The 57,671-nt window shown below is 66.8% G+C and carries 37 protein-coding genes (2 of these 37 cut by a window edge); 20 read left to right on the forward strand and 17 right to left on the reverse strand.

Annotation, left to right across the window (positions count from 1 at the left end; translation table 11 throughout):
- On the reverse strand, positions 1 to 2,329 hold the 5' portion of the coding sequence (locus QP552_RS19680) for a TIM-barrel domain-containing protein (protein ID WP_286074446.1). It extends 1,031 nt beyond the left edge of the window; 2,329 of the gene's 3,360 nt are visible here — the first part of the coding sequence; its start codon is at positions 2,327 to 2,329; its stop codon lies beyond the left edge, outside the window.
- A gap of 322 nt (positions 2,330 to 2,651) precedes the next feature.
- On the opposite strand from QP552_RS19680, the gene QP552_RS19685 reads away from it, so the two are divergent.
- The 6 genes from QP552_RS19685 (at position 2,652) to QP552_RS19710 (ending at position 10,075) form a co-directional block, all read left to right on the forward strand.
- Positions 2,652 to 3,818 carry an SIS domain-containing protein gene (locus tag QP552_RS19685; RefSeq protein WP_286074447.1) on the forward strand — a complete coding sequence of 389 codons (1,167 nt, stop codon included), beginning with the start codon at positions 2,652 to 2,654 and terminating at the stop codon, positions 3,816 to 3,818.
- Entirely contained in the window at positions 3,811 to 4,749 is a 939-nt protein-coding gene (locus QP552_RS19690; protein WP_286074448.1) for an ROK family protein, read from the forward strand. The genes QP552_RS19685 and QP552_RS19690 overlap by 8 nt, the downstream gene beginning before the upstream one ends.
- Positions 4,750 to 4,766: 17 nt before the next feature.
- Positions 4,767 to 6,101, forward strand: a complete 1,335-nt coding sequence (locus QP552_RS19695) for a D-tagatose-bisphosphate aldolase, class II, non-catalytic subunit (protein ID WP_286074449.1) — start codon at positions 4,767 to 4,769, stop codon at positions 6,099 to 6,101.
- 33 nt (positions 6,102 to 6,134) lie between these two features.
- Positions 6,135 to 6,911 (forward strand): DeoR family transcriptional regulator, encoded by a 777-nt coding sequence (locus QP552_RS19700; RefSeq protein WP_106550030.1) that lies wholly within the window; start codon positions 6,135 to 6,137, stop codon positions 6,909 to 6,911.
- Positions 6,908 to 8,023 (forward strand): amidohydrolase family protein, encoded by a 1,116-nt coding sequence (locus QP552_RS19705; RefSeq protein ID WP_286074450.1) that lies wholly within the window; start codon positions 6,908 to 6,910, stop codon positions 8,021 to 8,023. The genes QP552_RS19700 and QP552_RS19705 overlap by 4 nt, the downstream gene beginning before the upstream one ends.
- A gap of 264 nt (positions 8,024 to 8,287) precedes the next feature.
- Positions 8,288 to 10,075, forward strand: a complete 1,788-nt coding sequence (locus QP552_RS19710; protein ID WP_286074451.1) for an MFS transporter — start codon at positions 8,288 to 8,290, stop codon at positions 10,073 to 10,075.
- Positions 10,076 to 10,634: 559 nt separating this feature from the next.
- Here the strand turns inward: QP552_RS19710 and QP552_RS19715 are convergent.
- From QP552_RS19715 to QP552_RS19750, 8 genes are all read right to left on the reverse strand, one after another.
- Entirely contained in the window at positions 10,635 to 11,105 is a 471-nt protein-coding gene (locus tag QP552_RS19715; RefSeq protein WP_286074452.1) for a hypothetical protein, read from the reverse strand.
- On the reverse strand, positions 11,102 to 11,653 hold the full coding sequence (locus QP552_RS19720; protein WP_286074453.1) for an HdeD family acid-resistance protein: 552 nt from the start codon (positions 11,651 to 11,653) through the stop codon (positions 11,102 to 11,104). The genes QP552_RS19715 and QP552_RS19720 overlap by 4 nt, the downstream gene beginning before the upstream one ends.
- A 165-nt stretch (positions 11,654 to 11,818) precedes the next feature.
- Positions 11,819 to 12,022, reverse strand: a complete 204-nt coding sequence (locus QP552_RS19725; RefSeq protein ID WP_286074454.1) for a hypothetical protein — start codon at positions 12,020 to 12,022, stop codon at positions 11,819 to 11,821.
- Between the two features lie 46 nt (positions 12,023 to 12,068).
- Entirely contained in the window at positions 12,069 to 22,436 is a 10,368-nt protein-coding gene (locus QP552_RS19730) for a hemagglutinin repeat-containing protein (protein ID WP_286074455.1), read from the reverse strand.
- A gap of 85 nt (positions 22,437 to 22,521) precedes the next feature.
- Entirely contained in the window at positions 22,522 to 24,204 is a 1,683-nt protein-coding gene (locus tag QP552_RS19735; RefSeq protein WP_286074456.1) for a ShlB/FhaC/HecB family hemolysin secretion/activation protein, read from the reverse strand.
- Positions 24,205 to 24,459: 255 nt separating this feature from the next.
- A complete protein-coding gene (locus tag QP552_RS19740; RefSeq protein ID WP_286074457.1) occupies positions 24,460 to 25,155 on the reverse strand; it encodes a ComF family protein in 696 nt (231 codons plus the stop codon).
- Positions 25,156 to 25,292: 137 nt separating this feature from the next.
- Positions 25,293 to 27,137 (reverse strand): hypothetical protein, encoded by a 1,845-nt coding sequence (locus tag QP552_RS19745; protein ID WP_286074458.1) that lies wholly within the window; start codon positions 27,135 to 27,137, stop codon positions 25,293 to 25,295.
- Between the two features lie 438 nt (positions 27,138 to 27,575).
- The gene (locus tag QP552_RS19750; protein WP_286074459.1) at positions 27,576 to 31,382 is read right to left on the reverse strand and encodes an Ig-like domain-containing protein; all 3,807 of its coding nucleotides are present in this window, start codon (positions 31,380 to 31,382) and stop codon (positions 27,576 to 27,578) included.
- Positions 31,383 to 31,797: 415 nt separating this feature from the next.
- Here QP552_RS19750 and QP552_RS19755 point away from each other — a divergent pair, with 415 nt between their 5' ends.
- The gene (locus QP552_RS19755; protein WP_286074460.1) at positions 31,798 to 32,823 is read left to right on the forward strand and encodes an RHS repeat protein; all 1,026 of its coding nucleotides are present in this window, start codon (positions 31,798 to 31,800) and stop codon (positions 32,821 to 32,823) included.
- 48 nt (positions 32,824 to 32,871) lie between these two features.
- Here QP552_RS19755 and QP552_RS19760 read toward each other — a convergent pair whose 3' ends face one another.
- The 3 genes from QP552_RS19760 to QP552_RS19770 all read right to left on the reverse strand — a co-directional run bounded on the left by QP552_RS19760 (position 32,872) and on the right by QP552_RS19770 (position 36,130).
- A complete protein-coding gene (locus QP552_RS19760) occupies positions 32,872 to 34,041 on the reverse strand; it encodes an L-dopachrome tautomerase-related protein (RefSeq protein ID WP_286074462.1) in 1,170 nt (389 codons plus the stop codon).
- A 194-nt stretch (positions 34,042 to 34,235) separates the two neighbouring features.
- Positions 34,236 to 34,736, reverse strand: a complete 501-nt coding sequence (locus QP552_RS19765) for a hypothetical protein (protein WP_164147064.1) — start codon at positions 34,734 to 34,736, stop codon at positions 34,236 to 34,238.
- Positions 34,737 to 34,759: 23 nt separating this feature from the next.
- The gene (locus tag QP552_RS19770; RefSeq protein ID WP_286074463.1) at positions 34,760 to 36,130 is read right to left on the reverse strand and encodes a chloride channel protein; all 1,371 of its coding nucleotides are present in this window, start codon (positions 36,128 to 36,130) and stop codon (positions 34,760 to 34,762) included.
- Between the two features lie 203 nt (positions 36,131 to 36,333).
- Here QP552_RS19770 and bioB point away from each other — a divergent pair, with 203 nt between their 5' ends.
- The 5 genes from bioB to bioC all read left to right on the forward strand — a co-directional run bounded on the left by bioB (position 36,334) and on the right by bioC (position 41,171).
- Positions 36,334 to 37,377, forward strand: coding sequence for a biotin synthase BioB (gene bioB, locus QP552_RS19775; RefSeq protein ID WP_111112188.1), 1,044 nt, complete (start codon positions 36,334 to 36,336; stop codon positions 37,375 to 37,377).
- Between the two features lie 67 nt (positions 37,378 to 37,444).
- Positions 37,445 to 38,668, forward strand: coding sequence for an 8-amino-7-oxononanoate synthase (gene bioF, locus QP552_RS19780; RefSeq protein ID WP_286074464.1), 1,224 nt, complete (start codon positions 37,445 to 37,447; stop codon positions 38,666 to 38,668).
- A gap of 17 nt (positions 38,669 to 38,685) precedes the next feature.
- Entirely contained in the window at positions 38,686 to 39,465 is a 780-nt protein-coding gene (bioH, locus tag QP552_RS19785) for a pimeloyl-ACP methyl ester esterase BioH (RefSeq protein ID WP_286074466.1), read from the forward strand.
- A gap of 29 nt (positions 39,466 to 39,494) precedes the next feature.
- A complete protein-coding gene (locus QP552_RS19790) occupies positions 39,495 to 40,274 on the forward strand; it encodes an SDR family oxidoreductase (RefSeq protein WP_286074467.1) in 780 nt (259 codons plus the stop codon).
- Between the two features lie 12 nt (positions 40,275 to 40,286).
- The gene (bioC, locus tag QP552_RS19795) at positions 40,287 to 41,171 is read left to right on the forward strand and encodes a malonyl-ACP O-methyltransferase BioC (protein ID WP_106550015.1); all 885 of its coding nucleotides are present in this window, start codon (positions 40,287 to 40,289) and stop codon (positions 41,169 to 41,171) included.
- A gap of 166 nt (positions 41,172 to 41,337) precedes the next feature.
- Here bioC and QP552_RS19800 read toward each other — a convergent pair whose 3' ends face one another.
- Positions 41,338 to 41,982, reverse strand: a complete 645-nt coding sequence (locus tag QP552_RS19800; protein WP_164137902.1) for a YdcF family protein — start codon at positions 41,980 to 41,982, stop codon at positions 41,338 to 41,340.
- Positions 41,967 to 42,929, reverse strand: a complete 963-nt coding sequence (locus tag QP552_RS19805; protein ID WP_106550017.1) for a pyridoxal-phosphate dependent enzyme — start codon at positions 42,927 to 42,929, stop codon at positions 41,967 to 41,969. Before QP552_RS19805 ends, QP552_RS19800 begins: the two co-directional genes overlap by 16 nt.
- A 159-nt stretch (positions 42,930 to 43,088) precedes the next feature.
- Here QP552_RS19805 and QP552_RS19810 point away from each other — a divergent pair, with 159 nt between their 5' ends.
- Both QP552_RS19810 and mnmG read left to right on the forward strand, forming a co-directional pair.
- Complete coding sequence (locus tag QP552_RS19810; protein ID WP_100443712.1) at positions 43,089 to 43,580, forward strand: hypothetical protein; 492 nt, start codon at positions 43,089 to 43,091, stop codon at positions 43,578 to 43,580.
- 616 nt (positions 43,581 to 44,196) lie between these two features.
- Positions 44,197 to 46,086, forward strand: a complete 1,890-nt coding sequence (gene mnmG / locus QP552_RS19815) for a tRNA uridine-5-carboxymethylaminomethyl(34) synthesis enzyme MnmG (protein WP_286074469.1) — start codon at positions 44,197 to 44,199, stop codon at positions 46,084 to 46,086.
- 202 nt (positions 46,087 to 46,288) lie between these two features.
- Here mnmG and smeC read toward each other — a convergent pair whose 3' ends face one another.
- The 3 genes from smeC to smeA are packed head-to-tail and all read right to left on the reverse strand — an operon-like array spanning position 46,289 to position 52,059.
- Positions 46,289 to 47,704, reverse strand: coding sequence for a multidrug efflux transporter outer membrane subunit SmeC (gene smeC, locus QP552_RS19820; protein ID WP_286074470.1), 1,416 nt, complete (start codon positions 47,702 to 47,704; stop codon positions 46,289 to 46,291).
- Positions 47,701 to 50,850: a multidrug efflux RND transporter permease subunit SmeB gene (gene smeB, locus QP552_RS19825; RefSeq protein ID WP_286074471.1), complete on the reverse strand. Its 3,150-nt coding sequence runs from the start codon at positions 50,848 to 50,850 to the stop codon at positions 47,701 to 47,703. The genes smeC and smeB overlap by 4 nt, the downstream gene beginning before the upstream one ends.
- Before the next feature lie 12 nt (positions 50,851 to 50,862).
- Positions 50,863 to 52,059 carry a multidrug efflux RND transporter periplasmic adaptor subunit SmeA gene (gene smeA / locus QP552_RS19830; RefSeq protein WP_111113425.1) on the reverse strand — a complete coding sequence of 399 codons (1,197 nt, stop codon included), beginning with the start codon at positions 52,057 to 52,059 and terminating at the stop codon, positions 50,863 to 50,865.
- A gap of 117 nt (positions 52,060 to 52,176) precedes the next feature.
- On the opposite strand from smeA, the gene baeS reads away from it, so the two are divergent.
- The 6 genes from baeS to QP552_RS19860 all read left to right on the forward strand — a co-directional run.
- Positions 52,177 to 53,580 (forward strand): sensor histidine kinase efflux regulator BaeS, encoded by a 1,404-nt coding sequence (gene baeS / locus QP552_RS19835; RefSeq protein WP_111113426.1) that lies wholly within the window; start codon positions 52,177 to 52,179, stop codon positions 53,578 to 53,580.
- Complete coding sequence (locus tag QP552_RS19840; RefSeq protein WP_019337017.1) at positions 53,577 to 54,266, forward strand: response regulator; 690 nt, start codon at positions 53,577 to 53,579, stop codon at positions 54,264 to 54,266. Before baeS ends, QP552_RS19840 begins: the two co-directional genes overlap by 4 nt.
- A 149-nt stretch (positions 54,267 to 54,415) precedes the next feature.
- On the forward strand, positions 54,416 to 55,237 hold the full coding sequence (locus QP552_RS19845) for a nucleotidyltransferase domain-containing protein (protein WP_106550023.1): 822 nt from the start codon (positions 54,416 to 54,418) through the stop codon (positions 55,235 to 55,237).
- 149 nt (positions 55,238 to 55,386) lie between these two features.
- Positions 55,387 to 55,917: a gamma carbonic anhydrase family protein gene (locus QP552_RS19850; RefSeq protein WP_049428950.1), complete on the forward strand. Its 531-nt coding sequence runs from the start codon at positions 55,387 to 55,389 to the stop codon at positions 55,915 to 55,917.
- A gap of 123 nt (positions 55,918 to 56,040) precedes the next feature.
- A complete protein-coding gene (locus QP552_RS19855) occupies positions 56,041 to 56,730 on the forward strand; it encodes an RDD family protein (protein ID WP_106550024.1) in 690 nt (229 codons plus the stop codon).
- Positions 56,727 to 57,671 carry the 5' portion of a stage II sporulation protein M gene (locus tag QP552_RS19860; RefSeq protein ID WP_286074476.1) on the forward strand. Its footprint extends 48 nt past the window's final position, so the window shows 945 of its 993 coding nt (coding positions 1–945); the start codon lies at positions 56,727 to 56,729; the stop codon falls past the right edge of the window. The genes QP552_RS19855 and QP552_RS19860 overlap by 4 nt, the downstream gene beginning before the upstream one ends.

A 57,671-nucleotide genomic window follows, 5' to 3' on the forward strand; every position in this document is an offset into this window, starting at 1 on the left:
CCACCGCGAAGTCCAGCTGCAGCTGCAGCGGCTGGCGGATGTCCTGGCTGGCGGTGCGCACATGCAGGGTGCCGCGACGCTCGGCGGCATCGAAGTACCAGCCTTCAGCCGCAGCGTTGAACGCAGCGGCATCAGCCAGCGCCGGCAGCGCGCGGCCAGCGGCCTGCACCGCACGCGGTGCCTGGCGGCTGAGCACGCGCAGGCCATAGCGGCGCTGCGGCAGCTGGCCGTTGTACTGGCCCTGCACCGCATCGATCTGCACCTGCACCGGGCCACTGCCCTGCGCCGGCGCCTGCACGCGGATCTGCTGCGTGCTCGACTCGCCCTGCTGGTAACGGCGGGTGTTGCCGTCGTCTTCGTACAGCGTGTACTGCGAGTCGCCCTGCGGGTACAGGTCGAAGGTCACTTCATCGAGCGGTTTCTCGCCATCGAACAGCATCGACGGGTACATCGGCAGGATCGCACCGGCACGCACGAATACCGGCAGCGTGGCCAGGTCCACCTGGCGGTCGAGCTGGCGGCCGTCGGCGCCGGCCTGCACGCGGCGGCCATCCCAGTAATCGATCCAGCCGCCGGCCGGCAGGTGGATGTCGCGGCGCCAGCCACGGCTGGCGGCCTGGCTGCGGTACACCGGCGCCACCAGCAGGTCGCGGCCGAGCAGGAACTGGTACTTGTAGGTTTCATCCTGCGCGTGCGGGTCGCGCGGGTTGTCCCACATCAGGCCACGCACCGGCGGCGCGCCGGTCTGCGCGGCATCGTGCACCAGCCCGTACATGTACGGGGTCAGGCGCATCTTCAACTTCAGGTAATCGCGGTTGATGCTGCGGTAGGGTTCGTCGTACCACCACGGATGCTTGCGTGCGTTCGACGACCAGCCACTCATGCCCATCAGTACCGGGGTGAACGCCTTCCACTGCAGGTCGCGGGTGAAGGTCTCGGCGCTGCCGCCGAAGATCGCGTCCACATCGCCGCTGGCGTAGGCCATGCCAGACAGGCCGGAGCCGACCAGGGTCGGCACGTGCCAGCGGATGTAGTCCCAGCTGCTGCTCTGGTCGCCGGTCCAGGCCACCGCATAGCGCTGGATGCCGGCCCAGCCCATCACCGTCCACAGGAACGGGCGCGAATCGGAATTGTCGAGGATGCCGTTGAACGCCTGGCGGTTGGCATCCATCGCGAACTGGTAGCCCTTGCCGGTCCAGGCCACGTCCAGCTTCTGCACGCGGCTGCCGGCCTTGCCCACTTCCCAGGCGATCTTGTCCACGCCGTTCTCAGTCCACAGGCCGGTGCGGAAACCGTAGCCGGCCAGTCCCTTCACCGTTTCCGGCAGCTGCTTGTAACCGCAGCCGTAGCCGTCATTGGGCAGGATCCAGCCACCGGGCATGTCGTGGGCGCGGTACTGCTTGGCCACGCTGTCGATCACATCGGGGGTGGTGCCGGTCGGGCCGTCGCTCCAGCCTTCCGGCACGGTGCCGGGCTTCTTGCTGTTGTCGCCGTCGTTGTAGCAATCGGCATCGCCGTAGGACAACGCCCAGCGCGCGACCATGTTCGGGCGGCCGGTCAGCTGGGTGTAGCGCTCGATCAGCTTCGGCAGATCCGCGCCGACGAAGTAGTAGGCGTCGAAGCGGTCTTCGCGATGCAGCAGCGTGGCCTGGTCGGCCTCGCGCAGATCGTAGCTGCCATCACTCCAGGTATTGCGCAGCATGCCCCAGCCACGGCTGCTCAGCAGCATCGGTGCCGGGCTCGGGCGGTCGCCCTCTTCCCAGCCACCGGAATAGGACACGTCCAGCTCGCGGCCCTTGAACTGGTAGCGGCCGTTCTGCTGGCCACCACCGTAATAGCCTTCATCGGCCTGCGAAGACAGCACCTGCACGCTCTGCGCGGCATCCAGGTCCAGCGGCTGCAGTTCCTGCCACAGGGCGGTGGGCTGGCCGTTGTCCAGGCGTTCCAGGCGCATGCGCAGTGGCTGACGCTGTACATGCAGCACCAGTGCATCGGTACGCACGCGGATTTCCTGCGCGTCTTCTTCCAGCTGCGCCTGCACGTTCGCCTTGGGCTGTGGCAGTACGATCGGCGCAGCCTTGTCGCCGGCACCGGTCAGCTTGCCGTTGCGGCCGGCCTGCACGCGGATGATGTCGGTCGCCGGCAGTTCGATGCGGATGCGCGCGCCCTTGTCGGTCTGCAGGTCCCAGCCGCGCACGCCGTCGCGGCTGTCGCTGGCACTGACCGAACGCAGGTTGCCGACCGGCTCGGCATGGGCCGACGTGGACGCCAGCATCAATGCCGGCAACAGGGCCAGCATCAGCGGCGAGCGACGAACGCAGTTTTCCACGCGGACTCCCAACCCGTTCACCGGGCGTTTCGAAAGCGATTGAGCCGACTCTAGGGCAGCGATTCGAAAGATGTCAACAAATTGAAAGGAAAAAGGAAGATATATTCCTTTGAAACGAAAGTTGTTGCGTCGCAATACTTTGTGTAAGCGCTTGCAGGCCCCTGTTAAGCATTGTGCGATACGGCATTCGGCGGTTTCTTTCGTTTCCCGGCATGCCCGGGGCAGAGCGAAGCCGGCATCACATTTTCTTTCTTTTTACTTTCGCTATTTGACATTTCGAAAGAAAACGCAGATGGTGCGCTGGCCCAACTGGAACCTCCGAATGGACGTCACCCTGCTTTCCGATGTGTCCGCCTGGCAGCGCCTTGGCGGAGCCGATACCGCTACCGAAATCGCCCAGCAGCCTGCGCTGTGGGAAGCCCTTGCACAGGACCTGTCGCGGGCCCGCGACCGCCTGCAGGCCTTCCTCGGCGACAGCCTCAACGATCCCAACCAGCGCGTGCTGTTCACCGGCGCTGGCAGCTCCGGCTTCATCGCCGAAATGGTGGCCGATGCGATCAATGCACAGTGGCCGGCCGAGGTGCGCGTGGTGCACACCACCAGCCTGCTGACCCACCCGGCGCTGTACCTGCAGCGCGACCGCCCCACCCTGCTGGTGTCGTTTGGCCGCAGTGGCTCCAGCCCGGAAAGCGTGGCTGCGGTGGACCGCGTGCGCAGCGATGTGGATGACGCACGCTTCCTCGACATCACCTGCAACGCCGATGGCGAACTCGCCCGCCGCGGCGCCGGCCGCGCAGATACCTGCACCCTGCTGATGCCCTCGGCCAGCTGCGACCGCGCGTTCGCGATGACCAGCAGCCTGACCTGCATGCTGCTGGCTGCGCTGACCGTGTTCGACCGCTCGTCGTGGGATGCCCGCGTGGCACGCCTGAAGCAGGTCGCCGCGCTGGCCCGCGAAGGGCAGGCGCAGTGGGATGCACCGGTGGCAGCGCTTGCGCAGCGCCCGTTCAACCGCGTGATCTACCTCGGCAGTGGCCCGCTGGAAGCACTGGCGCGCGAGTGCGCGCTGAAGGTGCTGGAGCTGACCGCCGGCCGCGTGCTGGCGTTGGCCAATACGCCACTGGGCTTCCGCCATGGCCCGAAGTCGACGCTGGACGGCAACACCCTGGTGGTGGTGCTACGCAGCGTGCAGCCGCTGGCGCGCCGCTACGAACAGGACCTGCTGGAAGAACTGCGCCGCGACGGCGTGGCCGGCCAGGTGCTGGCGATCGGCCCGCACTCGGATATCGGCGCCGATGACGAGTACACCCTTGTGGTGCCGCCGCTTCACACTGCATTCGACGACCCGTGGCTGGCGCCGGTGTGGCTGGGCTTCGCGCAGCTGTTCGCGCTGCAGCGCTCGGCCGCGCTCGGCCTGACCCCGGACAACCCGTTCCCGGACGGCACCGTCAACCGCGTCGTCAAGGGCGTCACCATCCACCATGGCTGAGCTGATCGCCCACGCCTGCTACGGCATCGACATCGGCGGCACCAAGATCGAGCTGGTGGCGTGCGATGCGGCGATGCAGGTCACCTGGCGGCGCCGGGTCAGCACCCCGCAGGGCGACTACGACGGCTTCCTGCAGGCCCTGCTGGGCCTGGTGGCCGACGCGGATGCCGCGCTGGGCCGCAATGATTCCGCCATCGGCATCGCCCTGCCCGGCGTGCGCGATCGCCGCAGCGGCCGCCAGCTGAGCGCGAATGTGCCGGCATTGACCGGCCACAGTGTGGCCGCCGACCTGCAGGCGCGCCTGCAGCGGCCGCTGCACTTCGGCAACGACCTGCAGTGCTTCGCCCTGTCGGAAGCGCATGGCGGGGCCGCCGACGGCTACCCCAGCATGTTCGGCGCCATCCTCGGCACCGGTGCCGGCGGTGGCTTCTGCCTGCAGGGCCGGCTGCTCTCCGGCTTCAACGGCCTGGCCGGCGAATGGGGCCACTGGAGCGTGCCCGGCCACCTGCTGCAGCGCCATGGCCTGCCGCTGATCGACTGCGCCTGCGGCCTGCAGGGCTGCGTGGAGCGCTATGTGTCCGGCAGCGGCCTGGCGATGATCGAACGCCACCTCGGTGGCAGTGCAGTGGATGCCAGCGCGGTGATCGCCCTGGCCGAGGCCGGCGACGCGCGTGCGCGCCAGGCGCTGGACATCCACCGCGACCTGCTCGGCCACAGCATGGCCGCGCTGGTGCTGGCGCTGGACCCGCACGTGATCGTGCTCGGCGGCGGCCTGTCGCAGTACGCACCGCTGTACCAGCAGCTGCCAACCGCCATCTCGGCGCATCTGTTCAACGGCGTGCAGGTACCGCCCATCGTGCCGCCGCGCTTCGGCGATGCCGGTGGCGCACGCGGTGCTGCCCTGCTCGCCTGCCTACCCTCGTTTTCCTGATCGACCGGAGCCTGACCATGTCCCCGTTGCAGACCCTGCTTGCCTCCCATCGCGCCGGTGCCAATGTCGGCCTGTACAGCGTCTGCTGCAGCAACGAACAGGTGCTGCGCGCGGCCATGCACGTAGCGCTGGCGCACGGCACCGTGCTGCTGATCGAGGCCACCTCCAACCAGGTCGACCAGTTCGGCGGCTACACCGGCATGACCCCGCCGCAGTACCGCGACTACGTCGGCACGCTGGCCGATGAGGAAGGCTTCCCGCGCGAGCGGCTGATCCTGGGCGGTGACCACCTTGGTCCGAATGCCTGGCAGAAGCGCCCGGCCGCCGAGGCGATGACCCACGCACGCGTGCTGATCGAAGCCTATGTCGCCGCCGGTTTCCACAAGATCCACCTGGATTGCAGCATGTCCTGCGCCGATGACCCGGTGCCGCTGCCGGACGCCATCGTCGCTGCGCGTTCGGCCGAGCTGGCTGAAATCGCCGAGCGCACCGCTGCAGATCATGGCCTGCCGCCACCGGTCTACGTGATCGGTACCGAAGTGCCGATTCCCGGTGGCGAAGCCTCGCTGGCCGAAGGCCTGCAGGTGACTACGCCAGCGGCCGCCGCGCAGACCCTGGCCATCCACCAGCAGGCCTTCGACACGCCGCAACTGCGCGATGCGTGGCAGCGCGTGATCGCGATGGTCGTGCAGCCGGGCGTGGACTTCGACCACAGCAGCGTGCACGAGTACGACGCGGCCGCTGCCAGCACGCTGGCCGACTTCCTCGAACGGCAGCCGCGCATCGTGTTCGAGGCGCACTCCACCGACTACCAGCGCGAGAGTAGCCTGCACGCGCTGGTGCGCGACCACTTCGCCATCCTCAAGGTCGGCCCGGCGGCGACCTTCGCCTACCGCGAAGCGCTGTTCGCGCTGGCCGCGATCGAGGCCGAACTGTTGCCGGCGGCGCAGTGCTCGCGCCTGCCACAGGTGCTGGATGAAGTGATGGTGGCGCAGCCGAAGTACTGGCAGTCCTACTACCAGGGCGATGAGGCAGCGCTGCGCCTGCTGCGCAGCTATTCCTTCAGCGACCGCTGCCGCTACTACTGGGGCGAGCCGGCGCTGGTGCAGGCGGTGCAGACCCTGTTCGCCAACCTGGAACGGCACGCGCCGCCGCTGGTACTGCTCAGCCAGTACCTGCCCGAGCAGTACCGCGCCGTGCGCGACGGCACACTGGCCAATACGCCTACCGCGCTGGCACAGCATCGCGTCGGCCTGTGCCTGGGCGAGTACGCCCGTGCGTGCAGCGCCAACCAGGCCGGAACCCGCACGCACCACGCAGGCGCGGCTGCCGCCGCTGCTGCGAACGGCTAATCTCTACCTTTCCCCGCGACACCGAGAATGGCCATGCGCAACACCCGCTCCCGCCGGCAACAGATCCTGCAGCTGCTGATCGAGCACGGCTCGGTGCAGGTAGCCGATCTGGTCGAGCGCTTCGGCGTGTCGGCGGTGACCATCCGTGCCGACCTGACCCACTTCGAATCGCAGGGCCTGGCCAACCGTACCCACGGTGGCGCCACGCTGGTGCGCACGCCGCCGCAGGAACAGGACATCCACGAAAAGGACGCACTGAACCTGCCGCTGAAGGAATCGATCGGCGCGTGTGCCGCGCGCCTGGTGCGGCCCGGTGACAACATCATCATCGACTCCGGCTCGACCACGATGACCCTGGCCCGCCACCTGCGCAGCCAGCGCGACGTGACGGTGATGACCAACGGGCTGAACATCGCCTGGGAACTGGCCAACGCGCCCGGCATCAACGTGCTGCTGACCGGTGGCCTGCTGCGCCAGCAATCGCTGTCGTTGCAGGGCAGCCAGGCCGAAGCCAGCCTCAACTCCTACAGCTTCGACACCCTGTTCCTGGGCGTGGACGGCCTGGACCTGCAGTTCGGCCTGACCACCCATGACGAAGCCGAAGCGCGCCTCAACCATCGCATGGTCGAGCGTGCACGCCGCATCGTGGTGCTCACCGACGCCTCCAAGTTCGGGCGCGTCAGCCTGCACCGCATCGCCCTGCTGGATCAGATCCACACCATCATCACCGATGCCGGCATCGACGACGCGTCCCGCGAGGGCCTGCAGCGGCTGGGCATCGAAGTGATCATCGCCGAGCCCGCCGCATGACCGACACCCGCTCCCTGCACGGCCGCATCCTCACCCCGCTGGGCTGGCGGCGTGGCCAGGTCCACTTCGATTCACACGTGCGCCAGCTGCAGGTGGACGACCACAGCGGCGCCGACGATCTGCTGCTGCCGGTGATCCTGCCCGGCTTCATCGACCTGCATGTGCATGGCGCAGCCGGCGTGGACCTGATGCAGGGCGGCGACGTGGCGCGCACCATCGCCCGCACACACCTGCGCTTCGGCACCACCACGCTGCTGGCGACCACCATGACCGCCGGCCTGGACGAGATCGAACACGCGCTGCAGGGCGTGGCCGCAACCATGGCGGCGCCCGATGCCGAGGCCGCCTGCATTGCCGGCGTGCATCTGGAAGGGCCGTTCATCAGCCCGCAGCGGCTGGGCGCGCAACCCAACCGCACCATCGAGGCGACGCTGGCGCTGGTGCAGCAGCTGCACGCGCTGGCACCGATCCGGGTGATGACGCTGGCGCCGGAGATCGGCGAGCACACCGCGCTGATACCCGCACTTTCCGCGATGGGCATCCGCGTACAGCTCGGCCACAGCGCCGGCACCTACGAGGAAGGCGTGGCCGCACTGCAGGCCGGTGCTTCCGGCTTCACCCACCTGTTCAACGGCATGACCGGTGTCGATCATTACCGACCGGGCATCGCCGCGGCCGCACTGGCGCACGCACAGTACGCCGAGATCATTCCCGACCTGCAGCACATCCACCCCGGCGTGATCCGCCTGGCCGCGCGTGCGATCCCGCGCCTGTACGCGGTGACCGACGCCACCGCCGCCACCGGCATGCCCGATGGCGAATACGCGCTGGGCGAGCAGCGCGTGCACAAGTGCGGCGGCTGCGTGCGCCTGGCGACCGGTTCACTGGCAGGAAGTGCACTGACCATGGACCAGGCGCTGCGCAACCTGGTGCAGGTGGGCCTGGAGCTGGCCGATGCCTCGCAACGTGTTTCCACCTTCCCGGCCGACTACCTGGGCCTGGGCGATCGCGGCCGCATCGCGCCCGACGCCCGCGCCGACCTGGTGGTGCTGGATGCCGGATTGCGCCTGCAGCAGGTGGTGATCGGCGGGCGCGTGGTTGATCTGAACTGACACTCGCGATGCGGCCCGGACGCCGCGCAGGCTCCCTGTAGAGCCGAAGGCAATGGCAGGAGCCATTGCCAACGTCGCTTGCGACGGCCCGGAGGGTGCCGATCAGGACGATCGGCATAGCCATGCCCGGCTCAGCGCGCGAAGCGCGGCATGGGGAACCTCGATATCGGAACGGAAAGCAGCCGAGCATGGCTCGGCTCTAAAGAAAGCACTCTGCGACGAACCGCCGCCGGGCGTGGCCCGGCGCTACCACAGGAACTGCCGATGACTGCAAGCACCGCCCCGCGCTGGCCCGTACGCTACCTGCTCTTCATCGGCGGCCTCGGCGGCCTGTTGTACGGCATCGACATCGGCATCATCGCCGGCGCGCTGCCCTATCTGGAAGCGACCGCCAGCCACGCTTGGCAGCTCAGCAGCCAGCAGCTCGGCTTCGTCGTTGCGGCGGTGCTGCTGGGCAGCGTGCTGTCCTCGCTGTTCGCCGGCATGGTCGCCGACCTGATCGGCCGCCGCGGCGCGATGCTGCTGGCCGGCGTACTGTTCACCGCGTCGATTCCGATCATGGCGCTGGCCTCCGGCTACACGCCGCTGCTGCTGGGCCGCCTGCTGCAGGGTGTCAGTGGTGGCCTGATCGGCGTGGTGGTGCCGCTGTACCTGGCCGAGGTACTCAGCCCCGAGCGCCGTGGTCGTGGCGCGGCGATGTTCCAGCTGCTGCTGACCATCGGCCTGGTACTGGCTGCGCTGATCGGCCTTTACCACGCGCACGCGGTGGATGCCGCCGCCGAAGCGGTGCGTTCATTGCCGATGGCGCAGCAGGCGCAGGAACTGTTCACGGTGAAGGACCATGCGTGGCGCACCATCTTCTGGAGCTGCCTGGCGCCGGGCCTGCTGTTCTGCGCGGGCATCTTCTGGCTATCCGAGTCACCGCGCTGGCTGGTGCGCCGTGGCCGCGTGGACGATGCCCGCCGCAGCCTCCAGCGCGTACTGCCGGCGGCGCAGGTGGAAACCACGTTGGCGCAGATCCAGGCGCCGGAATCGAGCAGCAGCGACGGCAAGCGCGATCCGCTGCTCAGCCGCCGCTATGTGGTGCCGTTCCTGCTTGCGTGCGTTGTTCTGGCCTGCACCCAGGCCACCGGCATCAACTCGGTGCTGGCCTACGCGGTGAACATCCTCAACCAGGCCGGCCTGTCCGGTTCGGTTGCCAACGGTGCTGACGTGGCGATCAAGCTGCTCAACGCGGTGATGACCGTGGTCGCGCTGCTGCTGGTCGACCGCAAGGGCCGCAAGTTCCTGCTGATGCTGGGCAGTGGCGGCATCTGCGTGGCCCTTCTGGCCGCGGCCACGCTGTTCTTCCAGGCCGAACGTGGTCGCGCTGATGTGCAGCCGCAGTTGCAGGCAGCGGTCAACGGCGATGGCCTGCAGCTGGTGCTGGATGACGCGCAGTGGCAGCGCCTGGGTGGCAGCATCGACAGCGAAGGCCGGCCGATGCAGCTGACCGTGTCCTACGCCTACGGTGACTTCACCAATGTGCGCGCCCTGCGCAGCGACAACCTGACCGATCGCGAGCTGCGCATCGAGCGCGCAGGCACCGTGCAGGCCGACAGCGTGATTGGTGCGTTCTTCCGCAAGCTCCATCTGAACCCGTTCGCCGACCCGACCAGTGCCGCGCAGGCACCCCTGCGAATCGAACAGGCGCGTATCGGCCCGGTGCCGCCGCCTGCACATGGCTGGGCGGTGGCGGCCTGCATCCTGGTGTTCGTCGCGTTCTTCGCGGTCGGCCCCGGCGTGTGCGTGTGGCTGGCGCTGTCGGAGCTGATGCCGAACCGCATCCGCTCCAACGGCATGAGCATCGCACTGCTGATCAACCAGTTCGTGTCCACCACCATCGCCGCCATCTTCCTGCCCACGGTGGGCCACTACGGCTACGCCAGCATGTTCGTGTTCTGGGCGGCGTGCACCTTCGTGTTCTTCCTGGTGGCCGCGTTCTGGCTGCCGGAGACCAAGGGCAAGTCACTGGAGGAGATCGAGGCACGGTTCGCGGGAAAGCGGGGCTGACAGCGCCTGCACCTGGCGTCGGCCATACCCCATGACATGCCAACGGGATATGGCCTGCCGATGGGTACGGTACGCAGACCGGGTAGAGCAGACGGGGTAGAGTCGACTGTCAGTCGACTGCCCTTCGCTGCAACACCAGGAACGCCGCGCTACGCGCGTGAGTCGACCAACAGTCGACTCCACCGCCTCCCATCACTTCCCGGTGATGTGCCTGGCCAACCCCTGCGCCTACGCCTCGGGTCGCTGGGCTGTGGCACGCCGATGGGTACGGTACGCAGACCGGGTAGAGTCGACTGTTAGTCGACTGCCCTTCGCTCCAACACCAGGAACGCCGCGCTCCGCGCGTGAGTCGACCAACAGTCGACTCCACCGCCTCCCATCATTTCCCGGTGATGTGCCTGGCCAACGCCTGCGCCTCGGGTGGCTGGGCTGTGGCACGCAGATGGGTACGGTACGCAGACCCGGTAGAGTCGACTGTTAGTCGACTGCCCTTCGCTGCAACACCAGCAACGCCGCACTACGCGCGTGAGTCGACTAACAGTCGACTCTACCGCTGCCATCACTTCCCGGTGATATGCCTGGCCAACGCCTGCGCCTCGGCAATGCTCGGCAGCCCGCTCAGCATCATCGATTCACCGAACGGGCCTTTCACCGTTGCCACCATCAGCACGCGGCCATCCACACTGATCGCCGCTCGCTGGCCCACCAGTGCTGCCGTGCCATCGTGGATGCGCTGGTGCGCTTCGGGTCGATAGCGGATCTGCAGGCCAGGTTGCTTGGCCTCATCCAGCACGTAGCGCACGTCGGCGATATCTGCGCTGCCGGCAATCGGCGGCTCGCGCAGGGCTAGGATTTCGCCTTGCCATTGCGCCGGCTTGCCTTTGCCGGAGGCGTCCACCGCGCTCAGGCGCACATCCACGCCAGGGCGCGGCACGTGATCCTTCTCTGCCAAGCCACCGGGCGTGGCGCCCGGCATGCAGCCGGCCAGGGTCAAGGCCACGCCCAGCAACAGCGGAAGCGCGGTTCTCACTTCAGCTTCCGCAGCTTGAATGCCACCAGCACCTGCAGCAGGCCGTACAGCAGGCTGCCGATGCCGATCCACAGCGTGGTTACCGCCACGCCGGCATATGGATTCGCCGCAAACAGCAGGCCCAGCACCACCGCCAGCACGCCGCTGAGGATCAGCAACCATTCGCCCTGGATCTGCTTGCGCACGCGGATCGCGAACACGATGCGATAGATGCCGGCCACGAGCAGCCACGCGGCCAGGAACAACACCAGCACGCTGGCGGTGGCCAGCGGGTTGATCACCGCCAGGATACCGAAGCCCAGCGAGGCAAGGGCGTACAGCGCCAGCCAGCCGCGCGACGCGCCGCTACCGCCACTGATCAATGCGAACAGGCTGATGACGCCCTCGACGATGGCCATCACGCCCAGCGTCCAGGCCAGTGCCATGGCCGCCGACAACGGCCAGCCGATGGCAATGATGCCGAAGCCGAGAGCGACCAGGCCATACAGCAGCAGGATCCACCAGCTACGGCCAACCGCCGACAACAGGGGAGAGAGGGGGGAATTCATGGCCACTCCTTCGATCCGGAACCGGGTTCATCGTAGCCCGTTGTGATGAAGAGGGGGATCACGGTGGCTCTGGATGGGTTCGTCTTGGATCGACGCCCCAATGAACGCCCAGGCCGATCCAGTTGTTCAACTTCAGAGCCAGCCGTTACAAAGATATTCTACGAATCACACATCATATCCTGCGGATCTCATATGCATGATGATTGCCTCATCAAATGCCTCATCAGATATTCCCCTTAAAGATTTTGCGGTCTTCCACTTCCATATTACGGGAAGAACCCGACTATCTAGAAGATCAAATTTTTCCAAGAAGATTTCAGCCAACTCATACTTATCCAGAGCCTCGGATTTCTCAAGAATTCCGTTCAACACCGAGCTCGGGGACCTTCCTGTCAATATCTCATCCAACGACGACCTATTTTCCGAAAGTGACATAAATAATTCCGCCGACTTCTTCAATTTTCTCAACCTTATTGTAACCATATTTACGCGATAGCTGACCAGTCCAAGTATTCAGAGCCGCATCCTCCTTCGACATACCATCCGAAATGTTCTTCAGATATTTTTCAGTATTGACACTATCCGTGCCCGACTCCCATGCCCCACGAATTTGCTTAACCTTGACCCCTTCATCACCGAGACGCTGCATAGCGCTGGCAAACATATCAGTGCCCGATGCTTCATAAAGAGGATGCCCCTGCGCTGCTCGGATCTCAAACCCCAGAACTCCCGCTTTATCCACATTGACAACCAACCCTGCCACGCCCTCTGGGTTGCCGTACCGAAGAGTGGTCCCCATACTTGAGACACTTACAATGAAATCCTTTGCGACATTTACCTTTGGAATTGGCAGTTCAAGCTGCCCCAGTTCTTTTGCCCCTTTCCCTGTTGCCTTGCGCGCAACGTTTTCAACAATCAACTCCGCAGTCTTCGCAGCTGCACCCGCGCCAACCACCAAGCTGGCACCACCCGTTGCCTCGCTTGCGACTGCATCAACCACGCCGGTCAGGATTGCATCGCAGGAAGCTGGCTTGCTCAGGCAGCCACGCGCAGCGGCCAACGCAACCGGCGACAGTCCAGCTGCCGTAATGACGGCCGTCCCTCCAATGAGCACTTTGCCGTGGGTCTTGCGATCAATTTGATCCTGGATGGCAGCGGCCATTGCCTGCTCTTGCGAGGGCACGTCCAGGCCGTTCTTGCGATAGAAGTCCGCCCTCAGATTCCATGAGCCGACGTACTGTGTTGCGTCCGCCTTCTCACCCGGCGTTGCATAGAACAGTGGGCTGTAACCACTACCCGGCCGGTTCGGATCAGGCTCAAGAAGTCTGCCCGCGCTGACTTGCCTCAGATAGTCGCTCGCAGCCTGATCCCATTGCCCCTCAACGCCGAACTGCACCTGTCGATAGGCCTGTTCCGACAAGGACTTCTCGGCTGCATCGATCTGCTCGCGGCTTGGATTGCGGCAACCACACAGGCGCTGTGCGAATCCAGACGCGGAGCCCTGAATCAGATCGATCTCACTGATGTGCAGCTGCCGATTGAACCGATCCCCGGTCACCGCAATGTTGGCGCCCGTGCTTCCACCCAGAGCACCACCCACCATCGCGCTGCCGATTTCCATCAGCGACTGGTAGGCCTCACCGCTCAGGCTGCCCTTGTTGTTCTCCAGGTAATCCGAGATCGCCTTCTTGGCCTTCTCCGCACCGGCAGCACTCACAGCACCCTTCAACGCATCCGCACCACCCAGCGCGGCCATCGCCGCACCGGCCATGCCGTGCAACAGCGCGCGTCCGTTGCCGCCGTCGGCCCAGAACGCCTTGCCTTCCTCGGTCTCCGCCTTCTGGCTCAGGTAGCTGCCCAGGTCACCCGCACCCTTGAACAGCAGCTGCCCACCCAGCTGCATCACCTCGGCGCGCTCCTGCATCTTGCGCAGGTCAACGGCCGACAGCGCACTGTCGGTATCAAACCCGGTCGCGGTCCGATCAAGACCGGCCAGGGCACTTTCATTGCCATCGCGCACCACCACCGTGCCGGCGGCGATATCCGAGTGGGTGGTGCTGCTGTCGTTCTTCTTCGTACCGCCCAGCAGGCTCAGCCCTGCGCCGGCCGCGCTCCCCAGCGGGTTACTGATGCCACCACCGCTGCTCATCCCGGTGCCGATGCCACCGCCACTGGTCTTGGCGCGGGATTCGTTCTCGATGTCGACAACGGTCAGGCTGCCGGTATCCAGGCGGTTCTTGGAGGCATCGGCGGTGCTGCCGATCACGCCGCCTTCCAGGTGCGTGTTGCCACCCACGGTGATGTTGAAGCCGCCGCTGCCGGCAACGATGCCGCTCTGTTCCTGCACGCTGCGCAGGTGGCTCTCGACCTTCTGCTGGCCGATGTTGACGGTGCCGCCGCTGCCATACACGAAGGTGCCGCCAGCCTGGGTCTGCTTGCTGGCGTAATCGTCGGTGTCCTGCTCGCTGATGATGGACAGGTTGCCGCCGATGCTGGCCACCACCTTGTCGCCGCTCAGCTGGGCACCCTGCAGCGTGGTGTCCTTGCCACTGATGACGGTCAGGTTGCGGTCGGCGTCCACCACGGTTTCAACATGCGTGGTGCCGTTGCCGCTGCCCTTGCCCTTGGCGGTGCTGGCCGACACGTACCAACCGGTCTGCGCGCCGATGCTGAAGCCGATCTCACCGCTGCCGCTCTTGTTCTTCGACGACTGCGTGTGGTCTTCCGCTTCGCTGCGCAGGGTGATGTTGTCCCGCGCGGCCAGCGCCACGTTGTCACCCTTCACCTGGCTGCCGATGATGCTCAGGTCACCGGCGGTGGCGACGATGCTGACGTCGCCCTGGCTGCGGATGGTGCTGCCCACCGCCGACTGGTCGTGGCTGGTCTGGCTGGCACTGGAACTGGAGGCGCCGATGCCGATGCGCAGGCTCACGCCGTCGGTGGCGCCGGAAGCCCCCTGCTGCATGGCGCCGCCGACGCCAGCGGCGGCATTGGCCGCCTGCACCGCGTACAGCGCCTTCAGGCGATCATCCTGCGCATTGCCGGCGGCCTTGGCCGCACCGTAGGCGGCCAGGGCGGCGTCCACCACACCGCCGGTCAGGCCGACGTTGATGCCGGCACTCTTCTGCTTGGTGCTCTGGTGTACGTCGGTGGTGCCCTGCGCTGCGTCGATCACCACCTGCCCGCCCACCAGCTGCGTACTGGTCTTCGACAGCACGTCCGAACCGGTGATGTGCAGGGTATTGCCGGCACTCAGGTTGACCCGGCCGTCGGTTGAACCGATCAGGCTGCCCTGCGGCGCGCTCTGCTCGATCTCCAGGCCCTTTTCCAGCTTGCTCTGGCCGATGGTCAGGTTGAAGCCACCACCGCCGAACACGCCCGAGCGCTTGACGGTCTTGTCATGCTCTTCGCTGTGCGTGGACGTGGCCGTGCCAATGGTCAGGTCACGGGTGGCGGCCACCACCACATCACCGGTGGCAGCCACCTGCGCCGCCTGCGCGACGACGTCACGACCGGCGCCGATGGTGACGGTCTCGCCGCTGAGCGTGGTGCCCACCACCAGGCTGTCGTGGGTCGCGTCGTAAGTGGTGGTGGTCTTGCTCGACAGCAGGCCCTTCTTCCTGCGCGTGGTCTCCTGCTCCCAGCTGTGGTCTTCCTGCGCCGCCAGCAGGTTCACGTCGCGCGTGGCCGCGATGCTGATGCCACCGTCGGTGCTGCCGACCTGCGTGGCAGTGAGGTTGGCATCACGTCCAGCCACCAGCGCGATGTCGCCGCTGGCCTGCAGCGAAGTGCCGTGCACGGTTTCGTCCATGCTCTGCGTGGTCTGCGAGAACCGCTTGCCACGGCTCTGCTGCTGGCTGGTGTTGGTGGTGGTTTCGGCCTGCAGGTTGAGATCGCGCCCAGCCACCACGGCCAGGCCGTCGCCGGCCTTCAGCTGCGCGGCCTGCAGGTTCACGTCCTGCCCGGCCTGCATGCCCAGCGAGCCACCGGCCTCGATGCCGCTGGCGTTGAGGGTTTCGCGCGCGTAGCGGTTGCTGCCCCAGCCGCCCTGTTCGGTTGTGGTCAGTGCGTTGAGGTTGATGTCGTTGCCGGCCGTGGCATGGACGTTGCCGCCGGCCTTGGCAGTCACTGCCGTCAGGTTCAGATCGCGGCCGGCATCCAGCGACAGGCTGCCGCCGGCATCCAGCGTGGTGCGGCGCAGGGTGCCATCACCCTGCATCTGCGTGGTGAGGCTGAGGTCGCGGCCGGCCTCCAGCGCCGCGTTGCCGCGGGCGCTGGTCTGCGAACCGACCAGTGCCAGGTCACGCCCGGCTTCCAGCGCCAGGCTGCCGCCACTACGGATGCTGGCCACGTCGATGCCGCTGACACTCTTCAGGTCGCGGCCGGCCACCAGGGCCACGTTGCCGCCCTGGATCAGGCCGCTGTTGTTGAGGATGTCCTCCACGGCGGTGATGCGGGCATTGCCGCCCGCGGAAATGCCACCGCGATCGTTGAGCAGGCTGCCGGTATCGATGGTCAATCGATCATCGGCGCGGATCATGCCCTGGTTGGACACATTGCCGGCGCGGATCTCCACCGACTCGCCGGCGATGGCGGCGCCCCCCAGCTGCAGGCGGTTGGCGGTGGCCTGGGACAGGTACACCACCGGTACCAGCACCTTCTGGCCGTCCACTTCCTGGGCGACCATCCACACGATGTCTTCGTTGAGCGCGGCCACCTGTTCGGCCGACAGCGCCACGCCCACGCTCAGCTGCTGGCGCGCGGCTTCGCTCACGCCGGCATCCATCATGGCGCGGTACTGGCCCATGCCATCGCCCTGGTCGGCATCCAGGTAGCGACGCCCGGTCAGGCCGGTGATCTGTTCCATCACCAGGCGCTGCTCGTAGAAGTCGTCACCCATCCGACGCAACTGCTTGTCGGGGTCCAGGTTCAGGCGCTGGAACATGTAGTCCGAGCCGATCCACTGCCCGAAATTGGCGAAGCGCGGATCGGTTTCCACCAGCCAGCGCTGGTTGCCCGGATTGACCGTGTACAGGCCGCCACTGGGCAGCGACAGGCCCGGCAGCGGATTCTGCGGGCTGCCCACCACCTGCGGCGGTGGCACCGTGGTGACACGGCCAGGGCCAGGGGAGCCGGTATCACCGGCCGTGCCCGCACCCTGCGCCTGCGCGCTGGCAGGCCCGGTGGCAACGCCCTGCTGTGCACCCGGTGCGCCAGCGTTGCCACCGACCGCGCCGGCGCCCTGCTGCTGGCCCAGTTCGGGTGCGTAGGCGTTGTTGCCCTGCCAACCGGCAACGTCCAACGGCGTGCCACCGCCGTGCGCGGTGACCACGGCGTTGTTGACCTCGCGCGCTTCGATCTGCACCTTGCGGCCGGCGGTGATGCTGGCATTGCCACCGGCCAGCGTGACCTGCTTGGTGACCGTGCTGGTGCCCAGCGCGCGGCTGCCGCCATAGATCTCGAAGTCGCAGCGGCTGGGGCAAGGGCGGTAGGTGTAGTCGATGGTCGACGTACGCTGGACCACCTTGTAGCCGGCCAGCGCCTCGTTGTTGACCACGCCGGCCCAGTCGTTGGGGTCTTCGCTGTTGGACGAGCCGCGGCCGTTGATCGAGAGGTTGCGACCAGCGGCGATGGCCGAGTTCCGGTTGTCGACCGAGCCGCCGGACATCTGCATGTCGCGACCGGAAATCAGCTGCGACGCCGCGCTGGCGGCGATGACGGTGGTGCCTTCCAGCACCAGGTCCTTGTGCTCGGTCCAGACTTCCAGCACGGCACAGTCGCCCGGGCACAGCTTGCCCGGCGGTGCCGGGCCGTCGATGCCATCGACCCTGAACGTCCCGCTGTCCGGGTCGGCAGCGCCTTCGTTGCCGCTGTAGACCTTGTGCTGGGTGACCAGCACACGGCGCTCGTTGGCCACGCCCAGCGCAGCCAGGATCAGGTCGTTCTCGGCCTGGATGCGCCCGGAGCGGTTGCGGATCTGCTGGGCATTGCCACCGTTCCAGCCCTGCAGGCGGATATCGCCCAGGCTGAAGAGCTCGCCGTCGAGGTTGTCGATGTAGTTGGCATACAGGTTGATGCGGCCGGTAGCCGCCATCAGCCCTTCGTTGTAGTCGCGTGCGACCAGCGTGTCGCCCAGGTCGCGGCCGTTGGTGATGCGCGAGGCGCGCAGTTCCAGCGCGTTGCCCATCAGGGTGCCGGTGTTGGTGATGCTGGCAGCCGACACCTCCACCGTATCGCCGTCAACGCGACCGGCATTGCTGAAGTCACCTGCCGTGGTCAGCACAACGCGGCCGCTACCATTGCCTGCCGTGGCATTGAGCAATGCACCCGCGGTGTTCTCGATCCGGGCCGCCGAAACTTCAAGGGTGCCCTTGCTCTCCAGGCGCCCCTGGTTGACCAGTGCGCCGGCAACGTCCAGCTTCAGCAGTCCGTTGCTCTCCAGGCGCTGGCCGTTGCCATGCACGTAGTCACCGGCCAGCGTCAGGCGCAGCTCGCTGCCGCCGAACAGGCGGCCGATGCCGCTGAAGGCCTGCACGCGTGCGCCGAGTGCTTCATAGGCGCTGATTTCGCCGCCACCATTGGCCAGGCTGCCCAGCGTCAGCTGGCTCTGGCGACTGAGCAGCCGGCCGTTGCTGTTGTCCAGCGCGGCAAGATCCAGGCGCAGCAGGTTGCCTGCGCTGAGCTGGCCACCAACGTTGAATACCTGTGCGCCTGCGCGCTCCAGGTACAGGGTATTGGCGGCGTGGACCATGCTGCCGGCGTTGTCCAGCGAAGCGGTCTGCAGGCGCAGGTCGGTTCCAGCCACCAGCTTGGCCTGGCCGCCTTCGGCGCGGTTGTCCACGCTGCCTGCGGTCAGCGCCAGCGCACCACCGGTACTGCCCAGGGTGCCGCCACGGTTGTCCAGCGCACCGGCCGATTCCAGCGTCAGCGGCCCGGTGCCGTTGGCCACGATGCGGCCGCCACGGTTGCCCACCGACGCCGCACGGATGTTCACCGCACCCTGTGCCTCGATGTTGCCCTGGCTGTTGTCCAGCGCCTGGCCGATCTGCAGGTCCAGCGAAGTGCCGCCGTGGACCAGGCCCCGCTGGTTGGCCAGCGCACCGGCCACGTCGAGCGCGAGTTCCTGGCGGGCGTACAGGTTGCCATCCACGTTGCGCAGGTCGCCCGTGCGGCTGGTCACGCGGGCGTTGCCCTCGGCCCCCAGCAGGCCATTGCTGTTGTCCAGCTGGGAGGTCAGCACCTGCAGCTGGCCGGCGCCACGCTGCACGATGGTGCCAGTACGGTTGTCCAATGCCCCCGAGGCGTCCACGATGAGGGTGCCGCCGGCATCAAGGCGGCCACCGGCGTTGACGATCTCCGTACCGTTCACGCGCGCACCGGTGCCCGCGGTCAACGTACCGCCGCTGTTGTCGAGGCGACCGGCAACGGCCACCTCCGCCTCGCCGTTGCCGACGATCAGGCCGGCATTGCTGTTGTCCAGCGTGCCGGTCTCGATTTTCAGCACACCCGTGCCCGCATGCTCGATGCGACCGCCCTGGTTCAGCAGCTGCGCCGCCCGCAGATGGACATTGCCGGCGTTGGCGGCGATGCGCCCGCCTGCATTGCGCAGCGCGCCTGACAGGCTCAGCTCGAACGGATCGGTGCCGGTCTGCAGCAGTTCGCCGCCACTGTTGTCCAGCGCGGCCGCCAACAGGCCGATGCGCGTGCCCTGCAGGCTGCCCGCATTGCGCAGCAGGTCGGTGGCACGCAGGTCGAGCAGACCGATCGCGGTCAGGCTGCCACCGGCATTGCGCCACTCGCCGGAGCGCGCCTGGGCCAGCAGAGTGCCACCCGACCAGACCTGGCCACCTTCCAGCAGCAGGCTGTCGCCCAGCAGGTGAACCTGCTGGCCGGCGTTGATCTGGCCGGCATTGCGCAGCTGCTGGCGCGCATCAAGGGTGACGCTGCCGGTGCTGCCGATCTTGCCGTCAGCCAGCAGGCCCGCCACGATCACGCCGCCGTTGTCGATCTGCCCGGCCCGTACATCGATGTCACCCGAGGCAAGCACGCGCCCGCGATTGCTGGCCTGGGCGGCCTGCAGCGTGACGGTGCGCGCCTGCACGTCGGCCGCCGTGCGCAGTGCCTGCGCGGCCTGCAGCGACAGCGCGCCGCTGGCGAACAGCGCCGCCTGGTTGTCCAGGTCGCCACCGCTGTGCACCTGCAGATCGGCGGCGCTGTCGATTGTTCCCTTCAGCGTCACGTCGCTATCGGCGGACAGCGCGACGCCCTTCTGCGCAAAGACCTTGCCCGACTGTTCCAGGCTGCCGCCCGCGTGGGCGGTGAGCGTGCCGGCGGCCAGCGCACGCCCGCCCAGCACCAGTGCCTGGTCACTGCCGAGCTGCACGTTGCCACGCTCGCTGCCCAGTTCACCCTGGCTGCGCAGGGTCCGGCCCCGCACCTGCAACGCCTGGCCGGCCACCAGGCTGCCCTGGTTGTCCAGCGAATCGCGCGCGGTGACATCGACATCACCGGCGCCGTAGAGGTCGCCCCGGTTGTCGATCACATCGGCGGTAGCCGTCAGCGCGCCCTTGGCGAACACGTTGCCTGCGTTGTCCAGCGTCACCGCATCCAGCTGCAGCGACTGCGCACTGGACAGGTTGCCGCCGGCACGGTTGCGCAATGCATCCGCGCGCGCGTCCAGCGCGCCGTCGCTGGCGATCACGCCGGCATTGTCCAATGTGGTGGTGCGCAGCTGTGAGCGGTCGCGACCGTAGATCACACCACTGTTGCTCAGCTCAGTGGCGCGCAGGTCCATTGCCTGCTGGCCATGCAGGCGACCGTCGTTGATGACCTTCTGCACGTCCACGGCCAGCACGCGTGCCAGCGCCGTGCCGGCCGCCTGCTGGCGCAGCGCGCCACCCTGCAGGGTCAGCGTGCCGCCGGCCTCAAGCCGGTTGCGGTTGTCGAGCGTGGCAGCGGACAGACGGGCATCGGCTGCACTGCCGATGATGCCGGCGTTGTCCAGCACATCCGCGTCGACCTGCAGGCCCTTGCCACCCTGGATGCTGCCGGTGGCGTCATTGTCGATGCGGGCGTTGGCCTTCAGTGCCAGCAGATCCACCGCCTGCAGCGTGCCGCTGTTGCGCAGACGGTCGACCGCCAGCGCCGCCTGGCGGGCCTCAAGGGTGCCTTGGTTGTCCACGCCGCCGGCAGACAGTTCCAGCGCCTGCTCGGAGAGGATGCGCCCGGCGTTGTCCAGCTGCTGGCGCGCCTGGACCTTCAGCAGCGCACCCGCAGACAGCTCGGCACCCTTCAGCTGGGTAATGCGGTCGGCCGCTGCACGCAGGTTGGCACCGGCACCGATGACGCCCTCGTTGTCGATGCTGGCCGCGTCGAGTTCGACGTCGGCGTCGCTGTACAGCTGGCCGGCGTTGTGCAGCTGCGCGGCCTGCATCCGTACGCCCTGGTTGCCCAGCAGCAGGCCAGCGTTGTCCACCTGGCGCGCCTGCACATCGAGCACGGCCTGCGCGCCCAGGCGCGCGCCCTTGTCCTGCGCCAGCGTGTCGGCACGCACGGCAAGCCCGGCGCCTGCGGTCACCTGTGCACGGTTCTGCACCTGTGCGGCAGCCAGCGCGATGCTGCCCGCGCTCTTCACCGTGTCAGCCAGCGTCAGCGTGCCACCGGCGTCCAGCTGCATCTGCGCGGCCTGCGTGCTGCCGGCCAGGTCGAGATTCTGGAGGACGCGTACCGCCATCGCACCGCCCGCCGACGTGGAACCGGCAAGCGACGCCTGCCGGGCACGGATCTGAAGATCCCCCTGCGCGTACTGCGTGCCGTCGGCCTTCAGGTCGCCCTCGGCCTCGATCTGCAGGCGGCCTGCGGCGGCGGTGCGCCCTGCCAGGCGGACGTCGCCGGCCTGGGTCAGAATGAAGTCCCCCGCATCGGCCACCATCTGGCCGGTACTGCGCACGCCCACGCCGGCCTCGGTGCCGACCAGGCGGATCTTGCCTGCGTACATGCCACCGAGAGCAGCAACGTCCAGGCCGAACTGCGGGCGTTCGCCTTCTCCGCTGATCGCCTGCGTCGCCAGCGTCTGGGCATCGATCTGGTTGGCGCCGGTCACCACGTTCAGCTGGCGTGCCCACAGGCCGGCGTTGAGCTGCACCGCGCGGGCCAGCAGGTCGACACCTTCCAGGTTGCCGGCATCCAGGCCATTGCCTTCCAGGCGGATCGTTCCGCGGGACACCCGGAACGCCGACAGGCTGCCATCGTTGCCGAACACCGGGGTGCCGGTGGTCAGCGTGCCACGGGTGGTATTGATGAAGCCGCAGCCATCGCAGGTGATGCCATTGGGGTTGGCGACGATCACCGCCGCCGAGCGCCCCGCGACCTCGATGTGGCCCTGCAGGCGCGAGGCGTTGGTGGATGTCACCTCGTTGAGGATCAATCGTGCCGACTGGCCCGGCTGCAGGTTGCCGTTGCCCTGGATGTAGCCACCCAGCTGCGTCTGCACGGTGCTCGCGCTGTTGTTGAGGATCTGCCCCTCGCTCCCGACGTTGTAGTCCTGGAAGCGGTTGTGCGATACGCCGCCCGCGTTGGGCCGGTTGATCTGGATGACCGGCACGCCGTTCGCCGCCTGGTCGGCCCGTGCCTGCTCGCCGGCCTGCACCTGCACCTGGGCAAATGAGCTGCCCGGGGCGAGGAACGCCAATGCCAGGGTGGCGCTCGCCATCGCGATGCGCAGGCGCGTGGCCCAACCAGCGCCCGAAGCGGACAGGGACAGACTGCGGAATACGTTCTTCATGCCAGGTGCTTCCATCAACCCAGGGGGAACTGCACACACAACAACCCGATCACATCGCCACCTGGCGACGGTGCTTCCAGCCGGATCAGAACTGCCAGGACGCGCGGAATCCGATCACGTGCCCGCGTGCCTCATGCTTGAGCCACGCCGGGCGGCTCATCGGTACGCCGACGAAGCCATCCCACGCCAATCCGCCCAGCTCGCCACGTGCACCCAGGTGGGCGCCGCTGAGGGTTCCGCCGCCGATCCCCTGGCGGTCGTCGCGCTCGATGTGGCCGATATCGATGCCCGCATAGGGCGCGATGGCGCGATGTGCCATCCAGCTGATGCTGTTGCGCCAGTAGCCGCCACGGCTGCCGCCGAGTGGCACCTCGCCGTCGAAGCCGTTGACGGTGTAGCGGCCACCGACACTGATGAACTCCGAGCCGTACAGCGTGTCCTCGCTCCACTGGTAGCGGAGCGCGGTGTTCCATGCCAGCGGGCGCGGCCCGGAGGTCAATGCGCCGCCGGCGCCGACATCCAGCGTGGTCAGCCCATAGCGGAAGGTCGGCGCCAGGCCATCGCGGCCCACGGCGTCATCATCGCCCCCCAACCATGGCACGCCACGGCGGTGTGCCAGGCGGATATCGGCCTGGACCCGCCCCAGGTACTGGCGGTGCAGCAGTGCCAGCTCGACCGAGGTGGTACGGCGGCGCTGGCCTTCGATCTCCACGCCTTCCACGTAGCTGTGCGACGACCGTTGCGCCACGCGCAGCTCGATGCCGCTGCGATAGCTCTTGCCGCGCACCAGCAGCCGTTCCACGGCCAGGTCGACGTTGCTGGAGGTGCCGGTGCTGGCGAACGTGTCGGCGTTGCTGGCGATGGTCTGCTTGTAGCGCGAGCTGTAGGTACTGGTGCTGAAACGCCAGTTGCCCAGCGGAACCGACCACGACGCATTGAAGCCGTGGGTACCCCGGCCCTTGTCGGCACTGCCGTCGCTGCTGACGCCAACGCTGAGCAGGTCGTTGACGCGAGCCAGGTTGTCCACCCACGCGGTCGCACCGACCTGCTGCTTTCCGGTCGCACGGCTGCCGGCATCATCCAGCGACACCGACGCACGCCAACGCTTGCCGTGGCGGATGCTGATGACCACGTCCGACTCGCCGGGCGCCTCGCCCGGCACCAGTTCCATGTTCACGTCCTGCGACGGAACGCGCTTGAGCTGTTCCAGGCCCTGTTCCAGGGCACGCAGATTGAGCACGTCCCCCGGCCGCGCGGGAAACGCACTCTTCCACATCGAATCGGGCACATCTTCCGCGTTGAAGCGGATCTGCCGGATCACGCCCGGTACCAGCTGCAGGCGCAGGGTTCCACTGCCCAGACTCTGCTCGGGCAGGCCGATGCGGGTGGTCACGTACCCCTTGGCCAGCGCCAGATCCGAGGCACGCCGCACGATCAGCGCAATGCCCTGCTGGCCCACGCAGCGGCCACGGTAGCGGTCGAGATAGCGCTGCAGGAACGCGAACTGCGCCAGATGCGCGCCGTCGAGCTGCAGCTGCTGCAAGGTGAAGCACGGCTCTTCGTCCGGCAGTGCCAGCGAATGCAGATCGGTGGCAGCGGCCGGCTGTTCGCGTGATACATCCGGCAATGCCTGCCGCTGCTCACGCTCGCGTGCCTCGCGCTCGGCGCGTTCGCGCAGTTCCTGCTGCTCGGCGAACGAGGGACTGGCCGACTGCGCATGCACGACGCCGATCCACAACAGCCCCGCGGTGCCCAGAACGGCACGCATGCTGCATCCTGCTTTTCTGTTACCCATCAACGACTTCCTTGTCCAGCATTGGTACAGACCTGAAGCTGTGTACAGACATCGTGCAGATAGAACATGCGGCCGACACCGACTCGACCGCCAACCGCTATCGGCGGGAGTGCGCGGAACTTTAGGGTCTTTGCATCCGTGCACCCATTGCGGCGATGCAGTCGAGCACCGCGCGCTGAAGGATGGGCATCCTTCAGCTGCCGTCATGCGATGTCAATCGCTCCGTCGTCACGGCACCCGTGCGCACACCCATGCCCGCACGTCCCTGGCACCGGCCAGCCGCAACGTCTCGGCGATTTCCATCACTGTGCTGCCGGTGGTCATCACATCGTCCACGACGGTCAGCCGTGTCGGCGGCGACAAGCGCGTGCCGAATGCGTCAAAGAGATTGTCCCGGCGCTGTTCTGCGCTGCGCTCGGACTGCGGCGCGGTGTGGCGGCGCCGGTAAAGCCCCTGCCAGACCGGCATCGGCAACAGGCGGCACAGTTCGGCGGCCTGGTTGTAGCCGCGCTGGCGCAGGCGTCGCCCATGCAGCGGCACCGGCACCAGCGGCGCGCACGACCAGGGGGGTGGTGCGCGCTGCATCAGCTGCGCGAGCAGGCGACCTGCCGCCAGATCCTGATGGAACTTGTAGCGCACCAACAGCTGATCGACGGGGGGAAGGTACAGCAGGCTGGCATGCGTGGCGGCCTGCGGCGGTACCTCGTCGCGGCAAATGCCGCAGACGATCAGGGCGTTCCCGGGTAGCGGGAGTGCACAGCGCAGGCAGGCACGACCGGCCCAGGGCAGTCCGGCAAGGCAGTCGCGGCACAGGTCAAGTTCATCGTGGCCCGGCTCGCCACAGATCAGGCAGCGCAGTGGCAGCAGTAGCTGCAGAAGCTTCTGCGGGCGGACGATTTCCGTTGCGAGTAAAGATGTGAGCACGCCCCAGCATCAACCCGCTTCGACTCGTTCTCCATCCGATGACACGGCAATGTCGTGTAGGGAACAAGCGCTATAGACTCCGTGGAACCCACTCTGCCGGTCGCATTCGACCGGCAGGGGTCAGCATCGCAGCGAGGTCAGTTTGATCTTTCCAGAATTCTTGCAGGGCGCGCCAGCGAATCGAATGACTGGACCTCCCAGACGAATTCGCCACCATCCTGGCGTGTCGTGACTTTCCTCAGTGGAATGAAGTTCTCCAATGGCCATGCCTGGAAGCCCCTCCCAACCTGCTTCACGCGGATACCAGGCCGCTGCGGATACCCCGCCGCGACGGTCTGATACTCACGGATAGTCTGCCCCGCAGAAGACGTTTCCCTTGAGCTCAAGAACGGAAGGTACACATCAAGAATGTCAGTCGATGGCTCGACATCGAACTTCGCACCAAAATCCTCTCTCAATATCTTGCCCTCAAGGCCATCACGGCCCGAAGCCCCTGTGAACGTGAGTTTCCACTGCCCCTGCGGATCGCGCGCGGCCATGACGTTCACGGGTCCAGCGTAGGATCCGCCGAAACGCGCCGCAACCTGATCCGCGGGAAGTCCCGTTCGGTAGAGGTACGTCCAGCTCTGCGCAGGCAAACCCGGTCCGGACAGGGTCTTCTTCCTGAGCGACTGCGACGTCAGGTGACATGGGTCCCAATACTCGTAGACCGGCGGTGCCATCCAGCAGATATCAGCAACGGTGTTCTCCCTTATGCCGTCCATGTTGACGAAGACGAATTCACCTTTCGCCCCGGACGGCGACACCATGCGCGCAGAGTATCCGCGCCGCCCACCAGAGAAGATGTTGTCGCAGTAGTAGTTAAACCCCTGTGGTGAATCATCCGTTACATAGGTCAGGCACATCTTCCGGATGTCCTCCATGTCGAACGACCAGGCGGATCCATCCGGGAATCCCGCAGAAGCAAGGGATCCCAGTGGGTTCTCATTCGACGCCGGCCGGTAGTTGTAGCTCCACCTCCGTACCCCGCCATCCACATTCGTCGAGATTGCCGAGATCCGGTCCTTCCCGTCATATGCAAATGAGAGGTTTCGTCCATCGCTTGCAGTAATCGACTGGAGTCGCTTCCCAGACCACGCATAGGTCAGACTGTTCCCATGCCGGTCTTCAATCCGCGTCGGATACATGGACACTTCGTAGCGGAAGATCGTCCAACCACCGCTGTCGGATAGATCCCAATTGTTGTCCACGACAAACCAATCAAACCAGTACTTTGTGCCGTCAGGCGATATCGCGAGGAACGCTTCTCCCGTAACGCCATTCCGGGTTTGTGACAGGCAACTGATTGCCCAGTTGCTCCGCGTTACAATCGGGTACGAACCACCCGCTGGCGCAAGCTGAAATCCGGCGTCTCGTTTCAGAAGTTCTTCCCCGCCTCCTGGAGCCGACTCCAGAAAGACACCGGGCCACCACAATCCGGGGTCAACTTGATTCTTCGGGCTCATCAATGCACTTGAGAAAGCCGAACATCTTGCGTTGGGGTTCGATCCCTCGACCTGCCACAGCTCATGTTCCTTTCCAGGTTCAAGCCGTGTGTTCGCTTTCAGCGGTAGGCCGAAGGTCGAGATACGAGGAATGAACATCTCCCAGTCGCCAAAGCGCTGCCAGCCCAATCCCAGCGCGGCATACCTGGAAACATCGAACTTCCGGACAACCGCGATGTCCGGCCCTGTGCCTTCAAGCCGGATGTCGCTCTGAAGGAAAACGGTACTTCCACTTGAAGGGGAAACGCTCTCTCCAAACACCGAATCCGCGGTCTGTGCCTGAAGGCCCGAAGCGCCCACGAGCCTCATATGAGCGGGGAACACGCTTGGTTGAAATGACGGATCCCCTGGAAACCTTTGAGCGTAAGCCGCAACAGGCAGCAGCAGGCAGAGGGCGACAGCACATGCGGCAACATCAACAACCGACTTGAACTTCATCAGTGAAGCACCAGATTTTCCATGAGAAGCGAAAGCTTCGGGAAGCCAATCCAGCCGCAGAGATGCGGCTGCAGATCGCCATCGACATGATCAGGCAGCACTAGCGCTCTGCTCATGTATCGCCAGGCTCAGATGCATCGAAGCGGCCCGATCGGCTCAACGCGCGGCGAACTCATCCGATGAAATAGCCCACCGACTCAATCCCTACATGTATCTATGCCTGGGACTTTGAAGCCCTGTATCGCCGGAAGATCCGTATGACAACCAGCAACAAAACCACCGTCGCGATGACATGCAGGATGGTATACGGGCGTCCTGATACAATGGCACCTACCGTTTGATACAAGGCAAACAGAAAAAGGAGGCCCCAACAGACCAAGCTTACAAGATTGGCCACCGGGCCATTGAAATAGTTACGACCGTTCACCAAAGACAACCTCACTTGGTCTTTTCCTGACTATCCTTGAATGGATCGGAGAATTTCTCCACAAGCGGCTTTACCGCTTCGGTGAACCCTTTGACCGTTCCATCAATATTACTTAGAGCCTTTGCGGCACCATGGAACGTCACAACTGTTCCAACCGCCTTTCCTGCCTTTGCGCCATCCTCGCCGCCGAAGAAACCGCCAGCTTGCTCAAGAGAGGAAGGCCGCTCTCTTCCATCCAAGGCGCTCAGTACCCCGCGCAAACCATCGACAACCTGCACGCCATCCTTCAGTCCCCCCACGGCAAAGGCCACATCCAGTACGGGACCATCCATCGGGCTGGAAATACCTACGAGGGCACCCATAGCATAACCTGAGGCTCCGATACTTCCATAGACAAGATCCGCCCCGCCGAAGACACCAGCCGTCAGTCGCTCGGACCTGCTCATGGTTACGGGCGTTTCCTTCACATAGATCCCCGTCAGAATCTTCTCGTCGATGACGTTGTAATGATCCCTGGACTGCCGGCCATCGGGGTCGGTGAAGTTGTAGGGGCTGTTGTCCGCATACCGATAGCGGTTGAACGCGCCCACGGGACTGCTGTACGCGGTCAATGGATCCACCGAAAGGAACCGCCCGATCTGCGGATCGTAGTAGCGCTGCTGCATGTACACGAGCCCGGACGCAGCATCGGAGACATGGCCGGTGTATCCCACGCCATCGACGGCCTTGCCGATGGACTGGCCATAGGGCTCGTACTGTGTCCGCTCGGTCACCTGCCCTGCCGCATTGCTGGTTGCCACCGGGCTTCCGAGCGAATCCACGTGCTGATAGGTGACCACGCCACCCTGGCGCTTGGCCAGCAGGCGGCTGCCCAGCATGATGAACTCCGCCGCGCCTCCGTCACGTCGCTGCTCATACAACAGCTGTCCACCCTGCCCATAGAACGAGCGCAGCCGATCGCCGCTACCATCGGAGGTCACCGTCCGACGGCCGGCGGCATCGTACTGGTAGCTTTCCAGGCCCTGGATGGTGCGCAAGCGGTTGCCGAGATCGAACTCGTGGACCCTCCCATTCTTGCTGCGCAGATTGCCCTGGGCGTCATAGGACAGCCCGATGATCGTCGCGCCATCCGCATTGAGGATGTTGGCAAGGCGATTGCGCTCGTCGTACCAGTAGCGGTAGTCCTTGACGCCGCCCAGTGAGGCGGACAGCAGGTTGTCGCGCGCGTCGTAACTGTACCGATGCCAGTGATCACCGCCGAAGCTGGCCGAACCGGCAGCAACCAACCGCTGGCCAGCATCGTACTGCAACGTGCGATCGAAGCCGGCACCTTGCTGCAGATCTGCAATCCCCGTGACGTTGCCGATCGCGTCGTAGCTGTAGCGATAGGACATGGCGCCCGCGTCGGTCTGCTGATACGGAAGTTGCCGCGCGTTCAACTGCGTCGCATGGACAATACCGTTGCCATAGCTGAAGGACTGCACCGACCCGGTCGGGTGGTAGCGCACACCGGAGGCGTAACTGACACCGCCCGCGGAGACACTTAGCGGCTGCCCCTGGGCATTGTTGGCGTAGCTGACTGTCAGACCGCCCGGATAGACCACGCTGGCCAGCGCGCCCTGCGCGTCGTAACCGTACCCCATCGACCAGGTTGGGCGTCCGGTGCTGGCCGCGCTTTCGCCCACCAACAGGTTGCGCTTGTTGTACTGGAAGGAGTTGACGGTGGTCTGTCTGCCCTGGTCGTTCCAGGTGGTGACGCTCTGTACTTCGCCACTGTTGCGATAGCTCAAGTCCTGGTCGCCGTTGCGATCAGGGAAGCGTATCCGCACAACACGATTGAGTGCGTCGTAGGCACGATCCACACGGCGCCCCGATGCCGAGGCCTCGGTGCGGTTGCAGGCACCGGTGTCGGTCAGATCAAGCCCGGACGCCGTCCACGCAATGTTACCCGCGGCATCGTAGTCCACCACGGTAGCGCCAGTTTCCGGCTCGATGGTCTTGCACAGCCGCTGGTTGCCATCGTAGACATAGGTCCGCGTAACCGCACGGGGCGACTGCCCGCGGACGACCGACACCGTATGCGTATTCGATGTCGCGGTCGCGCCGCGTCGATCAGTGGCCACCGCATGGAATCTGTAGCTCCCTGCACCCAGGCCGGAAACCGTGAACTCGTAGGGTGCGGCGCCAACCACTGCGACCTGATTCCCATCGCGATAGAAAGCGACCTGCGCCACGGCATCGTCCGGATCGCTGGCGTTGGCAACCAGCCGGATCTCTCCCGGACTCTCCACCTGCACGTTGCCAGGTGATACCAGCGAGATCGTCGGTGGGCTGTTGACCGGCACGCTGAAGGTACCGCCGTTTGCCAGCACATTGTTGCCGCCGCCGACCGGCGATATGCCATGCAGATAGATCTTCTTGCCACCGTGATCGCGCACCATTGCGTCGGTGATCGGAATGCTGAAACGGTACGCGCCACCACCACCCTTGCATTGATTGTTGATGGCAGGCTCGCTACCCAGGTTTGCGGTGGCGATGCCATAGCCCACACCCGTTCCATACGGACCTCCAAGATAGAGGTGAACCGGAATCGAACCGTTGAAGTGCGTTGCGCATGCCCAACCAAAGATGGCACCGTTGGCCACGCCGGTGTCTCCAATCACGCGTGAACCATAGATCGTCCGGGCTGGCGTGGTGGTCACCGCGCCGCGGGTATCGCGGGCCTGCACCTGGAGCGTGTGCGGCCCCTCGGGAATATCGCTGTAGGTCCATTGATAGGGTGCACCACTGGTTGCCCGGGCATTGCCGTCGACCAGGAATGTCACCTGCGATACGCCGTCATCGGGATCGGACGCATTGGCCGAGATCAGCGTGGACCCACCCTCCGCCACCACGGTACCGGCCGCAGGCGCAGTGAACGCGACCGACGGAGGCGTGTTGTAGGGAATTCGGAAATTGCCCGAACCACCTATGGTCAGGTTGGGCGCGCCCACCGGCGAGATGCCATGGATGTAGATGGGCTTGTTGGCATGGCTGACCGTCCAGTCCCCCTGGATCGGAATATAGAAACGATAGGCGCCGCCCGCTGCTCCGCAGGCGGTGGCGACGCCAGGTTCGCTCACGCTGCCGGCGCGGTAACCACCCACCATGACCGCACCGTTGGCACCCGCAGCCCCGCCCAGGTACACATGGACGTCGATCGGATCATTGATGCCGCTGGAGCAGGCCCAGCCGGTGATCTGCCCGTTGGTGATGCCATCGATATTGCCGCGGATGGTCGATCCGACGACGTTGACCTGCACGTTGCTGGAGCTTGGGCCAAACCAGGTCACCCCGTCCTGCACCATGCGCCACTGGAAGTTGTAGCGGCCCGCATTCCGCGGCGCAGTGACCGTGAAATTGTAGGTGGCGGTCTGCCCTTCGCCGACGCTGCCCGGGGTGGGAACACGGTGCAAGCCCCATGTCCAGTTGTCGCCCGGGTTCTGCGAGCCCAGATTGACGTTCTGCGCCGCCGTCCACACCAGCGTACCGGTGTTGCGCATGGATACGCTGACGTTGTAACGCTGGCCCACCACCATCGTCGTGGGAACGCTCTGACCGGCAAAGATCGACGCGTGATACTCGGGTTCGGGGGGAAGCTCCGGGAACTCCGGGCAGAATGCCCGCAACGATGATGAAGTAGCCGCAGCCGCCGACCTGAGCATGCGGGGCTCTTCGCAGAAGGGGGCGGCCTTGGCAGAGGAAGCTACAGCAACACCAAGAAGCAGGACGAGCGCAGGAAAAGCCCGTACCACGGCAACGACAACGTACTTCAACATGCGAAGCATTCCTTGAATCGCAGTTCCACCTGCCTCCCGCGCGCTGCGCCGTTGGCCCCCTTGTGCGCGTATCGGCGTGGACGGAACCGGAGTCGACCCTGACCTTGTTCCCCAGGCAGGATCTGCAGCCACATCGCGGCATCGGTCGTCGATCACGGAAGATCGCAACGCGCTGTATATCACATCGGTCATGCCCGCTGCACGAGCGCAGAGCATCGCCCTGCCGATTGCGTTGCCATCTTCCGCGCAGCCATTGCCTGCTGTAGGCTGCTGCGGCCAACGGAGGAGCAGCCTGCAGCGCAGGTCGCGAGACACACTCCAGTCTTTGCAGAAACGGGGGCATGCCAACCGGCCCAGCGCGCGCCGCGGAGGTTGGTGTGTGCAGGCAGGAAGATGGGCTCACGAGGAAGTGGGAATGCATAATCGATCGTCACGTCGCCGGAAGCTCGTGCTTCTTCTGGCATGCATCACCGGGCCGGCAGTGGCTCAGCAGTACTCGCGCACCGAGCAGATCACCTATTACGACAGCACCAGTGCATGGGTACTGGGCCAGGTTGCCACGCGCACCATCAATGGCGTCGTCACCGAGTCGACCACCTACGACACCGGCACGGCCCTTCCGGCAACGCGCAGCGAGTTTGGCATCCTCAAGACCAGGCTTTCCTACAACGGTGACGGCACGCTGGCCGGCAGCGTCGACGGTGCTGGCAATACCACGCGCTATGGAAGCTGGAAGCGCGGCATACCGCAGTCGATCACACGCCCCGACGGTACCACCCAGATCGCCGCAGTCAGCGACCAGGGCTGGATCACCCAGATTACCGACGAGAACGGCAGCATCACCGCCTACGGCTACGACAGCATGGGCCGGATCAACCGGGTCACGCCTCCGGCTGGCGATACGGTCAACTGGACTCCGACGACCCGGATCTTCGAGTCCGTTAGCGGCGAAGAGCATGGCATTGCGGCAGGCCATTGGCGGCAGACTGAAACCACCGGCAATGCAGTCACTGTGACCTACTACGACGCCCTGTGGCGACCGCTTACCGTTTGGCAGTACGACGCTGCACGTGTGGCCGAAAGCCAGAAGTACACCCGCTTCGCCTATGACAGCCAGGGCCGTAAAGTATTTGCCTCCTACCCTTCAGCTGCTGCCAACCCGAGCACGGGCGTGTGGAGCGAGTACGACGCGCTTGGTCGGTTGACGGCGTCCAGCCAGGACAGCGAGCAGGGCCTGCTGATCACCACCACGGCCTATGGGGCCGATTCTTCTGGAGCGTTCACCCTGGTGACGCAACCAGGAGGTCTTCAGACCCGCACGTGGTACCAGATGTTTGCAGAGCCCAACTACGACGCCCCCGTCAAAGTACGCAAGGCGGATGGAACCATTACGACCATTGCCCGGGATGTTTTCGGTAAACCGGTCTCAATCAGCCGCTGAACGCAAGCTCCAGGCCGATCCAGGTGCGAGCGCTCGAGCAGAGGGCCTTCACCGCGTCGGCGCAGGTGCGGCATCCACACGCGTGCGGTACACCATGTAGGGCTTCTGCCGGCGATCCACGCCGCCATTGAAGCCGGCCTGTCGATGCAGCTGGTTGGCGGTGAAATACAGATAGCCGTCCGGCCCCATCGACAGCGTATCCGGCCACAGGATGCGCGGGTCGTGCACCACCGTCGTCCATCGCCCCTGCGCGTCGCGGGCATGGATGGCGTTGTGCTCATAGTCGCTGGCATACAGCCGCCCGTTGGCGTCCATCTCCATGCCATCGGAGGCGCCCTTGTCGCCGAGGTCGACCACCGCGGCCGCCAGTTCCGCTTCACTCACCTTCGGGTCGCGCAGCAGCGTGGTCGGCACGCTGTACAGATGACGGCTGGACAAGGGCGTGTAGAACAGCGTACCGCCATCGGGCGACAGGGCGATGCCATCGGCGGCCACGGTGAACGGCTGCGTCGAACCATCCGCGTTGCGCAGTCGCATCTGCTGCCCTTCCACGATCGGCACGAAGGCGGGATCGGCCGAGGTGGACACGTGGCCGACCAGGCGCTTGGACGCGGCGCCAGTGGCGAGGTCGATCACGATGATGCCGCCGATACCGCTCAGCGACGAATCGGTCACGTAGGCCACGCCCTCGCGGCTGACCCGGAAGTCGAAGCGCACATCGTTGACGTAGGTGCGCGCATCGATGACGTTGGCCGGGAACACCAGCGTCCTTGTCACGCTGTTGGTGGCAAGGTCGATCGCCACCAGTTTGGCCCCGCCGGCCTGCGGAGCGGAGAAGCCCGGCGCAGCGGTATCCAGCACCCAGAGGCGACCCTGACCATCGGCCACCACGCTCTGCACGCTGATGAAGTGTGCAGCCGGGTCCGCTCCTTCCGCGCTGTTGATGCGCGCATCCGGATAGGGCAAGGCGCGGCCGTCGTGCCATTCGGCCACGCTGTAGGCCACCTCATCGCCCCAGCGCGGGAAGTTGACGAAGATGCGCCCGGTTTCAGATACCGCCACGCTGGTGGGCATGGCGCCTTCGAAACGCGCCACCGGTTCGAGGGTGCCGATGCTGCGCTCGCTGGGCAGCAATGGGGTGCCCGCCAACGCCAGCGCGGGGGAACTGGCCAGGGCCAGGACGGCAGCCGCCAGGCTGCGGATACGGCAGTTGATCATGGTCGCGCTCTCGATGCAGGTCCGGGTGCAGCCCCGGCGTGGACGCATCTTCTGCGTCGCGCGTGGCATCGGGTAGACGGCGCAACGCGGAATCAGCTTCACCGCTGGAGTGAAGATGGAGGGCTGATTGATCGCGTTTATGGAAGCAATGAATGTCGTCTATCAGTTGCGTGCCTGCGTTGGGGCGAACCCGCTCAACACATCTCAACGGCTGCCAACGCGGTCTCGAACCTGCGCTGGCCTTCTTCACCCCACCAGGGAACGGTCATCACGCCACCCCGCCGCTGCAACTGGTGCAGAAGGAGCAGGAAGGCCTGGACTTCCCGCTGGCCCCATGACGATCCCATGCGGTAGTCGAGCGTCAACCCATGGCGCATGACGAGCACACCCAGTTCTGGCAGAAGAACGCCGCCGCAGGCAATGTCTGCAAGGCCGACATGGAAGGGTTCCACTTCGCCCTGGAGAACGCGTCGCGCGTCGCCCGGTCCCATGAACGGCTGACCACGATCTTCCGCACGGTGCCAGAGTTGCACGCTTCCAGAACCCGCGACGCGGGCACCGCAGGCAAACAGATAGGCGAACGCATCGGCCGTCCCGGCGGCCTCACGGTACGCGAGCTCCACTTCCGGAAGCGAGCCATCATCGGTGACGAAGTAGCACCGCAACGTCGCCAACACCTCCTGTCGGAGGAACATTGCTACTCCAGGCTGCATTGCTCCTAGTCATCTCCATTTTCGCGGGTGGGGGAGGTTCGCACGGCAGGCGCCTCGACAGCCACATCTCCAGCCGTTTTCGGCACCATCAACAGCTCCGCCAACCCACGATAGATCGGTACCCTGCACACCAGCCCGGACACACCACGGGCGATCAGCACCGTCGCCAGGATCGGCAACAGCAGATCGCCACTGTCGGTCAGCTCCAGCGAGATCACCGCCGAGGTCAGCGGTGCCTGGGTAACGCCGGTCAGGTAGGCACACATGCCCAGCAGCACGAACGCGCGCGGGTCCACGCCCGGCATCAGCAGTGCCAGGTTGTGGCCGAGTCCCGCGCCGACCGCCAACGCAGGCGAGAACAGGCCACCGGGAATGCCCGCCACGTACGAGGCCAGATTGGCCAGCAGCTTCATCAACCCGAACTCGTGGCCGACCATTGCCTGGCCCTGCACCAGGCTGCGCGCCTGCTCGTAACCGGTGCCGAACGCGCCTTCACCGAACACCAGGGCGAGCAGTACCACCACCAGGCCACAGCCTGCGGCCAACAGCACCGGATGCCGCTGCCGCAGTAGCCCGAGCCAACGCGGGCGACCCGCAGCACTGGCCAGCACCGCACGTGCGAACAGCCCGCCCAGCAGCCCCGCCACCACGCCGCACAGCAGGATTGCCAGCCAGCCTTGGCCCAGCGGCAGGCGTGCGCTCACATGGCCGAAATAGGTGTAGTTGCCCAACAGACCGAGCGATACCACGCCACCGACGATCACCGCGGTCAACAGGGTGCCGGAGAAGCGATGTTCAAAACGGCCGCTGAGCTCCTCGATGGCGAAGACGATGCCCGCCAGCGGCGTGTTGAACGCCGCCGCAATACCGGCAGCGCCACCGGCCAACAGGAAGTGCGAGAGCTCGCGCGGATCCTTGAAGCCGAACCAGCGGCCGAACAGGTACATCAGGCTGGCGCCCACATGAACCGTCGGGCCCTCGCGGCCGACCGATGCACCACCCAGCAACGACAGCGAGGTCAGCAGCAGCTTGCCGGCCGAAACCGCGGGTGACAGGTTGGTTTTCCGGAACGGCTCATCGGCCTTGTCCAGCGCAGCGATGACCTGCGGAATACCGCTGCCCCGCGTGGGTTTCAGCACGCCGGAGGTCAGCCAGGCCAGCAGCGCGAAGATGCCCGGCGTGAGCAGCAGGGCCCACCACGGCGAGTGCGAGGTGATGCGCTGGAACAGATGGAAGGCCGCATCGCTGGCCTTGGCGAACAGGATCGCCACCAGCGCCACGGCCACGGCACCGCCCCAGAGCGCGGCGCGGCGGCGCCAGGCCTCGCTGAGGACCAGCGCGGTGATGCGGCCGCGAAGGCGATGGAGATCGGTCATGCAGGACAGTCTGGACACGTCGGAGGTCGACGGACAGCGGCCACTGTGGCTGAACGCCTTGCAGGATGCGGTGAAACGCGGCGTGTCCGCCGGGGGTGACTGGGCGGGCACGCCGTAAACCAAACTATGTGCACGCTAGTTGACAGCCTTTCTCGACCCACCCACACTGCCGCCCTCGCTCCACTCGTAACCAAGGTCCCGCCATGGCTGCTGCCATCCGCCACGACTGGCAACACGACGAACTGCAGGCGCTGTTCGATCTGCCGTTCCCCGAGCTGCTGTTCCGCGCCGCCGCGGTGCACCGCGAGCACTTCGATCCGGCGCAGGTGCAGGTTTCCACGCTGCTGTCGGTGAAGACCGGTGGCTGCCCGGAAGACTGCGCGTACTGCCCGCAGGCGCAGCGCTACAACACCGGGGTGAACGCGCAGAAGCTGATGGAGACCGATGCGGTGCTGGCCAAGGCGCGCCAGGCCAAGGCCGCCGGCGCCTCGCGTTTCTGCATGGGCGCCGCATGGCGTTCGCCGAAGGACCGCGACATCCCGAAGGTGGCGGCGATGATCGCCGGGGTGAAGGCACTGGGGCTGGAGACCTGCGCCACGCTGGGCATGCTCAGCAGCGAGCAGGCGCGCGCGTTGAAGGATGCAGGCCTGGACTACTACAACCACAATCTCGACACCGCGCCGGACTACTACGATTCGATCATCCACACGCGCCAGTACCAGGACCGCCTGGATACGCTGGAACACGTGCGCGATGCCGGCCTGAAGACCTGCTGCGGCGGCATCGTCGGCATGGGCGAGACGCGCGCGCAGCGCGTCGGCCTGCTGCTGGCGCTGGCCACGCTGCCGGCGCATCCGGATTCGGTGCCGATCAACAAGCTGGTGCAGGTGGCGGGCACGCCGCTGCATGGCAGTGCCGAGCTGGACCCGTTCGAGTTCGTGCGCATGATCGCAGTGGCACGCATTGTCATGCCGCACTCGATGGTGCGGCTGTCGGCCGGGCGCGAGGCGATGAGTGACGAACTGCAGGCGCTGTGCTTCCTGGCGGGTGCCAACTCGATCTTCTACGGCGACAAGCTGCTGACCACCGGCAACCCGGAAAGCGAACGCGACCTGGCCCTGTTCGCCCGGCTCGGTCTGCAGCCGATGGCGGTACAGGTGGATGCCGAGGGCCATGACCATGGCGGTACCGTGCACGCCGATATCAGTGCCGATACGCCCGGCTGCGGCTGCGCTCACGCGGCCTGAGACGCGGCGCAAGCAGGCGCCGCGGCAACGCGCTACCCTAGCCGCCCCGTCGACGCATTCAGCCACCATGGCCCGCCCCGACCTGACCGCCCGCCTCCACGCCCAGCGCGCTCTGCGCGATGCCCAAGGCCGTCGCCGCCCGCGACGTACGGTCACCCGTCGCGACGGCGTGCGCCTTGAGGTGGACGGCCAGTGGCTGACCGGCTTCTGCAGCAACGATTATCTGGGCCTGGCGCAGCAGTTCAGCGTGGTCAATGCGCTGCAGGACGCCGCTGCGCGCGAAGGTGCCGGTGCCGGTGCCTCGCACCTGGTCTGCGGCCACCACGCGATGCACGACGCTCTTGAACGCGAAGTGGCCGAGTGGCTGGGTTACCCGCGTGCATTGCTGTTCGGCAGTGGCTTCGCCGCCAACCTGGCGGTGCAGCAGGCGCTGCTGAGCGAAGAGAACGACGTATGCGTGCAGGACAAGCTCAACCACGCCAGCCTGCTCGATGCGACGCGGCTGGCGGGTGCGCGTCTGCGCCGCTACCCGCACCTGGATGCGGAAGGCGCGATGCGCCAGCTCAAGCACGCACCCGACGGCGCGGCGATGCTGGCCACCGACGGTGTCTTCAGCATGGATGGCGACATCGCGCCGCTGCGTGCGTTGTCGCTGGTCGCGCGCCTGCAGCAGGCGTTGTTCTACGTCGATGACGCGCATGGCGTCGGCGTGGTGGGTGATGGCCGTGGCGCCGTTGCTGCCGCCGGCCTGGGCGTGGACGACGTACCGCTGCAGCTGGTGACGCTGGGCAAGGCCTTGGGCGGTTCCGGTGCGCTGGTGCTGGGCCGCGACGATCTGGTCGAGCACCTGGCCGAAACCGCGCGCCCGTACATCTACACCACCGCCGTGCCACCGGCGATGGCCGCCGCTGCACTCGAGGCGGTGCGCCTGGCGCGCAGGGACAACTGGCGCCGCTCCAAGCTGGCCGACCTGATCGCGCTGTTCCGCAGCGAAGCACGCCGCCACGGGCTGGATCTGATGGCCTCGGAAACGCCGATCCAGCCGCTGCTGTGCGGCGATGACCACAGCGCCATGGCGATGTCCAAGGCGCTGGAACAGGCCGGCTGGCTGGTCGGCGCGATCCGCCCGCCGACAGTGCCGGAAGGCAAGGCGCGCCTGCGCGTTACGCTGTCCGCACTGCATGCACCGGAACAGGTGCGGGGTCTGGTCGAGGCCATCGCCAACGCGCGCGATCGCGTCGACCTGGCCGTACGCGAAACCGCCCCACCGCCGCTGCCCGCTTTTGCCTGAGTTCCGTTTCGTTGCCCATGCATATTGAAGTCACCGGCCGTGGGCCGGACCTGGTACTGATCCACGGTTGGGCCCTGCAGGGCGGCGTGTTCGCGCCGCTGGTACAGCGGCTTGCGGACCAGTTCACCCTGCATCTTGTCGACCTGCCCGGCCATGGGCACAGCCGCGAGGACACCACGCCGCTGCGCCTGCCGTTCGTGGTCAGTGCCATTGCTGCGGCCACGCCGCCGGCGGTGTGGTGCGGCTGGTCGCTGGGCGGCCTGTTCGCATTGCACGCGGCGGCAACGCTGCCGAAGGTACGCGGGCTGGCAATGATCGCTGCCACGCCGCGTTTCGTGCGTGGCGAGGATTGGCCGCACGCGGTGGAACCGGCGGTGTTCGAGCAGTTCGGGCGCGAGCTGGCCAACGATTTCGGCGGTACCCTGGAGCGCTTCCTGGCGCTGGACGTGATGGGCTCGGCGCACGCCCGCGAGGAGCTGCGCACGCTGCGCCAGCGCCTGGTCGAGCGCGGTGCCCCCACTGAACGCGCCCTGCTGGAAGGCCTGCGCCTGCTCGAAAGCACCGACCTGCGCGGCGCCCTGCCGACGCTGGGCAAGCCCAGCCTGTGGATCGCCGGCCAGCGCGACCGCCTGGTGTCACCGGTCGCCATGCAGGCCGCTGCGGCGCTGGCCCCGGGCGCGCAGGCGCTGACCATCGCCCACGGCGGCCATGCGCCCTTCCTCGGCCATGCCGATGAGGTGGCCGCCGCTCTGCAACACTTCGTTGCCGGCCTGTCACCGGCCGATGGCGGACAATGAGCGCCCACCGAATTCAGCAGGACTGAGGCATGGATCTGGGTATCACTGGTCGCTGGGCACTGGTCTGCGGCGCAAGCAAGGGGTTGGGCCTGGGCTGCGCACGTGCACTGGTGCGCGAGGGCGTGAACGTGGTGATCGTGGCGCGTGGCGAGGCTGCACTGCAGGTCGCTGCCGACGAACTGCGTGCACTGCCCGGTGCCGGTGAGGTACGCACCGTCGCCGCCGACGTCACCACCGAGGCCGGCCGCACGGCGGCGCTGGCCGCCTGCCCGCAGGTGGACATCCTGGTCAACAATGCCGGTGGCCCGCCGCCGGGCGATTTCCGCACCTTCGAGCGCGAGGATTGGATTGCCGCGCTGGATGCCAACATGCTGGCGCCGATCGCGCTGATCCGCGCCACCGTGGACGCGATGATCGAGCGCGGCTTCGGCCGCATCGTCAACATCACCTCGTCGGCGGTGAAGGCACCGATCGACATCCTGGCACTGTCCAACGGCGCGCGCAGCGGCCTGACCGGTTTCGTCGCCGGCCTGTCGCGCCGCACGGTGGCCCACAACGTCACGATCAACAACCTGCTGCCCGGCCAGTTCGACACCGATCGACTGCGCGCCAACTTCGCCCACAGCGCCGGCAAGGACGGCGACGCCGGTGAAGTCGCTGAACGCCGCCGCCAGCAGATTCCCGCCGGCCGCTTCGGCACGCCGGACGAATTCGGCGCCGCCTGCGCCTTCCTGTGCAGTGCACAGGCCGGTTACCTCACCGGGCAGAACCTGCTGATCGACGGCGGCGCCTACCCCGGTACGTTCTAAGAGACTTTCGCAATGCCGTCCCACTTCGATGCCCGCCATGTCCGTCGCGCGTTCGCGCGTGCCGCCACCAGTTACGATGCTGCCGCCGCCCTGCAGCGCGAGGTGCAGTCGCGGCTGATCGAGTCGCTGGACTACCTGGAGGCACGCAAGCCCGAGGTGGTGCTGGACATTGGTTCCGGCACCGGCCACGCCAGTGCGCTGATGAAGAAGCGCTGGCCGAAGGCGCAGGTGATCGCGCTGGACGTGGCGCTGCCGATGCTGGACCAGGCCAAGCGCCAGGCCGGCTGGTGGAAGCCGTTCCAGCGCCTGTGCGGCGACGCCGCTGCGCTGCCGCTGGCCGACAACAGCGTGGACGTGATCTTCAGCAACCTGTGCCTGCAGTGGGTGGACGACCTGCCGGCGGTGTTCGCCGGGTTCCGCCGCGTGCTCAAGCCCGGCGGCCTGCTGCTGTGCTCGACGTTCGGCCCGGAAACGCTGATCGAACTCAACGAAGCCTTCGCCGCCGCCGACGACCGCCCGCACGTGAGCCGCTTCGCGCAGATCGCGCAGTTCGGCGATGCACTGATGATGGCTGGCTTCCGCGACCCGGTGCTGGACCGCGATCTGTTCACCCTGACCTACGACGACCTGCCCTCGCTGATGCGCGAGCTGCGCGCGATGGGCGCGACCAATGCGCGGGTAGACCGCCGCCATACCCTGACCGGTCGCGGGCGTTTCGCCGCCGCCGCGGCCGCGTACGAACCGATGCGTCGCGCCGACGGCAAGCTGCCCAGCAGCTGGGAAGTGATCTACGCCCACGCCTGGGCCCCGGACCCCGGCGCGCCGATCCGCGAAGGCGGGCATGACGTGGCCGCGGTGCCAGTGTCGGCGATTCCGATCCGGCGCAAGCAGACCTGATCGATCGATCACGGGTGATGCGCCGACCAAGGTCGGCGACTACCGACTCATGCACGGAATCCGTTCTGGTAGGTGCCGACCTTGGTCGGCACAATGCCTGCGGCATCGCGATCTGGCAGGTTGTGCCGACCAAGGTCGGCACCCACCCAAAGCAGGCGGCAGCCGCTCAGGTATTGGCCGGCGAACTCAGCGGCGGGCGCACCAGGTCACGGTGGAAGAAGTAGATCTCCTGCACCAGGAAGCGCCAGCTGGTATGGAAGCTGCGGAAACGCGTGCTGGGTGTGGACGAGGCCAGCGCATCGATGCCCAGCGCCTTGCTCAGGCGCAGCGCGCGCGCCATGTGCAGCGGGTCGCTGACGATGATCACCCGGTGCAGGTCGCGCTGGTCCATCAAGCGCTTGGCTTCCACCAGGTTCTGCACGGTATTGCGCGAGGCGGTCTCGATCAGGATGGCGTCGTCCGGCACGCCATGCTTCAGCGCGTAGCGCCGCGCCACCTGCGATTCGGAGAAGCGCGCACCGGTGCCACCATAGCCACCGGTGAAGATCAGCAGCGGCGCATAGCGTGCTTCATACAGATCCAGCCCATGGCGGATGCGTTCTTCGAACACCGGTGACGGCTTGGCGTCGTAGGCGGCGGCACCCAGCACGATGATGGCGTCGGCCTTGGCGGCCTGGTCGCGTTCACCCACCCAGACGATCCAGGCGGTCACGCCCAGCAGCCAGATCACCAGCAACACGAACAGCCGCCACAACCAGCCCAGCAGGCCGGTGCGTTCGCGGTGCCGCCCGCGGCTCACGCCGCCCCCCAGCGCAGGGCTGGCAGGTCGACGTTGCCGCCGGACAGCACCAGGCCCACGCGCAGGCCGGCGAAGCGCTGCGGCTGCGCCATCACCGCAGCCAGCACGGTGGCCGAAGAGGGTTCCACCACCTGCTTGAGCACGTCCCACAGCAGGCGCATCGCCACCAGCGTCGCGGCGTCATCGACCACGATCACCTCGGCACCGGCGGCGCGCAGCAACTCGAAATTGGGCGCGCCGATCAGGGTACGCAGGCCATCACAGATGGTGTCCGGGGTGAACGCGCGCTGCCGCTCGCCGGTGGCCAGCGAGCGCGCGGTGTCATCGGCACCGGCCGGCTCGGCCAGAATCAGACGCGTGTGCGGACTGGCGTGCTGAAGGGCCAGCGCGGTACCGCTGGCCAGGCCACCGCCGCCCACCGGCACCACCAGCACATCGAACGGGCCGTCGCTGTGCAGCAGTTCCAGGGCCGCAGTGCCCTGCCCGGCCATCACCGCCGGGTCCGTATACGGATGGACCAGGGTCGCGCCGGTATCGGCCTGCACCCTGGCACAGGTGGCCTCGCGGTCGGCGATGGTCGGCGGACAGCGCCAGAGCGTGGCGCCGTGGCGGGCGATGTTGGCCAGCTTGGCGGCCACCGCCCCTTCCGGCACCACCACATGGCAGGGGATGCCCCGGGTGCGTGCGGCCAGGGCCAGCGCGGCACCGTGGTTGCCGGAGGAATGGGTCACCACCCCAGCAATTGCACGATCAGCATCAAGCGACCACACCGCATTGCAGGCACCACGGAACTTGAATGCGCCACCGCGCTGCAGGTGCTCGGCCTTGAACGCCAGCTGTGCGCCGGTCATCGCATCGAGCGTGCGCGAGCGCAGCACCGGGGTCACGCTGGCATGCGGGGCGATCCTCGCAGCAGCAAGCAGGACGTCATCGGCGCGGGGCAACAGTGAATCGCTCATGACGCAAGATTAACGTATGCCCCTGCGCTGGCGACCGGGGCACAGGTCATGCCAGCATGCAGGCCTACGCCTCCATTCATCCTGGCCAGCCGAATTAAGGGCCGATTCAATGCCCGCGCACGAAGCTGGCTGCACACCCGTCCTCTGGGGGGACCCACCATGAAAATGCGCCTGTTGCTTGCCGGTGGCCTGTTGCTGGGCCTGACTGGCTGCACCACCTACGACTATGTAGGCGGTGGCCGCGGTGGCGGCTACTACCACGGCGCGCCGTCGGTGGAGTACCGCTACCCGGCCGGCTATCCCTACAACTACGGCTACCCGTACTACGGTGGCTATGGCGGCTATTACGGCGGCTATGGCAACCCGTACTACTCGCGCCCGATCTACCGCCCGCCGCACAACCACCGCCCGCCGCCGCGTCCGCCCGGCAACGGTGGCGAGAACCGTCCGCCGCCGCCGCCGCGGCCGTCGTACAACGGCGGTTCCCCGTGGCGGAACATGGATTCGATGCGCCGCCCGCCGCAATCGAACATGCAGCCGCCAGCGCCCGCGCCGCAGGCCCGCCCGGCCCCGGCACCGAGTGCGCCGAGGATGAACGGTTCCCCCTGGCGCAACATGGATCGTGCGACGCAGCGCACAGTTGAGCGCTGAACCGTCTTGCATTTCACACGGTCTAAGCCGCAATCTACGCGGACAGTGACGGCCCGCGTCACAAAGTGACAAAAACGACACGGGCCGCCGCAAAAAGCTCTACGTCGATATCCGACAGGAACATCTGGATCCCCCCTGTTCCGGCCCTGTCGGATGTCGGCACCTCTGAAGGCAGACGGCCCCGCATTGCGGGGCCGTTTGTTTTGGACCGGGGTCGCCGAGCCATCCACGCATGGCGTGGATCTACCGGGCATTGCGCGCGATGGGTATCCACGCGCGGCGTGGATCGACCCTGGGGCCGTCATCAGTAGATCCACGCCATGCGTGGATGAAGCTCTCCCGACAGCCCCAAAAAAACAGGGCCGGGCAGTCCCCCGACTGCCGGCCCTCTGCTCCCCCACCGTGCGCCTGTACCGGCCCCTGTTCCAATTCCGGTCACGGGCGCCTACGGCGCCAGCCACGATGGGTGCTATTGGGTTATCTGCAAAAATCCTGCCAACTTTAGGGCCGATTTCGCCGCCAACTGGCCGGCGCCGGCGTCCGGGCCCCGAATGGCGCTAAAATCGCCACCCCGGCGCCGCCCCCGGCCGCGCCTGCCCCCAGCTGAACAGCCCCCATGAACCCGTCCTTCCATCGTTACGACGTCATCGTCATCGGCGGTGGCCACGCCGGCACCGAAGCCGCGCTGGCCGCAGCCCGCACCGGCGTGCGCACCCTGCTGCTGACCCACAACATCGAAACCGTGGGCGCGATGAGCTGCAACCCGGCCATCGGCGGCATCGGCAAGGGCCATCTGGTCAAGGAAATCGACGCCCTGGGCGGTGCGATGGCGCATGCCGCCGACCGCGCCGGCATCCAGTGGCGCACGCTCAACGCATCGAAGGGCCCGGCCGTGCGTGCCACCCGTTGCCAGGCCGATCGCAACCTGTACCGCATGGCGATCCGCGCCATCGTCGAAGGCCAGGACAACCTGACGGTGTTCCAGGCCGCGGTCGATGATCTGGTCATCGAAGGTGATGAAGTGCGCGGCGTCATCACCCAGACCGGCCTGCGTTTCGACGCCGGGGCGGTGGTGCTGACGGCCGGCACCTTCCTGGCCGGCAAGATCCACGTCGGCCCGACCCAGTACGCCGCCGGCCGCATGGGCGACCCGCCGGCCACCACGCTGGCCGCGCGCCTGCGCGAGCGTCCGTTCCAGGTCGACCGCCTGAAGACCGGCACGCCGCCGCGCATCGATGGCCGCTCGCTGGACTACAGCGTGATGGACGAACAGCCTGGCGATACGCCGCGGCCGGTGATGTCCTTCCTCGGCTCGGTGAACGAGCATCCGCAGCAGGTCAGCTGCTGGATCACCCACACCACCGAGCAGACCCACCAGATCATCCGCGACGCGCTGCACCGCTCGCCGCTGTACAGCGGCCAGATCGAGGGCATCGGCCCGCGCTACTGCCCGTCCATCGAAGACAAGGTAGTGCGCTTCGCCGAGAAGGCCAGCCACCAGATCTTCGTCGAACCCGAAGGCCTGGGCATCGTCGAGATCTACCCCAACGGCATCTCCACCTCGCTGCCGTTCGACGTGCAGCTGGAGATGGTGCGCAGCATCCGTGGTTTCGGGAACGCGCACATCACCCGCCCCGGTTATGCGATCGAGTACGACTTCTTCGACCCGCGCGGGCTGAAGGCCTCGCTGGAGACCAAGCTGGTCAACGGGCTGTTCTTCGCCGGCCAGATCAACGGCACCACCGGCTATGAAGAGGCGGCTGCACAGGGCCTGCTGGCCGGCCTCAACGCCGCGCGCCAGGTGCGCGGGCTGGATGGCTGGTGCCCGCGTCGCGACGAGGCGTACCTGGGCGTGCTGGTGGATGACCTGATCACCCACGGCACCAACGAGCCGTACCGCATGTTCACCAGCCGCGCCGAGTACCGCCTGCAGCTGCGCGAGGACAATGCCGACCAGCGCCTGACCCCGGCCGGCCGCGAGATGGGCCTGGTCGACGACCGCCGCTGGAACGCGTTCGAAACCAAGCAGGCCGCCGTGGCCGCCGAGCGTGCGCGTCTGGGTGCGCTGTGGGCGACCCCGGCCAATGCGCTGGGCCGTGAAGTGCAGGAAACGCTGGGCGTGGCGGTCAGCCGCGAAACCAATGTGCTGGACCTGATCAAGCGCCCCGAGCTGGATTACGCGCAGCTGATGCAGGTGCCGTCGCTGGGCCCGGCCGTGGCCGACGGCAAGGTGGCCGAACAGGTGGAGATCGGCGTGAAGTACGCCGGCTACCTGGATCGCCAGCGCGAGGAAATCGAGCGCCAGCAGCGGCATGAGGCCACGCCGATCGCCGAGGCGTTCGACTATGCGACCGTGCGCGGGCTGTCGGCCGAGGCGCTGCAGAAGCTCGAACGCGTGCGCCCGCAGACCGTCGGCCAGGCACAGCGCATTCCGGGCATGACCCCGGCGGCGATCTCGCTGCTGCTGGTGCACCTGGAGCGGGCGCGCCGCGGGCGTGTGGCGTAACGCGCCGCTGCGCTCGCCGGGCATGGCCCGGCGCTACCGTGCAGTGGCAGGGATTCATCCACGCATGGCGTGGATCTACTGCCACTCTGGTGGGTGCCGACCTTGGTCGGCACGCATTTTCAGATCGCGATGCTGCATGCATTTGTGCCGACCAAGGTCGGCACCCACCGGAGCGGAAGACACACCCACCGGAACGAACGCGCTACCGTGCGTCGGCGCCGCCGCCCAATACCTTGAACAAGGTCACCCGGTTGCCTGCTTCCTGCTGCTGCAGCGCGATCAGGTCCTGCTGCGCGGCGTACAGGCTGCGCTGTGCATCCAGCGACTGCAGGTAGCCATCCATCCCGGTGCGGTAACGCGCGTCGGCCAGTGTGTAGCTGCGCTGGCTGGCGGCCACCAGCGCGCGCTGCGCGTCCATCTGCGCGGTCAGGTGATCACGCGTGGCCAGCGCATCGGCCACTTCGCTGAAGGCCTGCTGGATCGCCTTCTCGTACTGCGCGATGCCGATGTCCTTGCCGATCTTCGACGCATCCAGCGACGCCTTCAGTGCGCCGGCATGGAAGATCGGCGCGGTGATGCTCGGCGCGAAAGACCAGCCACGGGTGCCGGCCGAGAACAGCGTCGACAACGCGGTGGAGCTGTGGCCGTAGTTGGCGGTCAGGGTCAGCGTGGGGAAGAACGCGGCGCGCGCGGCGCCGATATCGGCATTGGCCGCCTGCAGCGCGTGTTCGGCGGACAGCACATCCGGGCGCTGCAGCAGCACGCTCGACGGCAGGTTGGAAGGCAGCGGAGCCAGCGCCACGGTGCCGTCCAATGCCTGCGCGCTGGGCAGCAACGCCGCATCCAGCGGAGCACCCACCAGCAACTGCAGCGCATCACGATCCTGCGCCTGCTGCGTCTGCAGCTTGGCGAGCGCGCCGCGCGCGGCTTCCACGCTGGTCTGTACCTGCGACAGGTCCAGCCCCGAGGCAAGCCCCTGCGCATGACGGGCCTCGGTGCGCTGCAGGGTCTGCTGCTGGCTCTCCAGGGTCTGTTGCGTGAATGCCAGCGACTGCCCATCGGCCGCCAGCGCCAGCCACGCTGTCGCCACTTCGGCGACCAGGCTGGTGCGCGCCGCACGCTGGTTCTCGGCACTGGCCAGCCAGTTCTGCAGGGCTTCGTTCTTCAGGCTGCGGATGCGCCCGAACAGGTCCAGCTCCCAGCTGCTGATGCCGACCTGCACCGCGTCGGACTCGGTCACCTGGGTGGCCCCGGTCTCACTGTTGGCATCGCTGACCCGCGAACGAGTGACGCTGCCGCTGGCATCCACCGACGGCAGCAGCGCCGCGCGCTGGATGCGGTACTGCGCGCGTTCCTTCTCCACCTGCAGCACCGCTACGCGCAGGTCGCGGTTGTTCTGCAGCGCCAGCGCGATCACCTGCTGCAGGCGCGCTTCCAGGAACACCTCACGCCAGGCCGGCATCGCCAGCGCCGGGTCGGCCTCGCCGGTGGCCGCGTTACCGAACTGCACCGGCACCGGCGCCTCGGGCCGTTGGTAGTGCGGGGCCATGCTCACGCAGCCACCGAGCACGGTGGTCATCGTCGCGGCCGCCAGGGCACGCAGCAGCAAAGGCTTCATGGGCTTGCCTCCGGGGCAGTGGCTTCGGCCGGCGTGCGCCCCGGGAACAGGCGGCGCACCAGCAGGTAGAACAACGGCACGAAGAACATGCCCAGCACCATCGAGGCAACCGTGCCGCCGGCCACGCCGGTACCCAGCGAACGGCGCGCGGCCGAACCGGCGCCGGTGGCGAACACCAGCGGCAGCACGCCCATCAGGAAGGCCAGCGAGGTCATCACGATCGGCCGCAGCCGCAGGTAGACCGCCTGCAGGATCGCCTCACGGGTGCTCTTGCCCTGCTGTTCGAGGATGCGCGCGAACTCGACGATCAGGATGCCGTTCTTGGCCGCCAGGCCAATCGTGGTCAACAGGCCGACCTGGAAGTACACGTCGTTGTTGAGGCCGCGCAGGTTCATCATCAGCACCGCGCCGAACACGCCCACCGGCACGGCCAGCATCACCGCGAACGGCACCGCCCAGCTTTCATACAGCGCGGCCAGGCACAGGAACACGAACAGCAGCGAGATGGCGTACAACATCGGCGCCTGGTTGCCCGACAGCTGTTCCTGGTAGGCCATGTCCGACCAGGCGTGGCTGAAGCCTTCCGGCAGCGTGTCGGCCAGGCGCGCGATCTCGGCCATCGCCTCGCCGGAGCTGACGCCCGGCGCCGGCTGGCCGGTGATCTCCATCGCCGAGATGCCGTTGTAGCGCTGCAGTGCGGCCGGTGCGCTGGACCACTGCGCGCTGACCAGCGACGACAGCGGCACCATCTGCCCGGCCTGGTTGCGCACGCTCCAACGCTCGATGTCCTGCGGCTGCATGCGCGCTTCGGCGGTACCCTGGATGAAGACCTTCTTGATGCGGCCCTTGTAGATGAAGTTGTTGACGAAGTCGCCGCCCAGCGCGGCATTCAGGGTGTCATTGATGTCCTGCGGATTCACACCCATCGCCTGTGCCTTGGCGTCGTCCACCTTCACCGCATACACCGGTGCATCTTCCAGGCTGGCATAGCGCACGTTGACCAGCTTCGGATCCTTGGCAGCTTCCTTCAGCAGGGTGTTGCGCGCGGCCACGGCGGCGGCATGGCCGGCACCGCCTTCGTCCTGCAGTTCCAGGGTGAATCCGCCCGCATCACCCAGGCCGAGGATGGCCGGCGGCGAGGTGATGAACACCTGCGCATCGGGCACGCTGGCCATGGCCTTGGTCAACCGTGCGGCGATGGTATCGGCATCGTCCTTGCGGTCATCCCAGTCCTTCAGGCGGATGAAGGCCTGGCCGACGTTCTGGCCGCTGCCGGTCACGCTGAAGCCGGCGGTGGCCTGGATCGACAGCACGCTGTCGTCTTTCACTGCGGCGGCACTCAGGCGGTCCATCACCGCGCGGGTCTGCTCCAGGGTGGAGCCGGCCGGCAGCTTCACCAGTGCATTGAGCATGCCCTGGTCCTCGTCGGGCAGGAACGCGCCGGGCAGGTGCCACAGCAGCAGGCCGGTGACCACGCTCAGCACGAGGTAGAACACCACGCCCAGCGTGCGCCGGCCGAGGAAGCCATCCACGCGTCGGCGCAGTCCGTTGGAGGTGCGCTCGAAACGGTGGTTGAACCAGATGAAGAACTTGCCCAGCAGGCTCGGTTCGCCGCCGTGGTCGCCATGCGGATGGCCGCCCTTGGGAATCTGGTGCAGGATGCTGCCGCACAGTGCCGGGGTGATGGTCATCGCGACCAGGACCGACAGGATCATTGCTGCAGCAATCGTCACCGAGAACTGGCGGTAGATCACCCCGGTGACACCGCTGAAGAACGCCATCGGCAGGAACACCGCGGTCAGCACCAGCACGATGCCGACCAGCGCGCCGGTGATCTGGCCCATCGCCTTCAGCGTGGCCGGCTTCGGCGCCAGCCCTTCGAAGGTCATCACCCGTTCCACGTTCTCCACCACCACGATGGCATCGTCCACCAGCAGGCCGATGGCCAGTACCAGCGCGAACATTGTCAGCGTGTTGATCGAGTAGCCGAACGCGGCCAGCACGCCGAACGTGCCCAGCAGCACCACTGGCACCGCGATGGTCGGGATCAGGGTAGCGCGCCAGTTCTGCAGGAACAGGTACATCACCAGCACCACCAGGATGATCGCCTCGATCAGGGTGATCACCACTTCCTTCAGCGAGATGGTCACGAACGGCGTGGTGGTGAACGCCACGTGGGCGGTGTAGCCGTGCGGCCAGTACTTCTGCAGCTGCTGAAGCCGTGCATCGATAGCCTTGGACACGGCGATGGCATTGGCACCGGCATTGAGTTCGATACCCAGCGACGCAGACGGCTTGCCGTTGAAGGTGCTGATGCTGTCGTAGCTCTCCGGGCCCAGGCCGATCTTCGCCACGTCGCCGAGGTGCACCACGCTGCCGTTGGCGTCGGCCTTCAGCACCACCTGCGCGAACTGCTCGGGCGTGTGCAGGCGGCTGCGCGCGGTCACCGTGGCGTCGAGCTGCTGGCCCTTCAGCGCCGGCTGGCCGCCGAGTTCACCGGCCGAGACGTCGGTGTTCTGTGCCTGCAGCGCAGTCTCGATGTCCGACGGCATCAGCGCGTACTGGCGCATCTTCTCCGGGTCCAGCCAGATGCGCATGGCGTACTCCTGGCCGATCGGCTGGATGTTGCCGACACCACTGACGCGGCTGATCTGGTCATCGATGCGCGCTTCCATGAAGTTGGCGACATCGAAGTTGTCCATGCTGCCGTCTTCGCTGGTGAACGACAGCACCTCGAAGATCGAACCACTGGACTTGGTGATGGTCAGGCCATTCTGCTGCACCGCCTGCGGCAGCGTGGCCATGGCCGCCTGCAGCTGGTTCTGCACCTGCACCTGCGCGGTGTCCGGATTGGTGCCGGTGGCGAACACCAGGTTGACCTGCGCCGAGCCATCCGAGGCACTGGTCGAGGTCATGTACATCAGGTGATCGAGGCTCTGCTGTGACTGCTCGATGACCTGGGTGACCGCGTTTTCCACGGTCTGCGACGAGGCACCGGTGTAGGTGGCGCGGATGGTGATGGTCGGTGGCGCGATCTGCGGATAGCGGTCCACCGGCAGGATCAGGATCGCAAGCAGGCCCAGCAGGCTGACCGCGATGGCGATCACCCAGGCGAAGATCGGCCGGTCGATGAAGAAACGAACCATGTGCGGCAGGCCTCAGTGCGACTTTTCGTCGGTGTTGCCGTTCGGGTCGATCGCCGGCATCGCCGCCAGCTGCGCCGTCGTCGCCGCCACCGCCTTCACCTGCTGGCCCAGTGATACCGCACTGCCGTTGCTGACGATCACCCGTTCGCCGGTCTTGAGACCATCGGTGATCTGCCACTGGTTGCCGACCACCTGGCCGGTGCTGACCCGGCGCTCGACCACATGGTCCTTGGCGTCGAGCAGGCGCAGCAGCGGCTCGCCGCGTTCGTTGCGCGTCACCGCCTTCTGCGGCACCAGCAGCGCGCGCGCGTCGGTGGCCATCGGCAGCACCGCCTTCAGGTACATGCCGGGCAGCAGCAGGCCGTCCGGGTTCGGGATGACCGCACGCAGCACCACATTGCCGGTACCCGGATCCACCGCGCTGCCGACGAACTCCAGGGTGCCCTCATGCGCATAGGTGCTGCCGTCCTCCAGCAGCACCTTCACCTGTGCCTTGCCATCGATGGCCTTCACCAGGCCGGCATCGAGCTGCTTGCGCAGCGCCAGCATCTGCGTGCTGGACTGGGTGACATCCAGGTACACCGGGTCCAGCCGCTGGATGGTGGCCAGCGCGGCGTCCTGTCCGGCCGCGACCAGCGCACCCGCGGTCACGCTGGAGGTGCCGATGCGACCGTCGATGGGGGCGGTCACGCGGGTGTAGTCGAGGTTGATGCGGGCGGCCTGCAATGCAGCGCGCGCGGCAATCACGTTGGCCTGCGCCTGCTTCAGCGCCGAGGTGGCGTCGTCGGCATCCTGCTTGCTGGCCGCATCCATGCTCACCAGCGCGCGGGTGCGCTCGGCCTTCGGCTGTGCCGACAACACGGTGGCCTCGGCCTGCGCCAGCTGCCCGCGGGCGGTATCGAAGGCCGCCTGGTAGGGCGCCGGATCGACCTGGTACAGCAGCTGCCCTGCCTTGACCTGCTGGCCTTCGGTGAACAACCGCTGGCGGATCAGGCCGCCGATCTGCGGCCTCACCTCGGAGATCTCGAACGGCACGGCGCGGCCGGGCAGGGTCTGCTGTAGTGCCAGCGGCTGCGCGCTGGCCGTGATGACGCCCACTTCGGGCATGGCCGGTGCTTCAGTCCTGCCCGCCGAACAGGCCGCCAGGGCCAGCAGCAGGGGCAGCAGCAGGAGACGCGGGGAACGGGACAGCGGGCGCAGGAGGGACATGGGGGGCGTGGGGGCCTTGCGTTGACCCGTGCACGCTGCCGTGGAACTGTGCAGAGAATATGGAGATTGTGCGACCGGCTCAGCTGGCGCTTGCTTTCGGCGCCGCATGCGCCGCTAATGGCCTCCGCGATGGCGAAGATTCGACTCAAATTCGGCCTGACCGCGAAGACCTTCCTCGCGATCTTCACCGCCTGCCTGCTGGTGCTGGCAGTGAACGGTATTGCCAGCCGCGTGGCCTTCCAGACCGGATTCCTGGACTACCTCAACGACCAGGGCGATCTGCGCATGCAGCGGCTGATGCCACACCTGCAGCGCGAGTACCGCGAGCACGGTGGCTGGGAACATCTGCACGGTGATGGCGACCGCTGGGCGCGGCTGCTGCGCCCGGATCTGGCCCATGGGCACGAAGGACCGGTGCCGCCGCTGTCCGACCAGACCGGCGTGCCATCGCGTCTGGGCCTGTTCGATGCGCAGCACCGCTTCGTGGCCGGCAACCCCGACGCCACCAGCGATGACGAGCCGCACGCGGTGCAGGTGGACGGGCAGACCGTCGGTTGGCTGGGCATGGTGCCGTTCCAGACCGTCATCGCCACCAACGACCTGAATTTCTACAACACCCAGGTGCGCGCCTGGTGGGTGATCGGCATCGCGCTGCTACTGGTGACGGTACTGCTGGCCTGGCTGGTATCGCGGGCGCTGCGCCAGCGCCTTGCCAAGCTGGCCGCGGCCACCCACCGGCTGGCCGCCGGTGACTACGCCACCCGCATCGAGCGCACCAGCGACGATGAGCTGGACGCACTGGTCAACGACTTCAACCGGATGGCACAGGCGCTGGACGATACCGAGCGCAACCGTCGCGCCTTCATCGCCGACATCTCGCATGAGCTGCGCACGCCATTGGCGGTGGTGCGCGCCGAGCTGGAGGCGATCGAGGATGGCATCCGTCCGCTGGACCGCGCCAACCTGGTCGGCCTGCAGGGCGAGATCCGCCAGCTGGGCAAGCTGATCGACGACCTGCACGACCTGTCGATGACCCAGTCCGGCGGCCTGGCGTACCGCTTCGCGCCACTGGACCTGGCGGCGCTGCTGCGCAGCGAACTCAACGGCATGCGCGTGCGCTTCGCCAATGCAGGCCTGGCGCTGGAAGAAGATCTGCCCGCCACGCCGTTGCAGGTGTCCGGTGACGAACGGCGCCTGCAGCAGGTGCTGGCCAACCTGCTGGAGAATGCACTGCGCTACACCCACGCCGGTGGCCGCGTACTCGTGCAGGCAGCGCACGTGCCTGCCGGCGTGCAACTGATCGTGGAAGACACCGCGCCGGGCGTGCCGGCCGACAAGTGCGCGCTGCTGTTCGAACGCTTCTACCGCGTGGAAAGTTCGCGCAATCGTGCCAGTGGTGGCAGCGGGCTGGGCCTGGCCATCAGCCACAACATCATCCTCGCCCACCACGGCGTCATCCACGCCGAGCCCTCGCCACTGGGCGGGCTGCGCGTGGTCATCACCCTGCCGGAGCCTGCATGAGCACGTCGCCCGCCACGTCCGCGAAGATCCTGATCGTCGAGGACGAGCCACGCCTGGCCTCGGTACTGCGCGACTACCTGGCCGCAGCCGGCATGGCCAGCGAGTGGGTGGACGACGGTGGCCAGGTGATCGACGCGTTCGCGCGCTACCAGCCCGATCTGGTGCTGCTGGACCTGATGCTGCCGCAGCGCGACGGCGTGGACCTGTGCCGCGAACTGCGCGCCAGCAGCGATGTGCCGGTCATCATGGTCACCGCACGGGTGGAAGAGATCGACCGCCTGCTGGGCCTGGAGATCGGTGCCGACGACTACATCTGCAAGCCGTTCAGTCCGCGCGAAGTGGTCGCTCGGGTAATGGCGGTGCTGCGCCGCTACCGCCCGGACCCCGGTGCGCGCGCCAACGGCGGCTTGCACATCGACGAGCCGGCCGCACGCGCCACCTGGAACGGCAAGGGCCTGGACCTGACTCCGGTGGAATACCGCCTGCTGCGCACGCTGCTGGCCACGCCAGGCCGGATCTGGGCGCGCGATGAACTGCTCGACCGGCTGTACCTGGACCATCGCGTGGTGGTCGACCGCACCGTCGACAGCCATGTGCGCAACCTGCGCCGCAAGCTGGCCGACGCCGGCATGGAAGGCGAGCCGATCCGTTCGGTGTACGGCATGGGCTACAGCTACGAGCCGTGATCGCGTTCGCCGGGCATGGCCCGGCGCTACCAGGGGGTGACGTTCGTCGACGAGGCATGACGGGGTAGCGCCGGGCCATGCCCGGCGAGCGCAGCGATGCAGACCTGCGCTACAGTCGAGAACGCTCGACATCAACGAATCACGACTGCATGGACGACATCCACCCGATCGCGCCGGACAAGCGCGCCGCCATCCTTTCCACCCTGGCCGACATCGAACAACGCTACGACGTACGCGTGCTGCTGGCCTGCGAGTCGGGCAGCCGTGGCTGGGGCTTTTCCTCGCCGGACAGCGACTACGACGCGCGCTTCATCTACGTGCATCGCCAGCCGTGGTATCTCAGCGTCAACGAGAGCACCGGTCCCGGCGAAGCGCAGCGCGATGTGATCGAACTGCCGATCGACGATGAGCTCGATGTCAGCGGCTGGGACCTGCGCAAGGCACTGCGGCTGGTCTCAAAATCCAATCCGACACTGATCGAATGGCTGCGTTCGCCGATCATCTACCAGCAGGATCACGCCGCAATGTCGCAGCTGTGGAAGGCAGCTGAGTCGTTCTATTCACCACTGGGAACGTGGTGGCACTACTTCAACATGGCGCGCTCGAACCATCGCGGTTACCTGCGTGGCGAAACGGTACGTACGAAGAAATACCTGTACGTGCTGCGCCCACTGCTGGCCTGCCAGTGGATCGAGCACGAACAGACACCCCCGCCGATGGCCTTCGAGGATCTGCTGGACCGGCTGCTGCCGCTCGGCCCGGTGCGTGAAGCCATCGATGCCCTGCTGGCCGTGAAACGCGCCAGTGCCGAGGTCAGTGCCGGGCCACGCATCACGGCGATCAGTGATTTCATTGATCGTGAACTGGCCGCCCGCGCCGGGCAGGCCCCGCACCTGCCTGCTGGCCAGGGCGACAGCGCCTGGCTGGACGCGCTGTTCCGGCAGATGCTGGCCGAGCACGCGCCGGCCTGAGCGGTTGCACCTGCTTCTGGTAGTGCCGGCCGCTGGCCGGCAATCGCGGAAATCCAGTCGGGCTCATGGGGTTGCCGGCCAGCGGCCGGCACTACCGATGCTTCTGCCGCGTATCATCGTCGCGAATGCCCTGATTTCCGGAGACACCGATGAACCCGCTGCGCCCCTTCCGCGACAAGATGCCCGTCCTCGGCGAGCGCGTGTACATCGACCCGGCCTGCACCGTCATCGGTGACGTGGAACTGGGCGACGACGTATCGGTGTGGCCGGGCACGGTCATCCGCGGCGATGTCAATTACGTGCGCATCGGTGCGCGCACCAACGTGCAGGACGGCACCATCATCCATGTCAGCCACCACAGCCCGTACAACAAGGCCGGCTACCCGACCCTGATCGGCGAGGGCGTGACCGTCGGCCACGGCTGCATCATCCATGCCTGCACCATCGGCGATTACAGCCTGATCGGCATGGGCGCCTGCATCCTCGACGGTGCCCGCGTTGAACGCCATGGCTTCGTCGGTGCCGGCGCGGTGATCGGCCCCGGCAAGGTGGTGGGCGAAGGCGAGCTGTGGGTCGGCAACCCGGCCCGGCCGGCGCGCACGCTGAGCGACAAGGAGATCGAGTCGCTGCACTATTCGGCCGACCACTACGTGCGGCTGAAGGACGAATACCGGGGCTGAGCAGCCAACGCCGCCACGCGGCTCTGCTAAAGTCTGGGCCCGACCAGGACCTGTCGAGACCCCCATGCCTGTGGTTGCCAGCCGGCGAGGACTCCGGCGCCCACAACGAAGGCCATCGCGCTGATGGCCGCACCGATGCTCGATACCTACCGTGAGGTGGTGACGCCGGAGGGTGTGCTGCTTCAGTTGCCGGTAGCCGGACCGCTGCCGCGGGCCATGGCCTGGCTGGTCGATCTTGGCGTGCGCATCGCGGTACTGGTGCTGATGGCGATTCCGCTGGCGGTGCTGGACGAATTCGGCTCCGGCCTCAACCTGGTGCTGATGTTCCTGGTCTACTGGGTCTACCCGATCGTGTGCGAGGCGCTGTGGGGCCGCACCCTGGGCAAGCGCGCGCTGGGCCTGCGCGTGCTGTCCCGCGATGGCGCGCCCGTGGGCTGGATGGCGGCGATCACCCGCAACCTGCTGCGTACGGTGGACATGCTGCCGTTCGGCTATGCGCTGGGCCTGGTCAGCAGCCTGTTCGATCCGCACGGCCGCCGCCTCGGCGACCTGGTGGCCGGCACCGTGGTGGTGCACGCGCCTGTGCTGTACCTGCCGCCGCCACCCACCATCGACAGCGTGCTGGCCCCGCCACAGCCGCTGCGGCCGGAGGAACAGGCCGCGCTGATGGCCTTCGCCGAGCGCGCCCCGCGTCTGTCCGCGCCCCGCCAGCAGGAGTTGGCCGGCATCGCCGAACCCCTGACCGGCAGCCTGGGCCAGATCGGTGTGCTGCGCCTGTATGCGATGGCCAACTGGCTGCTGGGGCGGCGATGAAACAGGAACAGTTCGTCGCCCGTTACCAGCAGGAATGGCAGGACCTGGAACAGTGGCTGCTGCTGCGTGCCGGCGCCTCGCGCCGTGCGCGCCGCAAGGCCAGCGGCCTGGCACTGGACGATGCCACCGTCCCGCAACGCTATCGGCGCCTGTGCCAGCAGCTGGCGCTGGCCCGCGAGCGCGGTTACAGCCCGCAGCTGGTCCAGCGCCTGCAGCAGCTGATGCAGCAGGGCCACAGCGTGCTGTACCGCACACGGCCGACGCGCTGGCGCGCCGCGCTGGAATTCCTGGTGGCCGACTTCCCGCTGCTCGTGCGCGGCCAGGCACGCAGCATGTGGGTAGCGCTGGCGATGTTCGCGCTGCCGGCAATCGCCTGCTTCGTGCTTGCACAGGTCTACCCGGACCTGATCCACACGCTGATGGACAACCGCCAGATCGCCGCGATGGAGCGCATGTACGACCCTGCCGCCGAACGACTGGGCCGCGACAGCGGCACCGACTGGATGATGTTCGGCCACTACATCCTCAACAACATCAGCATTGCCCTGCGCACGTTCGCCAGCGGCCTGCTGGCCGGGCTGGGCACGCTGCTGGTGCTGCTGTTCAACGGCGTCACCATCGGGGCGGTGGCCGGCCACCTGCAGCACATCGGGCACGGTGGGCCGTTCTGGCGCTTCGTGGTCGGCCATGGCGCATTCGAGCTGACCGCGATCGTGATCGCCGGCGGTGCCGGCCTGCAGCTGGGCATGAAACTGCTGGCACCGGGCCGGCGCAGCCGCCTGGATGCGCTGGTCGACGGTGGACGCATCGGTGCCCGGCTGTGCCTGGGCGTGGCGTTCATGCTGCTGGTCGCGGCCTTCATCGAAGCGTTCTGGTCGTCGATCGCCGAAGTCCCCGCATGGATCAAGTTCAGCGTCGCCGGAGTGCTCTGGGCCGGCGTG

This window comes from Stenotrophomonas sp. 59, from assembly GCF_030291095.1.
Taxonomy (GTDB): Bacteria; Pseudomonadota; Gammaproteobacteria; order Xanthomonadales; family Xanthomonadaceae; genus Stenotrophomonas; species Stenotrophomonas maltophilia_Q.

What these genes read in the sequence shown, in the direction of transcription:
- QP552_RS19850 (WP_049428950.1), top strand. Translation starts at nt 55,387, where the DNA reads ATGAACCCGCTGCGCCCCTTCCGCGACAAGATGCCCGTCCTCGGCGAG.
- QP552_RS19855 (WP_106550024.1), top strand. Translation starts at nt 56,041, where the DNA reads ATGGCCGCACCGATGCTCGATACCTACCGTGAGGTGGTGACGCCGGAG.
- QP552_RS19685 (WP_286074447.1), top strand. Translation starts at nt 2,652, where the DNA reads ATGGACGTCACCCTGCTTTCCGATGTGTCCGCCTGGCAGCGCCTTGGC.
- bioH (WP_286074466.1), top strand. Translation starts at nt 38,686, where the DNA reads ATGCATATTGAAGTCACCGGCCGTGGGCCGGACCTGGTACTGATCCAC.
- QP552_RS19755 (WP_286074460.1), top strand. Translation starts at nt 31,798, where the DNA reads ATGCATAATCGATCGTCACGTCGCCGGAAGCTCGTGCTTCTTCTGGCA.
- smeA (WP_111113425.1), bottom strand. Translation starts at nt 52,059, where the DNA reads ATGTCCCTCCTGCGCCCGCTGTCCCGTTCCCCGCGTCTCCTGCTGCTG.
- smeB (WP_286074471.1), bottom strand. Translation starts at nt 50,850, where the DNA reads ATGGTTCGTTTCTTCATCGACCGGCCGATCTTCGCCTGGGTGATCGCC.
- QP552_RS19710 (WP_286074451.1), top strand. Translation starts at nt 8,288, where the DNA reads ATGACTGCAAGCACCGCCCCGCGCTGGCCCGTACGCTACCTGCTCTTC.
- QP552_RS19765 (WP_164147064.1), bottom strand. Translation starts at nt 34,736, where the DNA reads ATGTTCCTCCGACAGGAGGTGTTGGCGACGTTGCGGTGCTACTTCGTC.
- bioC (WP_106550015.1), top strand. Translation starts at nt 40,287, where the DNA reads ATGCCGTCCCACTTCGATGCCCGCCATGTCCGTCGCGCGTTCGCGCGT.
- bioB (WP_111112188.1), top strand. Translation starts at nt 36,334, where the DNA reads ATGGCTGCTGCCATCCGCCACGACTGGCAACACGACGAACTGCAGGCG.
- baeS (WP_111113426.1), top strand. Translation starts at nt 52,177, where the DNA reads ATGGCCTCCGCGATGGCGAAGATTCGACTCAAATTCGGCCTGACCGCG.
- QP552_RS19760 (WP_286074462.1), bottom strand. Translation starts at nt 34,041, where the DNA reads ATGATCAACTGCCGTATCCGCAGCCTGGCGGCTGCCGTCCTGGCCCTG.
- smeC (WP_286074470.1), bottom strand. Translation starts at nt 47,704, where the DNA reads ATGAAGCCTTTGCTGCTGCGTGCCCTGGCGGCCGCGACGATGACCACC.
- QP552_RS19840 (WP_019337017.1), top strand. Translation starts at nt 53,577, where the DNA reads ATGAGCACGTCGCCCGCCACGTCCGCGAAGATCCTGATCGTCGAGGAC.
- QP552_RS19700 (WP_106550030.1), top strand. Translation starts at nt 6,135, where the DNA reads ATGCGCAACACCCGCTCCCGCCGGCAACAGATCCTGCAGCTGCTGATC.
- bioF (WP_286074464.1), top strand. Translation starts at nt 37,445, where the DNA reads ATGGCCCGCCCCGACCTGACCGCCCGCCTCCACGCCCAGCGCGCTCTG.
- QP552_RS19720 (WP_286074453.1), bottom strand. Translation starts at nt 11,653, where the DNA reads ATGAATTCCCCCCTCTCTCCCCTGTTGTCGGCGGTTGGCCGTAGCTGG.
- QP552_RS19690 (WP_286074448.1), top strand. Translation starts at nt 3,811, where the DNA reads ATGGCTGAGCTGATCGCCCACGCCTGCTACGGCATCGACATCGGCGGC.
- QP552_RS19790 (WP_286074467.1), top strand. Translation starts at nt 39,495, where the DNA reads ATGGATCTGGGTATCACTGGTCGCTGGGCACTGGTCTGCGGCGCAAGC.
- QP552_RS19735 (WP_286074456.1), bottom strand. Translation starts at nt 24,204, where the DNA reads ATGCGTGCCGTTCTGGGCACCGCGGGGCTGTTGTGGATCGGCGTCGTG.
- QP552_RS19770 (WP_286074463.1), bottom strand. Translation starts at nt 36,130, where the DNA reads ATGACCGATCTCCATCGCCTTCGCGGCCGCATCACCGCGCTGGTCCTC.
- QP552_RS19750 (WP_286074459.1), bottom strand. Translation starts at nt 31,382, where the DNA reads ATGTTGAAGTACGTTGTCGTTGCCGTGGTACGGGCTTTTCCTGCGCTC.
- QP552_RS19805 (WP_106550017.1), bottom strand. Translation starts at nt 42,929, where the DNA reads ATGAGCGATTCACTGTTGCCCCGCGCCGATGACGTCCTGCTTGCTGCT.
- QP552_RS19705 (WP_286074450.1), top strand. Translation starts at nt 6,908, where the DNA reads ATGACCGACACCCGCTCCCTGCACGGCCGCATCCTCACCCCGCTGGGC.
- QP552_RS19845 (WP_106550023.1), top strand. Translation starts at nt 54,416, where the DNA reads ATGGACGACATCCACCCGATCGCGCCGGACAAGCGCGCCGCCATCCTT.
- QP552_RS19695 (WP_286074449.1), top strand. Translation starts at nt 4,767, where the DNA reads ATGTCCCCGTTGCAGACCCTGCTTGCCTCCCATCGCGCCGGTGCCAAT.
- QP552_RS19745 (WP_286074458.1), bottom strand. Translation starts at nt 27,137, where the DNA reads ATGAAGTTCAAGTCGGTTGTTGATGTTGCCGCATGTGCTGTCGCCCTC.
- QP552_RS19730 (WP_286074455.1), bottom strand. Translation starts at nt 22,436, where the DNA reads ATGAAGAACGTATTCCGCAGTCTGTCCCTGTCCGCTTCGGGCGCTGGT.
- QP552_RS19810 (WP_100443712.1), top strand. Translation starts at nt 43,089, where the DNA reads ATGAAAATGCGCCTGTTGCTTGCCGGTGGCCTGTTGCTGGGCCTGACT.
- mnmG (WP_286074469.1), top strand. Translation starts at nt 44,197, where the DNA reads ATGAACCCGTCCTTCCATCGTTACGACGTCATCGTCATCGGCGGTGGC.